The following is a 57,671-nucleotide window of genomic DNA, read 5'->3' on the forward strand; positions in this document are numbered from 1 at the left end:
CGCCACCGACAGCGTCGGCCAGACGGTGGCACTGGTGCGCATGCTGGACGAGTTGATCTCCGGCTACGCCATCCCCACCCAGTCGTGTGTTCTCGCCCACGTGACGGCGACGCTCAGGGCAATGGAAGCCGGGGCGCCGATCGATCTCGTCTTCCAGTCGATCGCCGGCTCGGAGGCGGCCAATCGCAGCTTCGGCGTTGACCTTGCCCTCTTGCGCGCGGCGCGGCAAGCCGCACTGGCGCTCGGCCGGGGGACGGTCGGCACCAACGTCATGTACTTCGAGACCGGCCAGGGCAGCGCGCTCTCCGCCGGCGCCCACCATGGCGTCGATCAGCAGACAATGGAGACGCGCGCCTATGCCGTCGCCCGCGCCTACGCGCCGCTGCTGGTCAACACCGTCGTCGGCTTCATTGGTCCCGAATACCTCTACGACGGCAAGCAGATCATCCGCGCCGGCCTCGAAGACCACTTCTGCGGCAAGCTGCTCGGCCTGCCGATGGGCTGCGACGTCTGCTACACCAACCACGCCGAAGCCGATCAGGACGACATGGACAACCTGCTGACGCTCCTCGGCGTCGCCGGATGTACGTACATCATGGGCGTGCCGGGGGCCGATGACATCATGCTGGGCTACCAGAGCACCTCCTTTCACGATGCGCTCTACCTCCGCTCCGTCCTCGGCCTGAAGCCGGCACCGGAGTTCGAGACGTGGCTGGCGGCGATGGCAATCGCAGATACGGCCGGGCGCATTCGGCCGCAGATCACTGGCGACAGCGGTGCCAGGCGCCTNTCTCGCCCACGTCCCGGCATGACCGACGAGCCGGCCGCCCGCGATCCCTGGCAAGGGATCAGCCGCCACACTGCGGCGCGGATCGCCCTCGGACGCAGCGGCGACGGACTGCCGACGGCGCGGCTGCTGGAGTTTCAGCTCGATCACGCCCGCGCCCGCGACGCGGTGCATCTGCCCTTCGATGCCGCGGCGGTGGCTGCAGCGATTACGGTTTTGCCAACGCGGATCGTCCGCTCGCAGGCCGCCGACCGCGCCAGCTACCTGCGCCGCCCTGATCTCGGCCGCCGGCTGGACGACGGCGATCGCGCCCAGCTCGCCACCGCGGCCGGTGCTTTCGACCTCGCGTTGGTGGTCTGCGACGGGCTGTCGGCGCTGGCGGTGCATACCTCGGCAGCGGCACTGATCGCGGCACTCGTCCCTCGCCTCGACGGCTGGCGGCTGGCGCCGGTCGTCCTCGCCCATCAGGGCCGGGTGGCGCTTGGCGACGACATCGCCCTCAGCCTCGGAGCGCGGATGGTGGTGGTGCTGATCGGCGAGCGGCCGGGCCTGTCAGCGGCCGACAGCCTCGGCGCCTATCTCACCTGGGCGCCCCGGGGCGACTCCTCCGATGCCGAGCGCAATTGTCTCTCCAACATCCGCCCGGGCGGAATGCCGATCGACGCCGCCGCCGCCCAACTCGCCTGGCTGCTGACCGAGTCCCGGCGGCTGAAGCTGAGCGGCGTTGGCCTGAAAGGGGACGTGCCCGTCGCCTTAGCCGACGGACCCGCCTCCCCCTTGCTGCCCGGCTGAACCGCCACGTATCAGCTCGCTTCGAATGCCATTCCCAACAAGATGTACGCTTTTGCCTGAACCCGGGGCCACGCCAGCCAGGAGGCAGAAAGTATCTTCCCCGGTTGTTGAGGATCAACCTCGCTCAGCAGGCGGCCGAGGTCGGACACAGCGTGAACGTCAGCGCGGTGTCGGGGATGTTGTCCGTTCCGTAATTGGTCAGCAGTAACGTGTTGCTGGTCTGTACGGCACCGACGATATCGCCGGCATGCCAGCCGGGGAGGAAGGATGTAGAGTATACATATCCTACGACTCCATACGCTTGTGTCGCCGAGGTGATGCCGGCCTTGATGAGCGCCGCCTGATAGGGGTGGCCGGCGATCGGCCCGGAAACCCAATTCGCACTGAACCCATAATAAGATGAGGTGCCGAGAATCGAACCGCTGACCCGGCCGCCGCCGGCGCTGCCCGGGCTGCCGACAACGTAATTCGAATCACTTATGCCGTTGTAGGTTCCCGGCTTGAAAGCGCTGGTGATCAGGGTCGGTGACGCGACGATGCTCAGTCCAACCTGGTCCAGCGTGACGTTGCCTTTGCCATCGACAATGAATGGCAGCGAGATGTCCTTGTAGATGATCGTGCCAGCCTGGGTCCGCACCGGCACCCGGTTGACACGGATCGTGGTTGCCGCGCCGCTGATCGCAGCCGATTCCAGGAACATTGTCGGCGTGGCAGCCCCCGCAGCCGCCGAGACACCCAGAGTCAGGGAGAGGGCGACGATTCCCAACCCGGCGAACGACCCATCGAACACACGCAAAGATTGCATTTTTAGCCCCCCCTTCGGTAATAATCAAATCAAACATGATCGTAACACGCGAATATGGTGGCGTCAATTTCATCATTACAGCAATTCAAGGCCCTACTTGCACAATAATTCTTATTATAACAACGATACACCCCAATTGTGGCCTTCACATCCTCTCGGCATGAACGGGATTTCATTGAAAATAGAAGACAGTAATACCGGATTGGATTGCGCACGATACTTCCAAGTAAGCTGCATTCCGGCCATTGGCACACGCGAGGGTGATTCGGACAGACGCTGCACTCGGGCAACGGCGAAATCGTCCTCGGCGACACGGCGGCACCGGGCCCCAGCGCCCAACACCACGCCGCTGCGCGCCATGTCCGGCCCCATGGACCGCCACCAATCTCGTTCACTTCGCAGTTACACGGCGCTCACACGCTGATGATATGAGCCGCCTAAACTTTCCTTCGTTTTTCAAGGCGCGATGCTGATGTATCCGCATACCGGGAGCGTTCAGGGCGCACTAAGCGCCTGCGCGAGGAGAGGAGAGGATAAAACGATGCATACCCGTTCATATTTTGTGTCCGTCGCCTCGGCGATGGCGTTTTTTGCCTCAGCGGGTTTCTGTCAGGCAGCCGATCCGGGCGCAGCCCCGGGCAGTAATTCGCCGAGTAATGCTGCGCAGGCGGCGGTGACGACGCCACGCGGCCAGGCGCTCGGCGCATCGACTGCCACCCAGCAGCTCAGCCTGAAGGCGATGCTCGACAGCTACAAGCCGTATCCGACGCCGCAACTCTCAGCGTTGCCGCAGGAGGCACACAGCCTGATCGATCCGCTGGCCGCCGACAACACAGCAGCGCCGAAGATCATCGCCGGCATGCCGGGCCCGAAAACAGTGGAGAGGGCCGCCGGTGTCGCCGAGCCCGCCATCGCCGCCAGCGATGTCGCCCAGAACAGCATCACGCCGTTCGATTATGGTCGCACCAGCCTCAGCACGGTCTACCACTACACCGATCGCCTCCTGGACAGTGAACTGGCGGACGACTTTCCCTATCGCACCGTGGGCTGGCTTGTGTTCGTTGCTTCCAATGGCGGCAGCTACCGCTGTACCGCGCAGTTGATCGGCCGTTCGATCGGGGTGACCGCCGGGCACTGCGTCCACGACGGCGGCAACAAGGCCGCGGGCTGGATCAGGAGCGCCACCTTCTATCCGGGCTATCCTTACCTTGGGATGTCGGCGCCGGTTTACTGGGTCAACACCACGAGCGGCTGGTACAATAACGGTAACCTTGACGCCGGCTACGATGTGGGCGTCTTCACGCTAAGAAAGCGCACCGGAACCTCAGTCGAGCTTGGCGCCTCTACCGGCTATGTCAGTTTCTGCACCAGCAACTGCCTGCAAAAGTACTGGTATCTGACCCAGCTTGGCTATCCGGGTAACTACTATAGCGGCACCTACATGACCCAGGGGGAACACCTGGAGGTGTCGGACACCCGGGATTACCTCTACGGCTCCGGCATGCAGGGCGGTTCCAGCGGTGGTGGGCATTTCGCCAACCTCGGTGATCTCACCAGCTATACCTCAGGGTCGCTGGGCAACTGGCCATATCGCAACGTCGTCTTTGCGACCACCTCGTGGGGCTACACCGACGCCAGCATCAAAATCCAGGGCGCGTCGTCGCTTTCCGGCCCCAATAATTCCAATAATTTCAAGGGATTGTACAACGGGGCGTGCACCCAGGCGCGAGCCCTGCACGGCGCGGCGTCCTGCTCGCCACTCCCTTGAGGCGTCATGCGTCCTTCCAACCCAGGTCCCTCCCGTGCCTCTGGCCCCTTCTTGGGGCCTTCTTTTTGTCCGTCGCCACGCTGCACAAAGAAGGCCGCCGGCCCGCCCGCGACCTGGGAGGCATCGCGAACGGGCACGGCGGCCGGACGGCTTCCGGTGCAACGACCGGAAGCCGTGGGCGATGGCGATCAACCTCAGTGGGCTGCCACCATCGGGATCATCCAGGGGAGGAAATAGGCCTGGATGTAGGTGATGATGCCGATGACCGTGGCGAAGAAGAGGCTGTGACGGACGGTGAAGCGGAACAGGTCCGATTCCTTGCCCACCAGCCCAACGGCGGCGCAGGCGACGGCAATCGACTGGGGTGAAATCATCTTGCCAGTCACCCCGCCGGTGGTGTTGGCGGCGATGGTCAGGATCGGATTAACCCCGATCTGCTGCGCCGTCACATTCTGCAGGTTGGCGAAGAGCGCGTTACTGGCGGTGTCGGAGCCGGTCAGGAAGACGCCGAGCCACCCGAGGAAGGGTGAGAAGAAGGGAAAGGCAGCCCCGGTGGCAGCAAATGCCAGGCCGAGAGTAGAGGACATGCCGGAGTAGTTAGCGATGAAGGCGAAACCGAGAACCAGACCAATGGTGAAGATTGGCTTCAGCAGTTCAACCATCGTCTCGCCGAACGTCTTGAAGAAGGTCGACGCGCTTACTTTGAGGATAAAGGCCGAGATGACGGCAGCGATAAAGATGGCAGTACCGGTGGCAGCGATGACGTCGAATTTGTAAACCGCCGCATAAGGGGACGCCTTCGCGACGATCGGCACGCCGCGGATCACCTGATTATCCAGGCCTGGGATATGCAGCGACAACATCGACCAGGCAAGCGGCCCATCACCGGTGAACAGCGCCTTGAAGTCGGGCAAGGTCCAGATGGTGACCATGATCGTCAGGACGATGAACGGTGACCATGCCTTGACGATCTGGCCCAGCGTATAGTCGCCGCGTGGCAGCGTCGGTGGCATCGCCTGCGCACCGACACCCTGGAACGAGAACAGGTTCGCCGGCTGCCAGACCTTGAGGAACAGTGACAGCGCCACCAGGCTGAACAGCGCCGAAGTGATGTCCGGCAGTTCGTAAGCCCAGAAGTTGGAGGTGAAGAACTGGCAGATGGCAAAGGCGGCACCGGCGACGAAAATCGCCGGCCAGGTCTCCTTGACGCCACGTATGCCGTCCATGATGAAAACGAGCCAGAACGGGACAAAGAAGGACAGCAGCGGCAGCTGCCGGCCTGCCATCTGGCCGATGAGGAACGGATCGGTTGCCGTCACCTTGCCGGCGACGGTGATCGGAATACCCAGCGCACCGAAGGCCACCGGCGCCGTGTTGGCGATCAGACAAAGACCGGCGGCATAGAGCGGGTTGAACCCGAGGCCGACAAGGAGGGCGGCGGTAATCGCTACCGGCGCCCCGAAGCCGGCCGCGCCCTCGAGGAAAGCGCCGAAGCAGAAGCCCACCAATACCATCTGTAGCCGCTGGTCGGCGGTAATGGACAACACCGAGGCGCGGATAATCTCGAACTGGCCGGTCTTGACCGTCAACTTGTAGAGGAACACCGCGGCGACAATGATCCAGGAGATCGGCCACAAACCATAGAGGAAGCCGTAGCCGGTGGCGGCAAGCGCCATCGAGACCGGCATGCCATAGGCGATCACGGCGATGAGCACGGCGAGCGCGACGGTGATTATCGCTGCCACGTGGCCTTTCAACCGTAGAACCGCCAGCGCGACAAAGAAGAAAACGATCGGGATGACCGCCACCGCAGAGGACAACCAGAGGCTGCCTCCGACAGGAGTATAAATCTGTGTCCAGGTATTCACGTTAAATTGCCTCCCAAAGCGTGTTATGGATATTTTAATCGCACGCAGGCTCAGAAAGTTTTTCTTTCTGTTTACCCACCTGTTGAGCAGGCGTCGACAAGATAGACAATGGAGCGGTAGGGCAGATCTGCGTGTTTCGACAGGCCGATCTCGCAGGTTCGGCTACTGGAATAGCCGGCGGAGCAATCCACCGGCAGCGAGTCCTTGAGCGAGCGCAGCGCGTGCGCGTTCAACTCGGGTGTGGTGAAGCCTTTGTCACCCGCCCAGCCGCAACAGCCGACACCATCGGGAACAACGACGGTGTCGCTGCAGGCGGCGGCAATCGCCTTCATTTTGCCTTCGAGCCCCATCTTGCGGCCGCTGCAAGTCACGTGCAGTGCCACCGCGTCGGGCCGCTTGTGCAGCGTCAGCCGCGCCAGCAGGCGGTCATGGATAAACTCGACAATGTCGATGGGGCGCAGACGCTGCGGCAGCGCCTGCAGCCGATAGGAACAGGGGCTGGTGTCAGACACGATGGGCAACTCGCCGTCCCGACTGGCGGCGGCGAGTGCGGCGCGAACCTCCTCGGTCTTGCGGTCGGCGACGTCTTTCAGCCCTTTGCTATCGAAGGGCTGGCCGCAGCACAGACTGTCCAGACCCTGCGGATAAATCACCCGATAGCCTGCCTTTTCCAGCAGCGACGCCGTCTTTGCCGGCAAGGTGTCGGTTTCCGGATCGCCGGCGGCAGGCCCCATGGTGCGCGAGGCGCAACTAGGGAAATAGACCACCGCCGGCCGAGCATCGCCGTTTGCTGCCGCGACAGGCTTGAAGGCAGCCGCGGTCGGCATGCTGTCGATCCACTGCGGCGTGCGATCGCCGCTCAGCCGCCGCAACGTCTTCGACCACTTAGCCAGGATTGCATCACCCGCCAGTCGCCGTGCGACTTGCGCTCCACCGAGACCGGCGCGGGTGGCGCGGGTGGCGAGGCCGAAATGATCGGCGACCCAGTTGCCGATGCGCCGATCCGTGTCGCTACGATCTTCGGCGCGAACCACCCGCGTCAGGATGCCGGTGTCGATGCCAACCGGGCAGGCCATCGCGCATAAACCGCAGGCGGCGCAGGTATCAAGCCCCTGGTAGGCGTAGAGCGACCGCAGTTCACCCTGGTTGGTGGTCTCGCCGATGGCCGCAAGCCGCGAGATCTCCCGCCAGCCAACGATGCGCTGACGCGGCGTCAGCGTCAGTCCCTGTGACGGGCACATCCGCTCACAGAAGCCGCACTCCATACACTTGTCCACCGACGGATCGGCAGGCGGCAGCGGTTTCAGGTTCTTCAGATGCACCTGCTTGTCGTCGTTTAGAATTACTCCAGGATTGAGCAGGTTTTCCGGATCGAACAGCGCCTTGATCTCGCGCATCAGCCGGTAGGNCCTGCTCCCCCACTCACGCTCGACGAAAGGTGCAATGTTGCGCCCGGTTCCGTGCTCCGCCTTGAGCGCGCCGTCGAAGCGGCCGACCACCAGATCGCACAGCGCGTCCATGAAGCAGGCGTAGCGATCCACCTCCTGCGACTGGCCCAGGTCCGGGGTGATGACGAAATGCAGATTGCCTTCAAGGGCATGACCGAAGATGATCGAGTCGCCGTAGCCGTATTCAACGAACAGTTGTTGCAATGCTCCGGTCGCCGCGGCGAGGTTTTCGATCGGAAAGGCGATGTCCTCGATGATCACCGTGGTGCCCACGTCGCGCATCGCCCCCACCGACGGGAACAGTCCCTTGCGGATGTTCCACAGCCGCTCGAATTCGGCCGGCTTGTCGGTGAACTCCACCGGAAACAGCGTCGGCAGGCCGGCGAGAGCTGCGGTGATCTGCTGGATGTGCGCCGCCAGATGCTCGTGATCCTCCGCCCGGGTTTCGACGAGCAGGGCGGTTGCGTCGGCGGCAAGGCCGCGGATGAAATCGGGCATCCCCGGCTTGTCTTCCACCGAGCGCAGGCTGGCCCGGTCCATCAGTTCGACGGCGGCAACCTGCGTCCGCTTCAGCCGGATTACCCCCTCGCAGGCCTCGACCACACTGGGGAACAGGATCAAAGCACTCGCCTTGTCGGCGTATTCAGGCACGGTCCGGTAGGTGATCTCGGAGATGAAGCCGAGCGTACCTTCCGAGCCGATGATCAGATGCTGCAGGATGTCGAAGGGATCCTCGAAATCCACCAATGCATTCAGGCTGTAGCCGCAGGTGTTCTTGATGGAGAATTTGCGGCGGATACGCTCGGCTAGTGGCGTATCCGCTCGGGTCGCCTCGCCCATTTCGCTCAGCTTGCGCAGAAAATGGCGATGTGAGGCGGCAAAATCAGCGCGGCTTTGCGCATCGCCGGTATCGAGCAGCGTCCCGTCGGCGAAGATGATCCGCATCGACGCCAACGTCCGATAGCTGTTCTGCGATGTCCCGCAACACATGCCGCTGGCGTTGTTCGCCGCAATGCCACCGACCTTGCAGGCGTTGATCGATGCCGGATCGGGACCGATCTTGCGACCGAAGGGTGCCAGGCGGCGGTTAGCCTCGGCACCGATCACTCCCGGCTTAAGCCGGATGCTCGATGCGTCGTCGCTGATGGCGACGCCGTTCCAGCCCTCACCCAGGACCGCGAGGACGGAGTCGGTGACCGCCTGGCCGGAGAGGCTGGTGCCGGCAGCACGGAAGGTCACCGGTGTACCGTACATGCGCGCGAGGCGGAGCAACTCCTGCAGCTCGGCTTCGCTGTCGACAATAGCGACCACCTGCGGGATCAGCCGGTAAAAGCTGGCGTCGGTGCCATAGGCAAGGGTGCGCAAGGGATCGCGAATCAACCGTTGCGACGGCAGAATGCTGGCGAGTGCGGTAGCAAGAGATTCGTGGTATGATTGAGACGCAACAGCAGCATTCGTCTGTGGACGAGCCATGGACGAGGTCCTCCCATATTAGCCTCTTTGGGGCTGTTAGCCCCCTTGCCTTACGCCTGGACGACCGCGGCAAGCCTTTTTTACGCATCGAGGGAAGTGGTCTGCGGTCATCGCGACCCGACACATTCCACCGTATGAAAATTGAGCGTACCAGCTATGCACCTAATTGGTCAAGTGGTAAAGTGTTTTGACCATTGGCGGCGATCCGCCATAACCGCTTGTTCTTTCATGGTAAGATAGCCGCTGGTTTGCCTCAGCTGCGCGTCAAGCCCCCAGCCGTTGATTTTGCGCAAGACGCAAGGCGCCGCGTCCGGTAAAGTGATCTAGTGGTCAGCAAAGGAATAGCGGCCAAGGAACAGCACCCCTGGTTCAGCCACGATCCCTTTGCCACTGGAGCGCCCAAGGAGATGCAGTATCCGAAGATCAAGCAGGAACGGCTCGCTGTCGTCATCGCGCGGCAACTGGAACGCATGATCCTCGAGGGAGTGTTGGCGCCCGGTGACCGTCTGCCACCGGAACGTGAACTGGCGGAAGAACTCGAAGTCTCCCGGCCCTCATTGCGCGAGGCGCTGCAAAAGCTGGAGGCATCCGGGTTGCTGGAAACCCGGCATGGCGGTGGCACCTACATCCGCAACGCCATCGTCTCGGCGATTACCGAACCACTGGCGGAGATTTTTCAGCGCCATCCGGAAGCCGCGCTCGATTTTCTCGAACTGCGCGGCACCCTTGATGGCATGAGCGCCTACTATGCGGCGCTGCGCGGCACCGAGGCGGATCGGGCGATGATTACCCAGCGCTACCAGGCGATGGAGGCGGCGCACGACATCGACGACCCCTCCGAAGAAGCCGAACGCGATGCGGATTTTCACATGGCTCTGGCCGAAGCGTCGCACAACATCATGCTGTTGCACGTGATGCGCGGGCTACTCAGCATGTTGCGCAAGGACGTGGTGTTCAATCGGATGCAGCTCTACACCTGCCCTGGCGCACGCGACATGCTGCTNCGATCGCCTAAGCACCGGGCCATCTACGAAGCGGTGGTCGCCGGCGATCCGGACACGGCGCGGGACGCAGCGCAGCACCACATGACGCATGTGCATCAGTTCCTGCGCGACCGCCAGCTATCCGAATGGCGGGTCGACATGTCGCGGCGGCGGCTGGAACGCGATCGCGATGCATCCAAGGCAGAAGCAACCACCAAGCCCGGTCACTGAATCGTCGCTGCAGCCGCAGCCGAACTCAATTCAGCAATCCAGGGAGCGACCGCAGCAGCCGGCTCAGTTCGGCCTCGCCCACCCGCTCCGCCGCTTCCGCCGGCGACAGCCAGCACCGCTCGCGGTGGTCCTGCTCCGGCCACCGGTCCAGTTCCTCCTTCACGTCGAGCAGAAAGACCCGAACCTTGCAGGAGACGACGCTTTCGCGGGGCAGGCGCTTTTCGTAACGGAAGGTGCCCACCGAGCGCTTGCGGACTTTGCCCACCAGCCCTGCTTCTTCGTAGGCTTCACGCGCGGCGACTGCCGACGGCGTCAGGCTCTTTGCCGGCCACCCTTTGGGAATGATCCAGCGGCCCGTCTCTCGCGAGGTAATGAGCAGCACTTCAGGCTGCCCCTCCCGCATCCGAAACGGCAGCGCGGCAAACTGAATCCAAGACTTGGTCTTCATCTTCATTAGCCGCGCCCCGCCGTTCGAACTTCACTCCCACGCGCTCTTGTGTCAGCGCGTTCAAGGCTGGTGTGCACGAACACAACGATGCCCGTGCTGCACCCCATACCTACAGAGCATTCGCCATCGCTTCCACCCTGCCGATTGCGCCGCCGGACTATTCCAGAGACAATTGCCTGATGGCGATGTACCCGCCACGTCGACGCCCCTACCGCATTGACAGGGTAGAGGCTCCAGCGGGTTCGGCCTCACCCACCGCAGCCCTGCCAGAGCGCGCGCTGCAAATGGATTGTTGCAGAAAGGTGCACCGCGATGGGCTCGTCCGCCAAAGCTGCCACCACTCCCACGCCGCGCCTGCGCGCCTTCAACGGTCCGGCGGTGCTCAGCTATGGCTTCCGCCCATTCTTTCTCCTTGCCGCCCTGTGGGCGGCAATCGGCATCGCCATCTGGCTGCTGGCCTTTGCCGGCATCATCGTGCTTCCCACCAGCTTCAATCCGCCCGACTGGCATGCACATGAGATGCTGTTTGGCTTTGCCGCCGCCGCCGTCGCCGGTTTCGTGCTGACCGCGGTGCCGAACTGGACCGGACGGCTGCCGCTGCAGGGGCCAGCGTTGCTCCTGCTGACGCTGTTGTGGCTTGCCGGGCGACTGGCAGTCGCCAGTTCGGCGCTGATCGGCGGCCTGACCGCCGCCACCATCGACGTCACCTTCCTCGCGGCGCTGTTTCTTGCCGTCGCCCGTGAAATCACCGCCGGACGCAACTGGCGGAATCTGCCGGTTGCTACTGCACTATTTGCCCTCCTGGCCGCCAATGCCATTTTCCACACCGAGGCGCTGGTCACCGGCAGCACGCCCGCACTCGCCTCGCGGCTGGGGATCGCTACTCTTGTGGCGCTGGTGGCGTTGATCGGCGGCCGCATCATCCCAAGCTTTACTCGCAACTGGCTGAGCAAGCAGGGTGAGGGTCGCCTGCCGGCGCCCTTCGGTCGCTTCGATCAGGCAACTTTGGTCGCCACCGTCATCGCCCTGACCGCCTGGGTGGTGGCAGACGATGCCATCCTCACCGCACTGCTCCTGGCCGTCGCCGCGGCCGCCAACCTCCTCCGCCTCTGCCGCTGGGCCGCCGATCGCACCCTGCGCGAACCGCTGTTGTGGATGCTGCACGTCGCCTATCTGTGGATTCCCATCGGCCTCGCGCTGCTCGCCCTGCATCCTTTCGTCGCCGCGGTGCCGTCGACCGCCGGCGTCCACGCATTGACCGCCGGCGCTATCGGCTCGATGGTGCTGGCGGTCATGACCCGGGCTAGCCTCGGCCACACCGGGCGGCCGTTGCATGCCGGCGCCGGCACCACCTTGATCTACGCCGCCGTTCTCCTCGCCGGTGGCGCCCGCATCGGTGCCGCCTTGTTTCCACAACACTATGCGCCGCTGCTGATCGGTGCCGGTGTCGCCTGGGTGCTGGCCTTCGGCCTGTTCATCGCTCTTTACGCCAAAGCGCTGACCACGCCGCGACCGCGCTAAGTGCGTTCGCCTCAGCGGCGGAAGACGGCCACCAGTTCCAGGTGCGCCGACCACAGAAACTGATCCACCGGAGTGACGCTATCGAGGCGATAGCCGCCGTCAACGAGAATGCGCGCATCGCGGGCAAAGGTCTGGGGATTACAGGAGACCGCCACCACCACCGTCACCTTCGAGCCGGCCAGTTGCTCCGCCTGGGCACGGGCGCCGGCGCGTGGCGGATCGAAAATAACCATCTCGAAGCAGTTGAGTTCGTCGGCACGCAACGGCCGGGCGAACAGGTCGCGCACCTCGGCGTTGACCTGCGGCAGTCCGCCGGCGGCGGCGGTGAGCGCCGCGATCGCCGCACGATCGGCATCGACCGCGTGCACCCGGATGCCGGCCTCGGCGAGGGGAAAGGTGAAGGCACCCGCGCCGGCAAACAGATCGGCGGCGCTTCGCCGGCCTTCGGCGGCAGCGCGGATCGCCGCAACCAGCGCCGCCTCGCCCTCCCGGCTCGCCTGCAGAAAACCGCCTGCGGGAAGGGATACGACCGTCCGCCCGAAGCGAACGCCGACACCGCGGCGCCCGACGATTGGCTCGACCGGGCCGTCGCCTACCAGGACCGACAACCGCGCCAGATCGGCATTCTCAGCAAAACTCGCCAATGTTTCGCGCAAGGCAAGGTCCGGCGAGGCCGGCCAGCCGACAACAACGTCGAGCCCGGTGTCGGCGGCGGTGACCGCCACGTCGATGCGCTGGCGAGGCAGCAGAATGCCGGCGAACAGCGACCGCAGCGCGGGCAGCAGCGGCATCATCGCCGGCACCAGCACGTGACAGTCGCTGAGATCGACGATGGCGTGGCCGCGGCTCACCTGGAAGCCGACGATAGCGCCAGCGGCTGCACCCGGACGCAATGCACTAAACGTCGCCCGCCGCCGGCTGCGAGGCTGCGTCTGCAGCAGCGGAGCGATCGCAGCGTCAGCAAGACCAACGCGGGCAAGCGGTTCGGTCAGTCGGTCCAGCAGCCAGCGACGATACGCTTCCGCCGTGAGGTGCTGCAGGCTGCAGCCGCCACAATGGCCAAAGTGCGGGCATGGCGGTGCGGATCGGCCCGGGCCTGGATCGAGGACCTGGATCAGTTCGGCGGCGAAACCGTCACCGTGCCGGGAAAGTGCTCGCACCCGCAGCCGATCGCCCGGGACTGTGAGCGGGATATAGAGGCGACCGCGGTCGCCATCGGCGATGCCGTCGCCCTGGGCGCCGATGCGCGTCACCGTCACCTCCATCACCTCGGAGCTGACCGCCAACTGTCGACGCTGCGGTCGTCTGTGGCCGCTAGCCGCACCCCGCTTGCCGGCACTCACCCGCATCGCCTCCGCCATCACTGTATCGACGTGAGATAGCGCGTCAGCGGCTCGGCGTTAAGGCCGCGATGGCAGGGATGACCGCAATGGCAAGATAATCAGGCGGCGAAGAAGAACTTGAGGACGCGCGGACTGTGCCGCTCCCAGGTGATCTCGTTGTGCTCACCCTCAGGGTCTTCGATCGTCACCAGATCGCGATCGAGGCGATAGCCGAACTCGTCGACCAGCAGCGCCTCCATTTCCCGACCGCGCACCGTCGCCCGAGCCTCGATTTCGCTGTTGTGCGGACCACCCGTGCGCACCAGCCCCCATTCCAGCAACAGCCGTGGTCGCCGCGCCCGATCGGCCAATGTAGGCCGCGCCATCGCCAGAAGCGCGCTCGCCGCCAGCGTCTTTTCGGGCGACGGCACTGCCAGACTGGTGGTGGTCCGCAGGTCGAGACCGACCCAGAAAGAAGAGGACAGGGCGGCAACGACACCGAAGCGGTCGGGCCGCCGGCTGCCGACATAGAAGGCGCAGAGTCCGCCATGCGAGGAGCCCAACATCAGCGTCGACTGCGGCTCTGGCTTGGTTGCGTAGTTGGCGTCAATGAACGGCTTGATCTGGTCGGCAAGGATGCGGGTATAGGCTTCCACGCCGCAGCACTCGGGGCCGCCCCAAGCAACGTGGGTGTAGTCGCGATTGCGGGCGATCGGAAAGATGGCGACGACGATCACCGGCTCGATCGCCGCCTGATCGTAGAGACCGGCCAGCGTCGTCGCCATGTTCCAGGTCAGATTCGCCGGCCCGCCAGGAAAGAATGCGGTATTGCCGTCGTTCATGTAGACGACGCGGTAGTTGCGTGACGCGGGTGTGTAATCGCGCGGCACCAGCACGTGCACGATATGCGACTGCTCGCCATCGCCGGCCACCGCCAACGGCTCGAAGATGTGCAACACCCCGGCACGAAAACCGTGGTCCTGGATCACGACGCGCGCCGCCGATCGTTGTCTCTCTGGAGGTGGGCATAGGCGGCTCGTTGTCAGGTGCGGGCAGTGGCGTAATGCGACGCCTCGCCCATCAGGTCCAACACCTCGTGCGCTCGTTCCGAGCCGATCAGCAAGTCTGCCAGATCGGGATGGCTGCGAACGACGCGCCGTTGATGCTCGCGCAGGTGCTCGGTGAGTGCGCCGTCGCGGGCCAGGATCGCATCGGCGAGCGTCAGCATCAGCGCGTTCGGCCAACTGCGCGGGCGGATGCGCGACAGTTCGGCGAACGCCTCCGCCTCGCGCCCGGGATTGTCCTGCACCATCAGAATGATCGCTGCCGCGGTGGAGCGGGAAACGCCGGCGTGACAGTGGATCAGCACGTGCTCCACCGGCTCGCTTGCCATCTCCCGTCCGAGATCGAGGATGGCGTGGACGTTGGCGACCGCCGGCGCAACGACCCCGGCACGATCACGGACAACGTCGTCGAAGCGGTAGAGAATCCGCCGATGCGGCGGGTAGCGGTGGAACGCCACCGGGTCTGGGAAGTCCGGATCGAGGATGGAGACGACGCAGCCGACGTCAGCCGCGGCGTGCAAGTCGAGTTCATAAAGCCCGCATATGGTCAGGCGATAGGGCAACAGCGGCGAGTGCGTCATCGTTACCTCCTGCGATCGACAGGCAGACGTCGGCAAGGACGTCTGAGGCTCTGCCCGCTTAACCTAAGTGCGAACGATTGTCATATGACAAGGTGAAGTCGAGCGATCATTTGCCGCAGAGAACAAGTCTCGTCTGTGGAAAGAAGGAGTCCGTCCATGCCCGCTTCGCGAAGCGAAAAGGTTACATTCACCGGCGCCGACGGCGAAAGCCAACTCGCCGCCCGCCTCGACCGTCCGGAGAGCAAACCGCATGCCTACGCCCTGTTTGCCCACTGCTTTACCTGCAGTCAGAACGTCTTTGCCGCCTCGCGTATCGCCGCCGAACTCACGGCGCACGGCTTCGGCGTCCTACGCTTCGACNNTTTTACCGGCCTCGGCGCCAGTGAAGGCGAATTCGCCAACACCAACTTCTCCTCCAACATCGGTGACCTGCTCGCCGCCGTCGCCTGGCTGCGGCAAACGCACGAAGCACCGAAGCTGCTGATCGGCCACAGCCTCGGCGGCACCGCCGTCCTTGCCGCGGCCACCAAGGTGCCGGAAACGGCTGCCATCGCCACCATCGCCGCACCGGCAGACCCGGCGCACATCACCCGACTGTTGCAGCCGGCGATCGCCGAGATCGAACAGCGCGGCGAGGCCGAGGTGCTGCTGGCGGGACGGCCGTTCCGGATCAAGCGGCAGTTTCTCGACGACATCGAAGGTCATCGCCTGGGCGAGACGATCGCCCATTTGTCGCGGGCTCTGCTGATCCTGCACGCTCCGGGTGACGAGACCGTGGGCATCGACAATGCCACGCGCATCTTCACCGCCGCCAGGCACTCGAAGAGCTTCGTCTCCCTTGATGGCGCCGACCACCTGCTGAGCCGGCGCGAGGACGCCGTCTACGCTGCCGACGTCATCGCCGCATGGGCCAGCCGTTACCTGCCGCAACAGGGAGCAACGCCGGGTGCGCATCCGGCGGTGGTTGCACCCGAGGGGGCGGTGACCGTCGCCGAGGCAGGAACGGGCGGCTTCGCCCAAGTGGTCTCCGTCGGCGGACGCCATCTCCTCACCGCCGACGAACCGCTAAGCTCCGGCGGCACCGACACCGGCCCCAGCCCCTATGACTACCTCCTGGTAGCGCTCGGCGCCTGCACGGCAATGACGGTGCGCATGTATGCCCAGCACAAACAGTTGCCGCTGCAACGGGTCGCGGTAACGCTGCGTCACGCCAAGATTCACGCTGCAGATTGTGCGGACTGCGAGACGAAGGACGGCAGAATCGACCGCATCGAGCGGGAAATCGAATTGGTCGGCCCGCTCGATGCGCCGACGCGGGCCAGGCTGCTCGAGATCGCCGACAAGTGCCCGGTGCATCGGACCCTGCACTCGGAAGTCTCGATCGTCACCCGGGCAAAGTCGTAACTGCCCGGGTCACGATGGCGGAACAGCGGTGGGTCAGCGGCGACGGCTGCGTTCCTTTTCGCTGCCATTGCCGTCGGCTGCGCCACTGCCGCCGAGGCCGGCACGGCGCAGGGCTTCTGCCATCGCGCCGTCGCCGAAATCCGCGGCCGCCTGGCGCTGCTTCGGACGGGAGTCCGACGAACGCTTACCGGCTGATCGTTGATCCGGCGGTTGTTGGCCTGATGCACGTTGATCCGGTGATCGTTGCTCTGACGGACGTTGCTCGTGGAACGCTGCGCTGCTGGACGTAGAGACGACGGCCGCGCTTGGCGTTCATCGCCCCTGCCATTTCCCCTGCCCTCTCCCTTGGCCGCGCCGCTCCGCGTTTCCCGCGCCACTTGGCGCGTGCCGCCGGCATCATCAAGCCGCATACTCAGCGCGATGCGTTTGCGCGCCGCATCCCACCNCAAAACCTTGACACGAACGATGTCGCCCGGTTTGGCCACCGCGCGCGGATCCTTGACGAAGCTGTTCGACATGGCGGAGATGTGGACCAGCCCGTCCTGATGCACGCCGATGTCAACGAAGGCGCCAAAGGCGGCAACGTTGGTGACCACGCCTTCGAGCACCATTCCCGGCTGCAGATCGCTGATCTTCTCGATGCCCTCGCGGAAGCTTGCGGTCTTGAAGCTCGGGCGCGGGTCACGCCCGGGTTTCTCCAGTTCGCGCAGAATGTCGGTCACCGTCGGCACGCCGAAGTTGTCGTCGACGAACTCCTGCGGGATCAGGCTGCGCAGCATCGGCCCGTTGCCGATCAGCGATTGCAACTCCGTGCCGGTGGCGGCAAGGATACGCCGCACCACCGGGTAGGCCTCCGGGTGGACGCCGGACGCGTCGAGCGGATCATCACCACCGGGAATGCGCAGAAAACCCGCACACAGCTCGAACGCCTTGGGACCGAGGCGCGACACCTGCTTCAANNAGGCGGCACGGGTGGCAAAGCGGCCGTTGCTCTCCCGATGCTGGACGATGTTGCTGGCGAGACCGTCGCCGATCCCCGAGACCCGCGCCAGCAGTGGCGCTGACGCGGTGTTGACGTCGACACCGACGGCGTTAACGCAGTCTTCCACCACCGCGTCGAGCGAGCGGGACAGCTTCCCCTCGCTGAGGTCGTGCTGGTACTGGCCGACGCCGATGGACTTGGGATCGATCTTCACCAACTCGGCGGGNNGATCCTGCAGCCGCCTTGCAATGGACACGGCGCCACGCAGCGAGACGTCGAGACCCGGCAGTTCCTGCGATGCGTAGGCAGAGGCGGAATAGACCGATGCCCCTGCTTCCGAAACCATCACCTTGGTGAGCTTGAGCGCCGGATGGCGAAGCATCAGTTCGCCGGCAAGCCGATCCGTTTCGCGCGAGGCGGTGCCGTTGCCGATGGCGATCAGGTCCACCTTGCACTCGGTCGCCAGCCGTGCCAGCTCGGCGATCGCCTCGTCCCAGCGGCGTTGCGGTTCGTGCGGGTAGATGGTCGAGGTCGCGGCAACCTTGCCGGTGGCATCGACAACCGCAACCTTGACCCCGGTGCGAAAACCAGGATCAAGCCCCATGGTCGCGCGGGTACCGGCGGGGGCAGCCAGCAACAGATCACGCAGGTTGCCGGCAAACACCTTGACCGCCTCGGCTTCGGCGATTTCCCACAGCCGGGCGCGCAGGTCGATCTGCAGGTGCACCAGGATCTTCGTTCGCCAGGCCCAGCGGACGGTCTCGGCGAGCCAGCGATCCCCGAGGCGGCCGCAATTGACGATGGCGAAGCGCGCGGCGATCCGCTGTTCGAACCGGCTCGGCACCGTCTTGTCGGCCTCCGGATCGAGCGGCTCCGGCTGCAGGTCGAGGTCGAGCACGCCTTCTTTCTCGCCGCGAAACAGCGCCAGGATGCGGTGGGATGGAAGCTTCACCAGCGCTTCGCTGAAGTCAAAATNAGAGTCGGCGAACTTGGCACCGGCGTCGGCTTGGCCTTCCTTTACCTTGGCGACGAAACGGCCCAGCGCCCATACCTCTTCCCGCAGCTGGCCGATCAGTTCGCCGTCTTCGGCGAAGTGCTCGACCAGGATCGCCCGCGCGCCCTCGAGCGCGGCGTCCACGTCGGCGATGCCCTGCTCCGGATTGAGGTAATCGGCAGCGACAAGGCGCGGCTCACTCTCCGGATTTGCCAGGAGAGTTTCGGCCAGGGGCGCCAGCCCCGCCTCGCGGGCAATCTGCGCTTTCGTCCGCCGTTTCGGCTTGTACGGCAGGTAGAGGTCTTCGAGCCGCGCCTTACTGTCGGCTTCCATGATCGCTTTTCGGAGCGCATCGTCGAGCTTGCCTTGCGCCTCAACGCTCTCGATGATCGCCGCCCGACGATCCTCCAGCTCGCGCAGGTAACCCAGTCGCTCTTCCAGCGTGCGCAATTGCGCATCGTCGAGCGTTCCGGTCATCTCCTTGCGGTAGCGAGCGACGAACGGAACCGTGGCGCCCTCGTCGAGAAGGGCCACCGCCGCCGTCACCTGCCAATCCTTCACCCCCAGCTCGCCGGCAATCCGTTCGCTGATGGACGTCATTGCACCTGCACCCCAGTGTTGCGGCACCCAAGTGTTGCGGCACCCCATTGTTTCGGGTCCCCGCCGTGGCGGGCGCGGGACGGCTCTTGTAGTCCCCTCCGCCGCGACGGTCAAAGCCATCACGCACGGTCGGATGCCGCAAGGAAGTTGCATTGGCGGTTGAACTGGTCTCCGCTGTATCCAGGCATGGAACCACCGCATCGACCCGACAGATGCTGCCGCAAGGAGTTTGCCAGATGGACGCCACCTCGTTTTCGCCTATCTCACCCCTCGGCCGGTGGATTACCGCTGGCGTCGCCGGCGCCGTACTGATGGCGCTGCTATCGGTGCAGCCGGCGCCGGCCGCCACCACGGAGTTACCGAAGGCATCGGCCTGGAACGGCAAATACCCCTTCGATCAAAAGCCCGGCTTTTATGCCAACGCGGCGCTGAAGCAGGCGACGACGGCGCTGATCGGCGCCACCCGCTACAAGGAGGTCATGCTCGGCTGGAGTGTCGCCGCTCCCATCGTCACCGACGGCGATGCCCTCCTCGCCTGGGGCTGCAAACCGCACGATTGCGGCGACAATCACCAATCCACCCTGATCGATGCCGGCAAGGTGGCAATCTGCATCCTGCAGGGTGGGACGGCCACCTGGTATGCCGAAGGTCTGGCCAAACCGGTATCGAGCCGCATCACCGGCGATGGGAGCACCGCCTGCCAGTTCGAGACGGTAAGCCAAGCGCGCCAAAGCCTTGCCGCAGCTCGACGTTAGCCCAGCTGCCGGGACGCTATCTCAGGGGTGGACGCGTTCTTGCGGCCACCTCTCGCTTTCAGTCATTCATCGATGGTTCGTGGCCATCGGACAGCTTCTCTGCAATGACCGCCGCCGCACCAATGCCGCCTGCAGCCTGCATCGGCGTCAGGTGCGCGGCGATGAAATCGGCACGTGCCGCGGCGTCGATCTCGCCCTGCGCCCATGCTGCCCGAATCACTTTGCCGTGCCAGCGCATGCGAATCGCTGGCATCTGCATCTCGAGTTGGACCTCGATGCCCGTCATCACGGTGATGCCACCCTCATCTGCCGCCACGAAGGCGAAATCACACCATGGGTCAGCGCCCAATGGCTGAAAATGGCCAACGATCCATGCGGGAAAATCAGCTGTTGTCCGATGATCGGCGTCAAGCACGTCGCGGCTATCGATGTGTTCGTCCATAGTTCCTCCGCACGATCGCTGGAATCAACCATCCAGCCACGTTGCGAGCAACGGCCGTAGCTCCGCCAAGGGTTGATAGCCGGCGGTCAGGCAGGCAAAGCCGCCTGCATCACGCAGGATGACGGTGGGAAAGCCGCCGATGCCCATTGTTTGCGCCAGTTGAAAGCCGGCATGGGTGGTCTTGATCGCGCCGTAGGACGCGAAGTCGGTGGCAAAGGTCGGCGCATCGACGGCAAAGGGTTCGGCAAGCGACGCGAGAATCGTCGCATCGGTGACGTCACGATTCTCCGCGTAGAAGGCATGCTGGATCGCCTGTAGATACGCGAGTGCACGGGCACGAACGCGGTTTTGCACGACGACGACGGCACGGCTGGCCGGCTCCGTGTCATAGACGAAGCCTTCACGGGCGAAGAAATCGAAGGCGAAAGGCTGGCCGGTCAGCGCTTGCACCTCCTCCCAGTGATGACGCACGTCCGTCTTCGCCCGCGCACTCATCGGCCGGGTCGTTCCGGGTCGAAGGCCGCCCATGACAACCCGCAGCGTAGCACGGTCCGCCGCTGCGGCCGCGAGCGCGTCGATCACCGGCGCGAACCCCCAGCACCACGAGCACATGGGATCGGCAAAGTAGAGAATGTGCTTCTCCGTCGCCGTCGCTTCGTCAGCCATTGCCCTCTCCGCATCCGCGCCTGTTACAGCTAAGCGGCAAAGAGCAGGCCAAGGTCCGCTTCGGCCGGAATAACCAGCGGCTCCGCGTAGGCCTCGATGCCCGCATCCATCCTGCGTCGTGACAGACGATACAAGGTGGCAAAGTGGCAGGCGGGCGCTGCCGTCCCGTACCCCTTGACCAGTTCGGTACCACGACGGACAGCCTCGATCATTCCGGCCGGCAAGGCCAAGTGGTAGGCATTGCGTGCCACTTCGCCGCGATGACACGCCAGCGCCGCCACCAGATCGGCAACATCGTCGACGCTGGAACCCACCATAAGGTTTGGCGTCACCAAAGGCGCCCAATATTCGGTCTCAACGATCCAGGCGGGAGCGACTCCCGCCAGTTGTGCCAATGCATCGAAGACAAGGTGATGGGTACCCACGTGCGTCGGATGCCGGTCATCGCGATGCGGGACGAAGAGAATGGTCGGCTGCTGTTCGGCAAGGATCGCGGCAATGGTCGCGACGGCAGTCTGCCAGTAGCCGGGCTCGTTCTCTCGTGTCGCCGGGTTAATGCGCTCGAGACCGTCGGTTGCCGCCGCCAGCATCCCGAAGCCAAGCCAGGCGCAGGCGTCGGACACTTCCCGCCAACGGGCAGCACGGCGCGCAGGGTTGCTGCCGAGCGTCACCGCCACATTGATCACGTTCATCCCCCGCTCCCGCCGCAAACGGAGGGGGAGTGCGCCAGTCAGGCATTCATCGTCGGGATGCGGTGAAAAGAGGAGCACCCTCGGCGCGCCGGCATGGACCAGTGGCGGCCTCGGCGGCTCGGCTGTGGGGACAAGCTCGGCGCCCGCCGCGAGCAAACGGCTGAAACCGGCAACGAACTCGCCATAGGGATTACGCAGGACCATCGGGCGCTCGCTCTTGCCGCGGCAATGCCGCGGCCACCAGGGGCGTCGATGCAATGTAGGCAGTTTTCCGGAGCGTTGCGACCCGGCGATGGCGGCGCAATGGCCACCGATATCCTATAACGATCGATTATCCTTGCCCGTTGCCGGCCTTCATCCGGGCGAGGACGGTCCGGGGTTCGGGCTCGGGCGGCCATACCAACCGAAGCCCAACCCCGGGTCAGCGGGAAAGATGCCGTCAACTGTCGCGATCGCTAAGGCGCCAGTTGTCTTCGTTGATCTCGAGGCGAACGGGCGTGACACCCGACTTCTTCATATCGATCTGCTCGGCTGCGGCACGTGAGAGATCAAGAATCCGACCCCGCACATACGGCCCACGGTCGTTGATTTCCACCTCGACCGATTTGCCGTTGCGCAGATTGGTGACGACCACACGGGTACCCAGCGGCAATTTCTTGTGCGCCGCCGTCAAGTCGTGCTGGTTGAAGCGTTCACCGCTCGCCGTCCGTCGTCCGTGGAAGCCTGGACCGTACCAGGATGCGACACCCTGCTGAACGTAGACCGGCGCTTGCGCGCGCTGCGCCTCGGCTGTCCCGTCCATTGCCAGAACCGGCAGTATCGCGCAGGCTCCGGCGATCATCGCCCCCTTCATCCATCGCAGCATCCGTTCGACCTCTTGGTGGTTGATCCCGCATCGTCCATAGATATTGCGACTACCTATCGCAGCTTCAGCATATAGGGACGAACATAATGATCGCAAGAGGTGACCATCGACCGAGTGATTCGGCCTGTGACCTTATGAACACACATGCATGTTCTGAGGTACAGATCGGTTGAATTTATGGACAATTACGTCACTCAACGTATTACTTATAAATACTTGACGACCGCAGTATCCTGCCGGAGGTCGATGGTGCTCCGCAAACAACGCCGTCGCCGGTCAACTTCCGTTTAATTTCCCAGCACGGCTGCCGCGCTCCGTCGATGACGCCGGTTGCGCCGCACCGCCGCGGCGCCCGGTACGCATAAAAAAAGCCAGTGCGATGCTCAGCGCCGTGGCGAAATCGGACGGCTTGCCGCCGGTCAGCTGCGGCAATGCGACGTTCGCCTGTCGCCATGCCCACGCGAGATGTCACACGAGGTGTCACAATGGCGACGACTTTTGTACTCTGCCGGTGAAGCGTGCCAAGCTAACCACAGACGGGAGCGAGTTCGAGCATGGACACCGGCCAGGCAGTTGTTCAACCCGGGCGTGCCCGGAGGATTTTCCTCGCCATCGGCGCCGAAACCTCCCTGATCGCCGGCATGGGAACTGCGCTGCTCCTGTTCACCTTCGGCTCGCAGTGGCTGGCCGATCTGTCCAATCCGGCAAAGGCGGGCGGGTTGTTCTGGTGGATCTTCGGCGTCATGCTGTGGTGTTCGTTCAACGTGGTTCGCCACGCCGATCACCTGGCGGAAGAACTGGGCGAACCCTACGGCACGCTGATCCTGACCTTTGCCGTCATCAGTATCGAAGTGTCGCTGATCGCTTCGATCATGGTCTTCGGCGCGGATTCGCCCAACTTGGCGCGCGACACGATGATGGCGGTGCTGATGATCGTCCTCAACGGCATGGTCGGCACGGCACTGCTGATCGGCGGTATCCGTCACCGCGAGCAGCATTTCAACCTGCAGGGTGCTCAGGCATTTCTCACCGTCATCGTCCCGCTGGCGACGATGGCGCTTATTCTGCCGCGGTTCACCACCTCCACGCCGGATGCGACGCTGAACCCGCTGCAGGAGACAGGGTTTGCCGCCTTGACGGTCGCGCTGTACGCTACCTTTCTCGCCATCCAGACCAGCCGCCATCGCAACTTCTTTCAGGAGCCGCGCTCGGGCGGACACGCGACGCCGACATCNGAGAGTGAGACCCCCAACCCTCACCTCGGCGCCACTTCGGTCCGTTCGGTGGCCTACCATGGCATCCTCCTCCTGCTGACCATGCTGCCGGTGGTGCTGTTGTCGAAAAAGCTGGCGACAGTGGTCGATTACGGCATTGATGCGCTGCGCGCGCCGCCTGCCCTTGGTGGCATCCTCATCGCCACCCTGGTGCTGACGCCTGAGGGCATCAGTGCGCTGAAGGCGGCGCTCGAAAACCCGCTACANCAGCGAGCGGTCAACATCTGTCTTGGCTCGGCGCTGTCGACCATTGGCCTGACCGTGCCGGCGGTGTTGATGATCAGCCTCACCACCGATAAGGGTGTCGCCCTCGGTGTCGACAACACCTCGATCGTCCTCCTGGTGCTGACGCTCATCGTTTCGGCGATGACCTTCGGCGGCATCCGCACCAGCATGCTGCAGGGCGCGGTACACTTGGTAATCTTCGCTGCCTATCTCATGCTAATCTTCAGCCCATGAGCCGAGGCCGACGGCCAGCGACTTGCATGGCGCTGCCGTGGCTGCCAGGGGTGGCGGTGACCCGGAACGGCCAGGACGAATTGATGCCCTACACAGTCAAGGAGATGTTCTACAGCCTACAGGGCGAGGGGGCGAACGCCGGGCGTCCGACCGTCTTCGTCCGCTTTGCCGGCTGCAATCTGTGGAGCGGACGGGAGCAAGATCGCAGCAAGGCCATATGCCGCTTCTGCGATACCGACTTCGTCGGCACCGGCGGGCTTGGCGGCGGCCGGTTTGCGAGCAGCGAAGCGGTAGCAATTGCCGCGATGGCGCACTGGCGCCGCGGCGCCGGCGACGCGTCCGCCTCGCCTTTTGTCGTCCTGACAGGCGGCGAGCCGGCGCTGCAGATCGACGCTGCCCTCATCGATGCCTTCCACCGCCACAACGCCCGCGTTGCCGTCGAGACTAACGGAACCATGTCGCTACCACCCGGCCTCGACTGGATTTGCGTCAGTCCGAAAGCGGGAGCGCCGCTCAGCGTTACCCGTGGTGACGAATTGAAGCTGGTCTATCCACAGCCTGACGCCATACCGGAGCGCTTCATCAACCTGCCCTTCGCGCATCATTTCCTGCAGCCGATGGACGGGCCGGAAATTGCTCGACACACGCGGCTGGCTGTCGCCTATTGTCTCGCCAACCCGCGCTGGCGACTCAGCCTACAACTGCACAAGCTCCTCAACATTCCATGATCATCACCCAAGCCTTTCACTTCGAGGCAGCGCACCGCTTGCCGGCAGTGCCCGTCGGTCATCGCTGCTACGCCCTGCACGGACATTCCTATCGGGTGGAACTGCGGCTCGAGGGACCGGTCGACCCGCAAAGCGGCTGGGTCGTCGATTTCTTCGCGATCGAAAACGCCTTCGCGCCGCTGCTCGCCATCCTCGACCACCACTATCTCAATGAGATCGACGGCCTGGAGAATCCCACCGCCGAGAACATCGCCCTGTGGATCTGGCAGCGGATGCGAGCGCAGCTGCCGCTGCTCGCCGCCGTCCTCGTCTTTGAGACGCCGCACTGCTGGGCGGAGTACCGCGGCGACTGACCTCGTCGCATCGCCCGCAGCGGGCTTGGCTGTACGGCGACGCACATAACTGCAAATTAACGCGCTGACCCTATGCTTTTTCCGGTCAGCCCAGCAAAAGCTGCCGCTTGGTGATTGCTTTCGCTTGCCGCGAGTTTCACCAAAGCTTAACCCCGCTTATGCCGGCAAATGGCTACAGTTCGCATATTCGCTAATGATAGAGGCAAATATTAGCGTCATAGGTGCATACTTGCGCCACAGCAGAGGAATAAAGCATTGGCACATCGGCTGGTAAAATTGCGGCTGTTGCGTCCGGGTCGCCGGCTGGCGGTTATTCGCGCTGCCCGTTAATATCAGCGGAGTCCCCGCCGACGGTTTGCCGGCTCTCCTCGCCGGCTGTCCGCGGTGGGGTGGTTACACCTTAAAAGCAGAACAGCCGCTGCGGGCCCACCATCGGCTGCCCGCCTTAACAAAGGGGATGCGTTACCTCGGCTAACCAGACGGCGGTTGCGTCGTCCACCCGCGGTGTCAGCGTGTCGCGCACGCGCTGATGATAAGCATCAACCCAGGCGCGCTCTTGTTCGCTCAATGCGGTAACGTCGATCAGGGTGCGATCGATCGGCGCCAGGGTAAGCGTCTCGAATTCGCGCAAATCCTGCTCCGCCCCCTCGGGTGCGCCGGCGGCGACAACCGCAACCAGATTTTCGATCCGGATGCCGAACTGCCCGACCTTGTAATAGCCGGGCTCGTTGGAGAGGATCATGCCGCTCTCCAGCGCCACCGCATTCGGCACTTTCGAAATGCGTTGCGGGCCCTCATGCACACATAAGAAAGCACCGACTCCGTGACCGGTGCCGTGATCGTAATCAACCCCGTCTCGCCACAAAGGCATCCGTGCCAGCACGTCGAGCTGGCCGCCGGTGGTCCCATGGGGAAACACCGCGGTCGCCAGCGCGATATGGCCCTGCAGGACGCCGGTAAACCGGCGGCGCATCTCCTCGCTGGGTGAGCCGACCGCAACCGTTCGCGTCACGTCGGTGGTCGCGGAAGGATACTGGCCACCGGAATCCACCAGATAGAGCGAGCCCGGCTCGAGCAGTCGGTTGGTCGCCTCGGTCACCCGATAATGGACGATGGCACCATTACCGGCCGCAGCCGAGATGGTGGGAAAACTGCCGCCACGGTAGCTGGGATGTTCGGCGCGGAAGCGCTCCAGTTGCTCGGCGGCGGCCATTTCGCTGACCTGTCCCGACGGCGCCGATTTCGCCAGCCAGCAGAGGAAGCGGCTCAGAGCGGCGCCATCGATGCGGTGCGCCTCGCGAATGGCGGCGAGTTCGGCCTCGTGTTTGATCGCTTTCGGCAACAGGCAGGGATCGTCGGCGAACTCGAGCCGGGCCCCCGCCTTCTGCAGCTGCTGCACCGCCCAGACCGGACACCGTTCCGCATCCACCCGCACCCGTGCCCTGCGGTCACCGAGCTTCGCCAACGCTGCGGCAAACGCATCCATGCTGGCAACGGCGACGCCATTGCCCAGATGCGTCCGCACCCGGGGCGTCAGCTTGCGCGGATCGCAGAACAGCTCAACCGACGCATCATTGTGCAGGATGGCGAACGCCAGCAGCAGCGGTGCATAGGCCACGTCGCCACCACGAATGTTGAGCAGCCAGGCGATGGCGTCCGGCTGGGCCAATACCGCGGCATCGCTCCCCTCGCTAGCCAGCGTCGCCGCCACGCATTGACGCTTCTCCGCTGCCCAGAGGCCGGGAGCCACGACCGCGTCGTGAACGATCACCGGGGCGATTGGCTCGGGCGGACGGTTGGTCCAGATCCGGTCGATCAGATTGGCCTCCAGCGGCACGGCGCGGCCGCCGGCACGGCTGCACGCCCGCTCAAGCGCCAGCACCTGTTTGCGCGTATGCAGCCAGGGATCGTAACCGAGGCGGCCGCGCGCCGGCAGATGCGTGGCAATCCAGTCGTTCAGCGGCTCATGGGTCACGTGGCGCAGTTCAAACGCGGCGCCATCAACCTCGTCGCGGGCCTGCTGGGTGTAGCGCCCATCAATGAACAACGCCGCCGCGTCAAGAAGGACGACGGCAGTCCCCGCCGAGCCGGTGAACGACGTCAACCACCGCAACCGCTCGCTGGCTTCGGCAACGTATTCGCCCTGATGCTGATCGGCGCGCGGCACGACGAACCCCGCCAGCCGCCGGCGCTTCAGCTCCTTACGCAAGGCAGCCAGGCGATCACCGCTATCATCCGCACGCTGCTGCAACGTGGCGCGGGCGGTGCCGAGTTTGTGGCGCAGCAGCGCTCGCAGCTGCAGTGGGGCGTCAGGATGGATCAGATCCATCCAGGCGTCGGCATCGTATCCCGGCGGCGCCGCCGCGACCCCGGCGATCAGCGCCTCGACCTCGGCCTTGCTGCTGCCGACGCCGGCATCGCGCAAAGCTGCATCCAGGCTGCCCGGCGCATCGTCGCCTCTGTACTCCATGATCACCACTTTCCTTCGGGCCCACCCCCCCCACCCACCGGCGAAATCTCTGCCGGTGTAGCGGGATACTCCATCGCTACCTAGTGGGTCGTGGACTCGTCGGCAAGAGAGACACGGTGGCAAACCCTGGGCAAACCGCGCGAAACAAACCCTTCGCGCGGCGCTTCGGTTAGAACAGCGACTTCGATGCGGCGCCGTTGATCTGGCTTACCCCCTTGCCGGTAAAGTCGAACAGGAGGGTGCTGGCACCGGTCACCTGGTTAAGACGGTAGGCCTTGGTGCCGGCAAACCCGACCAGCGCTCCCTTTTGCGGCACGACCAGGCCGAACAGGTTGACCAAGGTGACCGGATGGCTGAGGTACTTATTGGTGGAGAAATTGAAGTCGACCAGCTTCTTGCCGGTTGCCGCGAGGTAAAGGTGAACGCCGTCATAGGCGAAGTCACCCGCCGATTTGAAGCCGCCATCGGCGCCGGCGTATTGCGCTCTGCCGGTCGTTGTATTGATGACGAAGAAACCGGTGATGGTGTTCGATGCTGCCACCGCCTGCCCGCTTTTATTGAACGTCAGGGCATTCATGCCGCCAACGGTGAGACCGGTGCCGACCTTCGTTACTTTCGCCGTGAGCGGATTGACCCGGTAAAGCTGACTGAAACTGATGCCGTAAAGGACGCCTGACGGCGAGAAGCCATATCGGTGAGCACGATGCCCAACTTGCCGATGACCTTCACCACCTTGGTGTTCAGGTTAATCGTCGCCAGACGGCCGGTGCTGTCGCAGACGTAGACCAGCGGCGCCGCAAAGGTTGGCGCGGCAACGGCTTGCGCCGCGACGTCTTCCGATTCCAATGACGGCTTCGGCACAACAAGCCCTTTGGGCATGATCACGCCTTCAGGATCAGGCTCGGCGCTGGACACTGCTGCCGCCGTCTGACCCACGTCTGCCGCTGTCGGACCCGTTTGCGCCGAGGCCGCCACCGAACCCAAGGCTAACCATAGCGCGACCAGTAGCCCGAGATGCATTTTCGCCATCAACCTCGCCTTCCCTTTATGATCACGGCTCAATTTTATGATAGCCGATAAGTGTACCTGCAAGTGCGAACCACTACAATCTGCACTCGCAGAGGACTGCCTCGTTTGGGGATCGTCTTGCGTCGCGCCTGATCAGTCAGGCGAAGAGGCCTCCGGATAGCCGCATCGCCTGTAGTGTGACCTTGACTTCGATCCCCGCTCGCCGTCATTTCGCCGCATGAGCGAGTCCTGTGAATGCGTGGTGATTGGCGCGGGTGCCGTCGGGCTGGCGATTGCCCGCGCCCTGGCGCAGGCCGGCAGGGAGGTTGTCGTCCTCGAAGCCGAAGACGGTATCGGCCGGGTGACCAGTTCGCGCAATTCCGAAGTCATCCACGCTGCCCTTTATTATCCGACGGGGAGTTTGAAGGCGCGGCTGTGCCGCGCNCGCGGCCGCGACCTCCTCTACGCCTACCTGCAGGAACGCGGCGTCGACCACCTGCGGTGTGAGAAGCTGGTGGTGGCGACGAGCGAGGAGGAGATCGCCGTCCTGCACGCCATTGATGCCCGCGCCCGCGCCAACGACGTAACCGACCTGCGTTTCCTCACTGCCGCCGCAACGATGCGGCTGGAACCCGAAGTGCAATGCGTCGGCGCATTGCTCTCGCCCTCCACAGGGATCTTTGATCCCCATACCTACATGCTGCATTTGCAGGGCGACGCCGAAGCGGCGGGCGCGATCTTCGCCTTCCACGCCCCGGTCACCGGCGGCCGGATCACCGATCGTGGCTTCGAATTAGAGGTGGGCGGTGCCGAGCCGATGACACTCGCCTGCCGAATGCTCGTCAATGCCGCCGGTCTCGGCGCGCAGCAGGTGGCAGGGGCACTGGCCGGGATGCCGCCGCCGCTGATCCCGCCGCTCTATTTCTCCAAGGGCTGCTATTTCTCCTATTTCGGCCGCCCGCCGTTCCAGCGCCTGGTCTATCCGGTGCCCGACGAGGCCAGCGTCGGCCTGCACTACACCCGCGATCTCGCCGGCCAGGGCCGCTTCGGTCCCGATGCCGAATGGGTGGCAGCGATCGATTACGACGTGGATGGCAGCCGTGCCAGCCGCTTCTACGCCGCCATCCGCAAATTCTGGCCGGCCTTGCCGGACGGCTCACTGCTGCCGGGCTACGCCGGCGTACGCCCGAAACTGCAGGCACCCGGCGAACAACCGAAGGACTTCCTCATCCAGGGAGCGGACACGCACGGCATCCCCGGGCTCGTCAACCTGTTCGGTATCGAGTCTCCGGGCCTGACCTCGTCACTCGCCATCGGCGAGGTGGTGGCTGCGATGCTGGCGCGTTGAGCGTCGGCCCGATCGGCGTTGGCGCCTCAGAGAGGTGCAGAATGCGCCGTAGGCGGACGGCCGTGCCAAGGACGGCCGGCTCGGCAGGCTAGCGGCAGCTCGGCAAAGCCGCCAAGGTGGCACTCAGCAGATGCGCGCTCGCGGGGGAGAAGTGCCCCCACGGACGTCGCTGATAATACCGTGCTACTCGGCCGCCATCCGCATCGCGGCGTCGTGCTCGCGGTGGTAGTCTTCCAGTCGCCGAACCTCGTTGGCGGAGCCCAACATCACACTGCAGCGCTGATGCAGTTCCTTCGGCTGCAGCTCCATCACCCGGCCACGGCCGGTGCTGGNCGCACGTCCACCCGCCTGCTCGACGAGGAACGACATGGGGTTCGCCTCGTACATCAGACGGAGCTTGCCGCCCTTCTTGATGTTCTCGGCGTCCACGGGATAGAGAAACACGCCGCCACGGCACAGCATCCGATGCACGTCAGCAACCATCGAGCCGACCCAGCGCATGTTGAAATTCTTGCCGCGCGGACCGTCCTTACCCGCCAGGCACTCCTCGTAATAGCGCCGCACCGGCGGTTCCCAATGCGCTGCACGCGAAGCGTTGACCGCGAACTCCGAGGTTTCCTCCGGAATGCGCATGTTCGGGTGGGTCAGGATGAATTCGCCCACGTCGCGGTCGAGGGTGAAGCCGTTGACGCCGCGCCCGGTCGTCATCACCAGCATGGTTGACGCACCGTAGATCGCGTAGCCAGCGGCGACCTGGCGGATGCCCGGCTGCATGAAGTCGGCCTCGGTGGGGTTGTCGACGCCCCCGGGGCAGCGCAGCACCGCGAAGATGGTGCCGACGGCGATGTTGACGTCGATATTCGACGAACCGTCCAGCGGATCGAACAGCAACAGATAGTCGTTGTTTGCCCCTTCGGAGATCACGTGCACGTCGTCGACCTCTTCCGAAGCCATGCCGACGTAGTTGCCACCGAAGGTATTCATGTGCATGAACAAATCGTTGGCGATGACGTCCAGCTTCTTCTGGTCTTCGCCCTGAATGTTCTCGCTACCGGCAAGGCCGTAATTACCGGCAAGCGCACCGCGGTTGACCTCGTGCGAGATCATCTTGCAGGCGGTGACGATGTCACTGACCAGCGCGGTGAAATGCCCGGTCTTGCCAAGCTGTCGCTGTTCAGAAACCAGGAACCGCGTGATTGTCATTGTTTGGTGCGGCATGAAAACTCCCCTTAATCCAAATCTGGCCGACCGACCCGGCACCCATCTGCGCCTACGTCCCGCCTATATAATGCATATTGAATAAGGTGGCGGCGTACACGTGCTCGTCTTGCATGGAGCCATGCGCATTTTCCGTGACAGCATCGGCGGCGGTGCGCGACGCCCTCCCCGGGGACGGCGGCGCGTGTATCCCGAATTTCATTCCGACTACGCTTGCCGATCTGCTCAGCGAGCCGGTGCGCCCGCGCATCAGGAGATCGATAGCCCGAGGAGCCGCCCGGTGCCGTAGGTGATCGCTGCAGCGAAGCAGCCGAAGACCACCTGCCGCGCCGCCGAAAATGCCGGGTTGCGGCCGTTGAACAGCGACGTCAACAGACCGATGATGGCCAATGCCAGCGCGCTCAGGCCGATACTGCTGACGACGGCGGCCTGAGCGGTGAGCCAGAGGAAGGGGGCGACCGGAAAGATCGCCCCCAGCGAAAACAGCGCGAACGACGTGGCGGCGGCAGTCCAGGCATTGCCGCCCAGGTCGTCGGGGTCGATCCCCAGTTCCTCCCGCGACAGGGTGTCGAGCGCGCTCTGCTTGTCCTGCATCAGCTCACCGGCGACGCGTTGCGCCTCCTCTTTCGGCAAACCCTTCGCCTGGTAGATCAGCGCCAGTTCGCGCTGCTCCGCTTTCGGCGTCTGTTCCAGCTCTTCCGCTTCCTTGCCGATCTGGGTCCGGGCAAGCTCGCGCGCGTTGGTGACCGACAGCCATTCGCCGAGCGCCATGGAGCAGGCGCCGGCCAACAGCCCGGCGAGGCCGGTCAGGAGGATGGTGTTGCCGGGGGTGCCGGCGCCGGCAATGCCCATGATCAGACAGAAGTTGGAGACCAGCCCGTCGTTGGCGCCAAGCACCGCCGCGCGCAGGGTGTTGCCGGAGCCGCCGCGGTGCCAGGGTTCGGCGCGGGCGATGTCACGGCCGCTGAAGCCGACCTTGCCGCCCGGCTGCGCCGCCACGGCGCGGACGATCGCCGCATGGCCACGCTCCTCGGCCGAGAGTTCGTGGGCGTCGGCCTGTCCTGCGTACTTGTCGCGGTCGGCATACTCCGCCGCGGCGATGGTCGGCAGGACGAAGGGCACGCCGAACCAGCGCGCCAGCCTGCCAAGCAGCCGGGTGCGCAGATCAGGCGCGAAGGCGCGCGGCGTCGCGACGCCCGCCGCCGCCAGCTTGGCGCGCCAGAACTGCGCGTGCTCGCTCTCCGCCTGCGCCAGTTGCTGGAACAGATCCCTGCGCCGGGCATCCGGCTCGGCATCGGCCAGCGCCCGATACAGCGCCGCGCCGTTCAACTCGTCGCGCAGATTGTCGCGATAGCGTTTGTGCTCAGCCGTCATCACCGCACCGCAAGGCATGAGCCAACATCTTGCACGCCGGGCGAGCGGAAATGCGAGCCCCTTTCACGGCGAACAAACCCGGATTCCTCTACGCTCCATCCCGGCGACGGCGTGATATTCCGACCGGCGCCGGTTGCGCGGCACTACTGATTAATCCACCCGTAAACCGAGTTGCCGCATCGCCGAACGCTGCGCCCCGTCGACCGTACGGTGACATCCACGAAGCCAGTCGCCACCCAGCAGCAGGTTGAAGTTGGTTCGTGGACAGCGATGATGCACGTAGTGGTGTCGAGCCATCACCCGAAAGTACCAGCGTCGAAGCAACCAGCCGGTCAGCTTCGGTGCCTGCTGCAGCGCTTGCGCATGCGGCATGTGCAGATACGGGTGGATGAAGTGACTGAAGATCGGCGGCAGTGCCAGCGCTATGCCGGCTCCCAGTATCGCCGAAGCCCCCGTCTGCGACGTGATCCATGGCAGAGCCGGCAGCAGCGGGACGACGAAAGCCAATCCGCCCAGACCGTCCAAACGCAACCCATAACCGGAGCGAACAATCTGTTCGCCCTCCGCTCCAAGCATCGCCAGCTCGCTACTAACCTGTTCGCGCTCCTGGATGCTGCGGAACTGAGTAACATGATCCTGCCTGAACGTGCGCAGGTGGTGTACGACATGGTGCGAGTAGTGAATCCGAGCCAAATACCGCAAAGGAAGCGAACCTTGCTTCCAGCGCTCGACAGTTTGTCTTGGCGCATGGCCAATTCGCTGGTGCAAGACAGATTCGGTCAGACTGGCAATCACGTATCCAACTGCCAGCCCGGCCAGGAACGAACAGGCAGTTTCGAGCACATGCATCGCTGGTCCGTTCAACTCGTCCTGATGCGTCGTATGACGACCTCCCGCAGTCCGGCGTCGATCTTCTCGATCACCGCCTCGCGGCAGAAGCGCTTGATCGCCGCCATTTCCAATCCGACCCGCTGCCACGACACAGCAGGGCGGCACGCCCGTGATGAAGGTGCTGTTTGCCGTCAATCATAGGCCGAGTTCGCTGTGCGATCCCAGGCGAGCAAGCCAAAATGTGTTCGCATCAAGAGCGGTGTCCCGGATGCAATCCGGGACACCGGCCGCCCCGCACATCTGCCTGCGGCTAACGGATGCTTCGATCGGGGCGGCACGGGCGCCCTGGATTTCATCCGTTGGGGTGGACGGCCCCGCGGCATCTGGTGCCAAGGTTCGCTGTCGAAGTGAACAGGAGCCGTCCATGACCGAGCTTACCCGCATTGCGATCGACACGTCCAAGTCCGTCTTCACCCTACATGGCACGGATGCCGACGGGCGGGCGGTGCTGCGCCGCAATCTGCGCCGCCAGGACATGGTACCATTCTTCGCGCGCCGCCCGCCGATGGAGGTGGTGCTGGAGGCCTGCGGCGGCTCGCATCACTGGGGCCGTGTGCTGGCTGGGCTCGGCCACACGGTGCGGTTGATCCCGCCGCAATACGTCAAACCCTTCGTCAAGCGCGGCAAGAACGATCGCAACGATGCCGAGGCGATCAGCGAAGCCGCGGCCCGGCCGGAGATGCGCGAGGTCGCGGTCAAGTCGGCGGACCAGCAGGCCAACGCGATGCTGCTGTCGGTGCGCGAGTTGCTGGTGCGCCAACGCACGCAGCTGGTCAACGCGCTGCGCGGACACGCGGCCGAGTTCGGTCACGTCGGCCGCCTTGGCCGCCAAGGCGTGGCAAAGCTGCTGGCCGACGTCGCCGAGGACGCGGAGCTGCCGACGCCGGCGAGGGACGCATTGGCGTTGCTGGGCGCCGAGATCGGTCGGCTGGATGCGCGGCTGGCCGAAGTCGACGCCCGGCTGGTGGCGCAACACAAACAGACGCCAACCAGCAAGATGCTGGCGGAGGTGCCGGGGATCGGGCCGATCGGCGCGTTGAGCCTGGTGCTGCGGGTCGATTTCAGCCAGTTCAAGTCGGGGCGGCATTTCGCCTCCTGGCTGGGGCTGACTCCGCGCGAGCATTCCACCGGCGGCAAGACGCGGCTGGGCGGGATCAGCCGCGCCGGCGACGAGCGGCTGCGCCAGTTGCTGGTGCTGGGAGCAACCGCGGTGATCCGACAGGCCAAGCCGGGAAAGGCCTCGGCGTGGCTCATCGCTTTGCTGGCGAGGCGGCCGCGCAAGCTCGCGGCGGTCGCGCTGGCCAACAAGATGGCCCGCATCGTCTGGGCGATGATGACGAGTGGAGAGGCGTATCGCCAGCCGGCAACCGCTTGACCACTCGTTGATGCCGCAGGTGCAGGGCTGAGGACGGAGAGATGCTGATCGGTCGAGCCGACGATCCACAGAACCCGGGTAGCCCGGTGGCCATCAAGGCCGCTAATCCGTTTGGGCGTGGATCGCGGAACCCATCTGGGCCAGCGGACATCGTGCCGCGCAAAACAGGCCGGACACACGACTGCCATCGCACCAGATCAGATTTTCTCCCCCTCACCCCTTGCACCCAGGGGGCCGTCCACACACAGGCTACGCCTGCTGTTCGGTACCACGCCATAATCGCCAAGCCCCGCACGCCCATCGAACCCAACGAACCGTCAAACGCCAGCCAATCTCGCCCACTCAGAGCCCGACAGCGGCAATGTCCGCTCCAGCATCGTCCGCATGTGGGCAACGGATCAGACGGCAGGGCAGCAGCGCACGGCTGATAGCGGTTGCCTTGCCTCCCCTCGTTCTTGACCACGGGTTGTGTTGATGGTCCGCAACGAGTAATTTGACGAGGGCAAGCCATTTGCCGGCATAAAGGGGGAGACACAAGGAATGCGACTGCGACAACGGACAGTTCGCTGGTCCGCCGGTGTTCTTGCGGCGGCCGTCGCTATCGGCGCCGGACAGGACGCGTCCGCGTGCAACGGCACTTTGGAGTTGCGCAAAATCGCCACGTCCGGGCTGGTTCGATACAACTTTTCCCTGGCGCTGACGGACGCTGCGACCGCAACCGGGATCAGGTTAAGCGCGCCGAACAAGGTGACCGACAGCTCCAACTCGCTGCGGATGAACTATATCGAGCTGGTCTCGCCGCCTTTGACCCTGGCGCAGCTGGACGCGCAATTTCCCTCCGGGCTGTACCAGGTTTACTGCAGCCCCGGGACGACACCGGCCATCGCGGTCAACCTGACCCGCGCGTTTCCGAGCCTGCCGGCGATCACCGCTCCGGCCAATGGAGCGCTGATCGCCGACCGGACGCCAACGGTCACCTGGACTGTCGCCACGTCACCCAATGCGTTCGTCCTGCAGCTCGTCCGCAACAACGGGCGGATCACCGAACTCAATGTCGAACTGCCAGGGTCGGCGCGATCGTACACGATCCCCGAGGGCGTCCTCGCCGCGAACGCGCAATACGCGCTTCTGCTGAATGCAAGAAAGGCGATCGGCGCGGCCGGCAGTGGCAATGCCCTGGTCAGCGGCCGGCAGATCACTTTCTCGACCACCCCCTGATGCGCCTCGGCGACGGATCCAGGGAGGCCTCTAAACGCCATCCGTCGAGACGGAAGCCCGCATAAGGCGGCTTAGTACTACAGTTGCGTTTCTAGTCGTTTCTTGCGGTGACTGCTGGCGGCTGTCGTTTGGTGGCTGCGGCGCCATCGTGAGCAGGCCCAGACGAAGGCGGGATGGGTTTTCGCCCGGAACAGGATCCTTTCGAGCATGTGGCGGATTTCCGGCGTGGCGAGCGGGACGGTCATGCGGCCGCGGCGGCCGGACTCGTTTTGTCCCGTTTATCGAAGGCGATCCGGCGCTGGTCGGCCGACAATTTGGCGAGGAAGGCGGCGGCAGCGAGGACCAGGCTCATGTGGCGATGCCATCCGTGCCAGGAGCGCGCCTCGCAGTGATCGAGGCCGAGGTCGTCCTTCGCCCGCAGGAAGCACTCCTCGATCGTCCAGCGGAGGCCTGCGGCAGCGGCAAGCTCGGGCAGGGACGTGCCTTGCCGGGCATAGGCAAGGTAATAGGCGAGTGCTTGCGCATCACGCCGGCTGCGGCGGATGAGCAGCCAGCGCTCGAAACCGTCATCCGTCGACCATCCGAGCGGCAGCCTTGCCCAGTCGTAGAGCCTTGGACCCTTCGCCCCCTCGCCGGCGGTCAGCGACGACCACGCATCGTCCGCCAGCGTGTCCAGCATGGTGGCAGGGTCGGTCTGGACGAGGGTCCCGTCCTCGAGGAAGCGAAGGGTGTGGTTGGAGCGTACGGCAAGGACATAAGGCTGGGCGGCGGCCCTCGAGCAGGTNNGCCGGAGTTGACTGTCCGAGCCGTAGAGCGCATCGGCGAGAACCCAGGCGCAAGGCGGGCCGGCGTCGAGCGTCCGCTCGATCATCTCCCGCGCCATCGCCGGCTTGGTCTTGAATTCGACGTCGTCCGGCACGGCGGCCGTCCGGCGGCGCGTCGCATCGTCCGCCCAGTCTTTCGGCAGGTACAGCTGCCGGTCGATGAGCGCGTGGCCCCAGCGGCTGGCGTAGGCGACGAAAACGCCGACCTGGCAGTTCTCGATCCGGCCGGCGGTGCCCGAGTACTGACGGCCGACACCCACCGAGTGCCGGCCCTTCTTCAGGAAACCGGTCTCATCGACAACGAGCACGCCGCCCGGATCACCCAGCGCGTTCGTCACGTACCCGCGCACCAGATCGCGAAGCTGGTCTGCCGACCATGAACTGCGTCCGAGCAGTGACTGGAGGCGATAGGGTGCCTCGAGGCCCGCCTGTTCGGCCAGCATCCAGCCGGTCTTGCGCGATGCCGCCGAGAACAGCCCGTCGATGAACATCCCGGCCGAACGGCGCGTCTCCGCCCGCCCCAGCGCCGGCGCGATCACCCGCCTCAACCCCTCGAGCTCCGCCTTCCAATCAACAAGCGTGCCCGCCCATTCCGCCACACCCATCCGTCGCCCTCCCACAGCCGCAGGCAACGGAACCATATTAGAGGATAAAATGCAACTGTAGTAGTAGGTTGCGTAATCCGCCGAATGGATCAAGGCTCAATGCCCGTTGACTTAGTCCCCGCGCCAGCATGCGACGGAATACGCCAGGGGCTATTTCGCCCTACACGGGCTTAAACTGCGTGGTGCGTTCAATCTCCCGCATTCAGGTCCTTGAGCAGCGCGTCCACATCCTTGAAGCGCGGCAAACCGCCGCTGCGCGCTTCCCGCATCGCCGCGATCGTCTCGGCGTTCGGCGCCTGCAGGTCGAAAGGCAAAGCCTTCTCCCGGGCGATCCGCGTCAGCATCAGCCGAAACGCATCGGAGACGGTAAGACCCATTGCCTTGAGGACGGCGGCAGCTTCTTCCTTGATCTGCGCGTCGATGCGAGCGCGCACGACAGCATTTTCACTCATGGTGCCGATCTCCTTTGAGCTACGATGTAGCCCACCTTGGGGCACCATTCCAGCGTGTAGGGCCGAAAAGCCTTTGCGTATTCCGCCGCATGGCGGAGTTTGCCGCGTTACCGAGGCCGCCGATTGGAGACAGGCCTCTGAAACGTTGGGCGGCTGACACATGGGGTGGAATACGCAAAGAGGCTATTGCGCTCTCCGCGAGCGGCCGTGAACCCAGTGCTGGGCGGCTCGGCCACAGTGAGATGCGGTGCCGGCGCAGGTGTCGATCGGGGCAGGCGCGGGCACCCTGGATTTCATCCGTTGGGGTGGACGGCCCCGCGGCATCTGGTGCCAAGGTTCGCTGTCAAAGTGAACAGGAGCCGTCCATGACCGAGATTACCCGCATTGCGATCGACACGTCCAAGTCCGTCTTCACCCTGCATGGCACGGATGCCGACGGGCGGGCGGTGCTGCGACGAAATCTGCGCCGCCAGGACATGGTGCCATTCTTCGCGCGCCGACCGCCGATGGAGGTGGTGCTGGAGGCCTGCGGCGGCTCGCATCACTGGGGCCGTGTGCTGGCTGGGCTCGGCCACACGGTGCGGTTGATCCCGCCGCAATACGTCAAACCCTTCGTCAAGCGCGGCAAGAACGATCGCAACGATGCCGAGGCGATCAGCGAAGCCGCGGCCCGGCCGGAGATGTGCGAGGTCGCGGTCAAGTCGGCGAGGCAGCAGGCCAACGCGATGCTGCTGTCGGTGCGCGAGCTCCTGGTGCGCCAACGCACGCAGCTGGTCAACGCGCTGCGCGGACACGCGGCCGAGTTCGGTCATGTCGGCCGCCTTGGCCGCCAAGGCGTGGCAAAGCTGCTGGCCGACGTCGCCGAGGACGCGGATCTGCCGACGCCGGCGAAGGACGCATTGGCGTTGCTGGGCGCCGAGATCGGTCGGCTGGATGCGCGGCTGGCCGAGGTCGACGCCCGGCTGGTGGCGCAACACAAACAGACGCCAACCAGCCAGATGCTGGCGGAGGTGCCGGGGATCGGGCCGATCGGCGCGCTGAGCCTGGTGCTGCGGGTCGACTTCAGCCAGTTCAAGTCGGGGCGGCATTTCGCCTCCTGGCTGGGGCTGACTCCGCGCGAGCATTCCACCGGCGGCAAGACGCGGCTGGGCGGGATCAGCCGCGCCGGCGATGAGCGGTTGCGCCAGCTGCTGGTGCTGGGAGCAACCGCGGTGATCAGGCAGGCCAAGCCGGGAAGAGCCTCGGCTTGGCTCATCGCTTTGCTGGCAAGGCGGCCGCGCAAGCTCGCGGCGGTCGCGCTGGCCAACAAGATGGCGCGCATCGTCTGGGCGATGATGACGCGCGGCGAGGCGTATCGCCAGCCGGCCACCGCCTGACCACTCTTTGATGCCAAGGGTGCAGGGCTGAGGACGGAGAGATGCTGATCGGTCGAGCCGACGATCCACAGAACCCGGGTAGCCCGGTGGCCATCAAGGCCGCTAATCCGTTTGGGCGTGGATCGCGGAACCCATCTGGGCCAGCGGACATCGTGCCGCGCAAAACAGGCCGGACACACGACTGCCATCGCACCAGATCAGATTTTCTCCCCCTCACCCCTTGCACCCAGGGGGCCGTCCACACACAGGCTACGGCTTGCTGAAGGCTAACTGCCGGGCGACCTGGCAGATGTCGAGGCATTCTTCGCCGACCCGCCACCGGACGGCGTGCATCGCTGCGAGACCACCGACGCCGACCACGGCCGGATCGAGGCTCGCCGGCATGCGGTGAGCCATGACGTCGCCTGGCTCGCGTCGGACCGCCGATATCCCGATGAAACGGCGATGCCGGGGCTCGCCGCCGTCGCCATGGTCGAGGCGACGTTGCGGATGGTCCGACGCCTTCGCACGCTCCATCCCCTGCCAAATGCGATAGCCGTGCGCCCTACGCTAGCTTCACTTGTGCTCCGGCGCCACTTAAAATATTCCTGAGCGCTCAGACGTGTGGGGACAAAGGCTGCTCCTGTGCCCTATCAGGGCCTAACGGACCCAGCTTCGAGAATGCGGGCTTCCTTATTAGCAAACAGTAGTTGAGGGGGGCTATGTCAATTAACGGAACTGTTTTCATCTCTTACGTCAAAGAAGATGCAAAGATTGCAATGCGCATCTATCGCGATTTACGGGGAAATAAAATCGATGCGTGGATAGATAGCGAATGCCTTAAGCCTGGTAGTGACTGGAGCGCAGAAATTCAGCGCGTTATAGACGATAGCCGTTATTTCATACTTGTCGTGTCCCGCACATCAGTCTACAAGATTGGTCATTATCAAGCAGAAACCAAAGCTGCCTTAAAGAAACTTGAGCGTTTTCCGTTTGGTAACGTATTTATTATCCCGGTGCGCGTCGAAGAAGTTGAAATAAGCCATCCTGATATAAGAAAGTTACATATCATTGACTTATTTCCCTACAAGCAGGGAATGAGAAAAATTCTGCAACATATATCCATAAATGACGACAAATTGGCAAAGCAAGGAGAAGCGCTTATCAGAAAACTCACTACCAATGGTATTTCTCCTGAGCAGGCTACGAGAGAAATTTGTTCGTTGTTAGTTTCAAACCCGAAGCTTACGCAGAGGGAAAAAGATATATGCCAGCAGCTTATGCATTGTCTAGATAAGGGGTACGCTAGAAATCAAAAGGAGATATACATACGTATCGGACTGCTTTATGCCTTGCTTGAGGGGATTAATAAAGTAATTGACTCGGCGATAGAAGGAAGTAATGGATCATCGCGGACGCAGGCCCCTGCGGGTAATACGGTCGAGCCCCACCCTTCTGTACGTGGAGAACCACAAAGTTCTCCATCAACGGATCAAGCTTCTCCCTCACCTCTCTCTGATGTTACCCCCGAGCCGCCTAGAACTACTTCTGCTGAGGGCGAAATATTTTTGCGGAAGCCATCTCCGTCTTTTCGGCCCGCGCCTAGCTCACAGGCTCCTCGGGTTGGACACGCGCCGCGAGTTCCGCATTCAGCAGGGCCAATGCACGTTACCCCGCCTTCCTCACCGTTTGTCAACCAACTAAGCGGAGATAGCTTACAATACTCTGATTTATCGGGTTTTGGACTATCTGGGCACATTGCGGACCAAGCGGTGCGGTCGGCGGGGAGGCCACCCGCAGCCTAGCTGAGCACGGCGCATCCAACGTCGTTGAGCATGCTATTGATAAGGGCGGACGAGCGATTGCGAGCGAAGTTGCGAACCAATCGATCCAGGCCTTGACCGAAAACGCAGCGCAGGTTGGCAATACTGTAGTCGAAGGCGTCGCACATGAAACGATTACAAAGGTTGTCGGCGAAATTGCAGATAGTGCCGCCGTTACAGCTGTTGAGAAAGCGCTACATTGGTTGATTGAAAAGGTGATTTACGGATTCATCTCTCTAATAATTTTCGTCGCGTTATACGTAGTACATCATGTTTGGGACTACATAATGTCACTCTTCGGATGACGAAAAGATAATCGAAATGGTAATCGCATTGACCTACCCCTTCCCTCCCTCATCAATCCCCTCATTTAAGCTATGTTCGTCAGTTGGGCGGTGATTGGTTTGTTTTTTAGCATTTCGAGGAACCTTTCGATCAACGGCCGGAGGCGGGGTTCGGGCATGGCCGGGATGAGGTCGTAGAGCATGCAGCCCTGGCGGAACAGGGAATGGGTTCGGCGTTTGGCGGTGTTGACCTTGAGGTGGCGGTCCATGCCGAGCGCTTCGCCGGCCTCGCCGAGCAGGGTGAGGAACAGCACGGCGAAGGCGTTGAGCAGGAGCAGGCGGTCGCGGCGCTGCGGATCGCCGATGCGCACGGCGCCGAGCCCCATGCCGAAGCGCAGATCCTTGGTGTCGCGGAAGCTGGGCTCGATGGTCCAGCGTCTGGCGTAGAGGTTGACGATTTCGCGGGCCGATGCGTCTGCCTTGCTCGTCGCCAAACACCAGGGCTCCTTCATCGCCTTGGCGTGGACACAGACGACGGCGCCGACCGGTTGCGCGGCGGCAGTGACCGAGGCGCCGCGCAGATGGCGCGCCCGGCCGCCCTTGCCGACCCACTCGGCCGCCGCCCGGCTTTCTCCGTCGGCGGCGTCGACGCGGATGTCGCCGCGGAACCGGATGACATAGGCGAAGCCCAATTTCGTCAGATAATCGAACAGTTTGCGGTCGCCGAAGCCGCGGTCGGCGAGGATCGTCGCCGTCGTCCCCGCCGGCAACACCCCGGCAAGGCGGCCGAGACACGCATCCTCGATGGCGTTGCGCTGGCCCGCCAGTTCCGCCTTCAGCATCGTCAGCCACAACAGCGGCGTCGCCCGGCCGTGCCCGGTCACCAGATTGAGCGCCAGCGTCGCCTGCCCGTCGGCGTCGAAATCGGTCCAGTCCATGGCGACGACGATTTCCTTGCGGCCGCCAACCGCCTCCGGAACCCATTGCCCGAACATCTCCCAGACGGAGACGCCGGCGTTGCTCAGCAGCCTGTCGACCTGTTTGACCGCATGCTTGGTCAGCAATCCCCGCGCCTGCGCCAACGCATGGCCGATCATCGAAACCGCCAGCGACGCACCGGTCATCACCCCCAGCGTGCCGTTGGCCAGCGACGCGATCCGTTTGGCGTGAACATGCCCCGCGAAAACCCCATCAAGAAACCGACGAACGTCGGTCAAACGAAACTCAGGACGCGCTACCCCGTTCACTTCCCCACCCCAACCCTCGAAACCTTCCTCTCACCCTGCATAACCGACCGCCGCCGCAAAGCTCATCCGTAGCAACCCATTGATCCGTATCAAAACTCAAAATGAGGGGATTCCTGAACTTCCCTCCCCCTACCCCTTCACCGCCCCCTTCCCCTTCGCGATCTTTGCCAGTTCGCCGACCAGGGCGCGGACGCCGACCAGCCGGTCCTTCGACGTCTCCCAGTCGCGGCGGAAGACCAGTTTCTGGTCGGGGCGAAGTTTGCAGGTGTTGGCTTGGCGGCTGATGAACCGGACCAGTCCCGCAGGATCGGCGAACAGGTTGTTGCGGAAGGCGATCACCGCCCCCTTCGGTCCGGCGTCGATCTTCTCGATCCCTGCCTCGCGGCAGTAGCGCTTGATCGCCACCACCTGCAGCAGGTTGTTCACCTCGTCCGGCAGCGGGCCGAAGCGGTCGATCAGCTCCGCGGCAAAGCCCTCAAGCTCCGCGCGGCTGCCCACGTCGGCTAGTCGGCGGTAGAGGCCGAGCCTGAGCCCCAGGTCGGGGACGTATGGTTCGGGGATCAGCACGCTTAGCCCGAGCGCGATCTGCGGACTCCACTCCTCGCTCCCCGCCTCGGTATCGCCGCGCGCCGTCGCCACCGCCTCCTCCAGCATCTGCTGGTAGAGCTCGATGCCCACCTCGCGGATGTGCCCCGACTGCTCGTCGCCCAACAGGTTGCCGGCGCCGCGGATGTCGAGGTCATGGCTGGCGAGGGTGAAACCGGCGCCCAGCGCATCCAGCGCCTGCATCACCGACAGCCGCTTCTCCGCCGCCGGCGTCAGCTTCTTGCGCGGCGGCAGCGTCAGGTAGGCGTAGGCACGCAGCTTGCCCCGCCCCACCCGGCCGCGCAGCTGATAGAGCTGCGCCAAGCCGAACATGTCGGCACGATGGATGACGATGGTGTTGACCGTCGGCAGGTCGAGGCCGGACTCGATGATGTTGGTGGACAACAGCACGTTGTAGCCGCCCTCGTAGAAGGCGCCGACGGCGGCCTCCAGGTCCTTCACCGACATCCGGCCGTGGGCGCGCACCACCGTCACCTCCGGGACCAGCGCCGTCAGCATCGTCGTCAACTCGTCCAGGTCCTCGATCCGTGGGCAGACGTAAAAGGTCTGACCGCCGCGCAGCAGGTGCTCGCGCAGGATCGCTTCGCGGATCACCACCGGATCGAACTCGCTGACGAAGGTGCGCACGGCGAGACGGTCCACCGGCGGCGTGGTGATCAGGCTGAGCTCGCGCACCCCGGACAGCGCCATCTGCAAGGTGCGCGGGATCGGCGTCGCGGTGAGGGTGAGGACGTGGACGTCGGCCTTGAGCTTTTTGAGCTGCTCCTTGTGGGCGACGCCGAAGTGTTGCTCCTCGTCGATGATCAGCAGGCCCAGATCGCGAAAGCGCACATCCTTGGCCAGCAGCGCGTGCGTGCCGACGACGATATCCACCGTCCCCTCCGCCAGCTCCTTTTTCACCGCCTTGGCGGCGGCGGTGGAAACAAACCGCGACAGCTCAGCGATGCGCACCGGAAAGCCACGGAAGCGCTCGCTGAAGGTGCGGTGATGCTGGCGACAAAGCAGCGTCGTCGGGACGACCACCGCCACCTGGCGGCCTTCCAGGGCCACCACGAAGGCCGCCCGCAATGCCACCTCGGTCTTGCCAAAGCCCACGTCGCCGCACACGAGGCGGTCGGTCGGCCGGCCGCTGCCGAGATCGGCGACCACGTCTTCGATCGTCTTCAACTGGTCGTCGGTCTCGGTGAAGGGAAAGCGGGCGCAGAACTCGTCGAAGGGTCCCGACAGCGGTGCCGCCGCGGGCGCCTCCTTCAGTGCCCGGGCAGCGGCAACGCGGATCAGTTCATCGGCGATCAGGCGGATGCGCTGCTTCATCCGCGCCTTGCGCGCCTGCCAGGCGCCGCCACCCAGCTTGTCGAGGGCGACACCGTCGCCGTCGGAGCCGTAGCGGCTGATCATCTCGATGTTCTCCACCGGCAGGTAGAGCTTGTCGTTGCCGGCGTAGATGAGCCTGAGGCAGTCGTGCGGTGCACCGCCCACCGCCAGCGTCTCCAGACCTTCGTAGCGACCGATGCCGTGGTCCACGTGCACCACCAGATCACCCTGAGAGAGTGAGGTCGCCTCGGTGAGGAAATGCTCCGGTTTCGCCCGCCGGGCGCCACGCCGCACCAGCCGGTCGCCGAGAATATCCTCCTCGGTAATCACCGTCAGATCGGTGGCGACGAAGCCGCGCTCCAGCGGCAGCATGGCGAAGGCCACCTGCTTCACCGCCAGCTTTTCCGCCTCAGCCCAACCGGCAACGCTGCAGGTGCCGCGCAGACCGTGTTCGGTCAGCAGCGCGAGCAGGCGTTCACGCGAGCCGCGGCTGACGGCGGCGACCAGGACCCGCCGGCCAGCCTGCTGATGCTCGCGGATACGCTGGATGACCGCTTCGAAGACATTGCTGTCCGGGCGCTTGCGAGCTTCAGCGAAATCGAGGCCGGAGCGGCCGCCGGCGTCCCACACCCGCCGCTCGGCCTCCGGCATGGCGAAGGGCGACAGCACGGTGACCATCCGTTGCGCCAGCGCCGCATCAAGGCCGTCGCGATCGAGAAACAGGCTTTCGGGCGACACCGGGTAGTAGGGTGCGGCGCCGGCAGCGAACCGGCCGGCATCGATCGTCCGTCGTGCCTGATAATAGTCGGCAACCGCTTCCAGCCGGGTAGCGACTGCGTCCTCCACTTGATGATCGACCACCACCGACGCTGCCGGCAGATAATCGAACACCGTCTCCAGCCGTTCATGAAACAGCGGCAGCCAATGCTCCATGCCGCTGTGGCGATGCCCGGCGGAAACGGCAGTATACAGCGGATCGTCGGCGACGGCGGTGCCCGCCAGCAGCCGATAGCCGGCGCGGAAGCGACGAATGCTGGCCGGATCGAGCCGCACCTCGCTCACCGGCCGCAGGTCCACTGCCTCCACCTTCCCCGTCGTCCGCTGGCTGGTCAGATCGAAGGTGCGCAGGCTCTCCACCTCATCGCCGAATAGGTCGATCCGCACCGGCTCGGTCCGGCCGCTGGGGAAGACATCGACGATGCCGCCGCGGACGGCGCACTCTCCCGCCTCGCTCACCGTCTCCACCCGCACGTAGCCGTTCGCCTGCAGGAAGGTGATGAGGTCTTCGAGGTTGATCGGATCCCCGCGGCTGACGACGAAGCTGGACAAGGCCCAGATGTCGCGCGGTGGCACCCGCTGAAGCACGGCGGCGACCGTCGTCAGGACGATCCGCGGCCGGTCGGGCTTCGCCTTCGCCGCCAAGCTCGCCAGCGCATCCACCCGGCGGCTGACGATCTCCGGATGCGGAGAGGCCCGATCGTAGGGCAGGCAGTCCCAGGCGGGCAGTTCGATCCGCTCCACGTCCGGCGCGAAGAAATCGAGACCTTCGGCCAGGCGCACCAGGCGCACGTCGTCGCGGGCGATCAGCAGGGCGCCGGCAGGCGACAGCCGGGCGAGCTGGCCGATGATCCGTGCATCATGCCCCGCAGGCGCACCGGCGATGAGCGCGCGGCCGCCCTGGGCAACAAGGTCAGCGAGGGTCGTCAATGACTTACGGGATATACTGGAAGTTGAGCAGCCGCTGCATGACCGGATGTTCGAGCTCGGGCGGGTAGGGTGTCTTGCCGGTCATCCAGGCGTTGAGGTCGATGTCGTTGTGGTCCATCAACAGCCGCTCCAACCACTCCACCTCTGCGTCGGACAAGGACGGCAGATGCCGGTCGACAAACGCCCCGAACAGGATATCGTTTTCCTTCATCCCCGTATGGTGGCTGCGAAACACCACGCGCTTGCGGCGTGTTTCGGCGGTATCAACCATTCTCTCTCTCCTCAAGGCCGGCCGTAGGATATAGAGGCGCCTTACCCCTCTTGTCAGCCGTTTCGACCACGGATGCGCCCGGAAGTTCTCTACCCCCTTTTTGCCCCTGTGCGCAGCCTGCCAGGGGTCGGAGCTCAACTGGAGACGACGCTGACCCGTCTCGCCGGATCGCGCGTGCTCGATCTCCTGTGGCATCTGCCGGTGACCATCGTCGAACGACGACGCCTGGCTAGCCTGGCCGACGCCGGCGCCGGCCCCGTCATTCTCTCCCTTCGCATCGACGAGCACGAAGCACCGCGATCGCCACGGCATCCCTATCGCGTCTGGTGCTCGGACGACAGCGGCAACACCACAGCCCTCGTCTTCTTCCACGCCCGGCCGGACTACCTGCAGCGGGTGCTGCCTCCGGGCGAGGTTCGCCTCGTCAGCGGCGTTCTCGATCGTTACGGCGAAACGGCGCAGATCACCCACCCCGACTACATCGTCGGCGCGGACGAGGCGGACTCGATCCCGCAGATCGAGACGATCTATCCGCTTGCCACCGGCCTCAGCGGCAAGGTGCTGCGTCGCCTCGTCGGCGCGGCGCTGCAGCGTGCCCCCGCGCTCGACGAATGGCTTGATCCGGCGCTCGTCCGCCAGCGCGGCTGGCCCCACTGGCGAGACGCGCTGGCACTGCTGCATGCCCCGGCCGACGCGACGGTGCTCGAACCCACCTCGCTGCCGCGCTGCCGCCTCGCCTACGATGAACTGCTGGCCAACCAGCTGGCGCTGGCGGTGATGCGCGGTCATCTGAAGCGGCAGCCGGGGCGGGCGCTGCGCGGCGACGGCCGGCTGCGCCGCCGCCTGCTTGCCTCCCTGCCCTTCCCGCTCACCGCCGCCCAGACCGCCGCGGCGGCGGAGATCGACACCGACATGCAGGCGCCAACGCGGATGCTGCGGCTGCTGCAGGGTGACGTGGGCAGTGGCAAGACAGTGGTGGCACTGCTGGCGATGCTGGCGGCGGTGGAGACCGGTGCCCAGGCAGTCCTGATGGCACCGACGGAACTCCTCGCCCGCCAGCACGGTGAAACCCTTGGCCGCTTTGCCAAGAGCCTCGGCCTCACCGCCGCGGTGCTCACCGGCCGGGAGAAGGGTGCACCACGCGAGCGGCTGCTGACCGCTCTGGCCGAGGGGACGATCAACATCGTCGTCGGCACCCACGCGCTGTTCCAGGAAAGCGTTGCCTTTGCCGATCTGGCGCTGGTGGTGATCGACGAGCAGCACCGCTTCGGTGTCCACCAGCGGCTGAGCCTGGCGGGCAAGGGTGCCGCCGCCGACGTCCTGGTGATGACCGCCACGCCGATCCCGCGCACCCTGATGCTGGCGGCCTACGGCGATCTCGATGTCTCCCGGCTGGAAGAAAAGCCGCCCGGCCGCACCCCAATCGTCACCCGCGCTATTCCCCTTGACCGACTAGAGGAGGTGGTCGCCGCTGTCGGCCGTTCGTTGGCCAGGGGTGACCGCGTCTACTGGGTCTGCCCTCTGGTCAGTGTGTCCGAGACCCTCGACGTGGCGGCAGCAGAGGAACGTTTTGCCACCCTGCACGAGAGCTTCGGCGATCGTGTCGGTCTGCTGCATGGTCGGATGAGTGCGGCTGAGAAGGACAAGACGATGGCCGCCTTCGTCGCCGGCCGGATTGCGGTGCTGGTCGCCACCACGGTCATCGAGGTGGGCGTCGATGTGCCGGAAGCGACGGTGATGGTCATTGAGCACGCCGAGCGGTTCGGACTTGCCCAACTGCACCAGCTGCGTGGCCGCGTCGGCCGCGGTGAAGGCCAATCGTCGTGCCTGCTGCTTTACGCGCCGCCGCTCACCGCCACCGCCCACGCCCGCCTCGCCATCCTGCGCGAGACCGACGACGGCTTTCGCATCGCCGAGGAAGACCTGCGTCTGCGCGGTGCCGGCGAGCTGCTCGGCGTCCGCCAGAGTGGCCTGCCCACCTTCCGCGTCGCCGATCTGGCAGCGCACGCCGACCTGCTACCGATTGCCCGCGACGATGTGCAGCTGATCCTCGGCCGCGACCCGGACCTGGAGAGCCCGCGCGGGCGGGCGCTACGTACCCTGCTCTACCTGTTCGAACGCGATGCTGCCGTCGGCTATCTGCGCTCTGGCTGACCCGGACCTGGATTTCCCTGTCGAGAGCAGGTAGACCGCGCGCGTGGTTTCCTGTGAGGCAGCACAAGGGACAGAGCAGCAGCGATGGGCGTCGAACTGAACGACAATCGCGGGCTGATTTGCGGGTTCGCGCTGCAGCCCGATGCGAGTGCCACGCCCCTGGACGCCGCGGCGATCGATCGCTTGGCGCCTTCGCCCGCCAACCCGGTCTGGTTGCACTTCAATTACAATGACGGGCGTGCCCGCGACTGGATCGCCAACTGTCCCTGGATCGCCGAAGAAGGGCGCGAGGCGCTGCTCGTTGCCGACCACAGCATCCGCTTCGAGACCGCCGGCAGCGGAATCTTCATCGTCCTTGGCGAAGCGTACGCCGATGATCGCGAAAGCTTCGGCGTCTTCAATGTCTATCTGGACCGCCACTGCATGGTGACCACGCGGCGTCACCAGTTGACCGCCATCGGCAAGCTGCGCAACGATCTGGCGCAGGGGTTGGCCCTCAGTAACACCACCGCCCTCTTCCTGCGCCTTCTCGAGCACAAGGCAGCCACCTTCGCGAAGTCAACGCAGGACTGCATCGAGGCTCTCGACGATTTCGAAGAACTGGTGTTTTCCGGCCACTTCCGCCGGGCCAGCAATCTAGGACGGGAGCGCCAGCTGATGGCGCGCGTGCGTCGCCAGCGGGCTGGCAACCGTCAGGCGATGGGCGAGATGCTGGAGCACCCGCCCACCTGGTGGGACGAGGAGGCAACGATGGATCTGCGTCGCGCCATTGCCCGCCTGACCTCCACCGCCCAGGATCTCGACCTCGCCGCCGACCGCGCCCGGCTGCTCAGCGAGGAAATCGACAGCCGGATGAACGAGGCGACCAACCGTAACCTTTATTTCGTCTCCGTGCTTGCCGCCGTATTCCTGCCGATCACGCTGATCTCAGGCGTCTTCGGCATGAACGTCGGCGGCCTGCCCTGGGTCGAGGATCCGTACGGCTTCTTCTGGACCATGCTGCTGATGGCGGGCGCGATCCTGACGGTGCTATGGTTCCTGCGCCGGCGCGGCATTTTCTGACCCACGGCCCGGAAGGCATCCAGGCACCCTGGGCAGACGGCCAATGTTACATGAAGACGACTTTACCGGTGTGAACGTCATACATCGCTCCGGCGATGGCGATCTTTCCCTGCTCGGCCATCTCGCGCAGAATGGCGCTGCGCTGGCGGATGCGCTCCATCGTCAAGACCACGTTCTTGTCGGCGACCGCCTGGACAAACGCATGATTGCTGGACGTCCGGTCGGCATCGAAGCCGGAGACCGCCGCCACCGCAGGTTTGATGTTGGCGAGCGTTTGCGTGAGGTTGCCGAGAACGACATCGTCGCAAGCGCCCATGATCGCGCCGCACTCGGTATGGCCAATGACGAGGACCAGCTTGGCGCCTGCGGCGGCGCATGCAAACTCAATGCTGCCGAGGATATCGTCGTTGACAAAGTTGCCAGCGATCCGGGCGCTGAAAATATCGCCGATGCCCTGGTCGAAGATCAGTTCATTGGAGGCGCGGGAGTCGATGCAGCCGACGATCGCCGCAAACGGAAACTGACCGCCGCCCGTGGCCTTGACCTGCTGCATCAGGTCGCGGCGCAGCATTTTGCCGGCGACGAAGCGCTCGTTGCCATCCTTCAACATTTGCAGCGCTTGCTGCGGCGTGATCGCCGCCTGGGTTTGCTGGGTCTGGGTCACCGCTTCCGGTTCGGCAGCGCCTGCCGGCACCGCCACCGTCGCCAGGCTTGAGGCTGCGCCGGCGGCAAACAGCGTGCTTCCCGCCATCTTCAAGAAGCCGCGACGGTCATGTGCGAGGTTGTTCATTCCGACCCTCCGTTCGAATTGCCCCGCGATTAACCGCAGGAAAAGGCGACATCAATCATCGCGATGACGCCATTTCTTGATAAATCTGTCGTGTTCGCGGGAGTAATCAGCAAACAGGCGCGCCTGTTGGGCACTTATGAAAGGATATTACCGTTGGAGTTTGAACTCTAGCCTCGCCTCGCCGTGCTGCCAACCCCTATCGTGCGAGCGTCTCAGCTTGCGGAAGGGCCGTGTTTCGCCATAAGGAGACTCGTGGGCGCGCCGATTGCGAACTCGGGTGGTGTGCGTTGTCGGAGGTTAAGCGGACGCTGCACGGTGGATTGAAGCGAAGCTTGATCAGCATAGTCTTTTCGGGCGACAACGTTCGGGTAGATCGGGCCTTTGACCATTCCGACCGACGCGCGCTGTCCGGCCGGCGCGATCGCATCGCCGGACAGAATCCAGATCATCGGCCATTTCTCTCGGGACGGGGGTCGTCGAACAATGCCTATCACTCGAAAGCTCTGGCTCAGTCTCCTAGCGCTCGGTGCCGCCATCATGGCCCCAACGCCTCCGGCGTCTGCGCAGTCGATGCTCCAAGGGCAGGTCCTCGGCGCGGGCGCGCCGATCGCCGAGTCCACCGTGACCTTATGGGCGGCGAGTCCGGGCGCGCCGAAACAGTTGGCACAGGCGCGCACCGGCACTGACGGCCGGTTCACGCTCACCGAAGACGGGGCGCCCACCCAGGATTCGATCCTTTATGTCATCGCCAAGGGTGGTATTCCATCGGCCAATAAGGCCGGCGGCAACAATCCGGCGATCGCGCTGATGACCGTGCTGGGGACGACGGCGCCAAAGACCGTAACCATCAACGAACTCACCACCGTGGCCTCGGCGTTTACCGCCGCGCGCTTCATCACCGGGGAATTGATCTCCGGGAACGGGCTCGGACTGCGGATTGCCGCCGGGAACGTGCCCAACCTGGTGGACCCGGCGACCGGCGGGTGGGGCAAAGTGCTCCTGGATCCGCTCAACAGCACCCAAACCACGACGCTCGCGAACCTGGACACACTCGGCTCGCTGATCTCCGCTTTCTTCACCGTGGCGAACGACGATTGGCGCGCGCGCTTCCTCAAGTCCGCAACCCCAACCGGCGGCGCGACCCCCAAGACCACCCTCGAGGCGATGGCGGGCATTGCCCGCGAGCCGTGGGCCCACCCTCAGGATCTCTTCGCGCTGTTCGAAGAAGCCTACCCGCAGCCGAAGGATGGCGCCCGGCGAGAGGCGCCGTTCGTGCCATACCTTGCCTGGACCCCGCCCGACTTCGCCCTCAGCCTCTGTTTCGCGGGCGGCGGGGTGTACGCCAATGGCCGGTTCATGTTCGATGCGGACGGCAACCTGTGGAGCGGCCAGAACTGGATGCCCGGCTCCCAATCCGGCGTTCGCAAGAGCATCGGTGGCGGCGTGGTCAAGTTCACCCCCAACGGGATTCCGCTCTCCCCGCCGATCACCGGCTTCACCGGCATGGGCATAGACGGAGTCGGCTGGGGTACCGCGGTTACGCTCGACAAGGTCTGGATCACCAGCTTCAACGGCAAAATCCTGGTGATGGACCTCAACGGCAAACCGATCGGCTCGGAGAGCGACTTCCCCTTCAAAGAGAAGTTCCTCGGCCTGATGGGCGTCGGTGTCGCGGCGAACGGCGACGTCTGGATTGCCGATGGCTCGGACAACCAGTTGCTGCACTTCCCCGGCGGCCGAGTGAAGGACGGACGGATCGTCAAGGTCGCGGGGCTGAAGTCTCCCTTCGACATCGTCATCGACGCGCAAAATCGAGTCTGGGTCGCCAACTCCCAGTCGGACACGGTCGTGCGGTTCCCGGCCGACGATCCCACGAAGGTGGAATCCTTCCGGGCCGGAATCAGTGTCCGCGGCCTTGCACTCGACTCGAAGAGTAACGTCTGGGTGGCGAGCCTTCTCTCGCTGGACTTCCCGGTACCGCACATTCCCGACGGCGCATCCATCATGGAGCAGTTCGGGCTCCTGGCTGGAGCCGCTCTGCATTATCCCCACCCAACCGGATTGGTCAGCATGATCCGCCCCGACGGCACGCAACCCGTGCCGACGGGCTTCACTGGCGGCGGCGCCGTCGATATCCCGTGGGGCCTGAACATCGACGGCAATGACGACGTCTGGGTCGCCAATCTATCGCCTCGTACAAGGGCCGTGGTGCTGATGGCCGGCGCCGACCCGAAGGGTCACCCCGCAGGCACGAAAACCGGCGACGTCATCCATATGTTCGAGGGCGGCAGTATCCAGATGCTCACCGACGTGGCGATCGATCCGGCCGGCAATGTCTGGGCGGCAAACAACTGGAATGTCCCCGAAGCGGCGGTCGGCGACCCTCCGGTCTACCGCACGTCGACCTGGGGCGGTGGGTCGGGCTTCACGATCATCTATGGCGTGGCGGCCCCGGTGAAGCCGCCACGGATCGGCGAAGTGCGCAAACCGTAGGTGATGGGAGACACGGGCATGACACGCCTAGGTTCACTGGGCGCGGTTTTGCTTGCTCTGTCGTTCCTCTCGACCGGCGCCGCCGCGCAGACGCCGGCGCCGAACCCGGTGCCGGCGCCGATGAGGGGAAGGCGGATGCCCCAAGAGCCGACGACACCGAGGCGCTGGCGAAGCAGGCGCAGAACCCGATCGCCAACCTGATCAGCGTGCCGTTCCAGAACAACACGACCTTCGATTACGGGCCGCGGCACCGCACGCAGAACATCTTCAACATCCAGCCGGTTCTGCCGTTCACGCTGAACGAGGACTGGAACCTGATCACGCGTTGGATTCTGCCGATCGTCCACCAGCCGTCGCTCGCCAGAGGCGATAGTTCCGACACCGGGACGGGGAACCTCAACCCGACACTGTTCCTCTCGACCTCGGTGGCGAAGGATGTTCTCGTCGGATTCGGTCCGACGTTTCTGTTGCCGACCGCGTCGAGCAACGAACTCGGCACCAAGAAGTGGGGCGCCGGTCCCTCGGCCGTGGCCGTGTGGACGCCGGGCCACTGGCTCGTCGGCACGCTCGTCAACAACATCTGGTCGTTTGCCGGCCCGGACAGAAACCAGTCGACGGTCAACCAGTTTCTGGCCCAGCCGTTCATCAACTACAACCTGTCCGATGGCTGGTACCTCACGAGCGCGCCGATCATCACCGCCAACTGGGAAGCCGACAGATCGGCCGACACATGGACCGTGCCGGTCGGCGGCGGCTTTGGCAAGCTGTCCCGCATCGACCCGTTACCGCCGATCAACGCCGAGTTGCAGGTGTTCCGCCTCGCCGAAGCGCCGCGCCACGGCGGCACCTGGGCGCTGCGCACGCAAGTGCAGTTCCTGTTTCCGAAGTAAGTGCGGGCGAGGGATGATCACGCGGTTGCTGAGCGCGTCATAGCAGAAGCCAGCGCAACCGAGGCTGAAATCGACGCACCTGATGCTGTGGACGGCTCTCCACCCGGCATCGGAGTGCCATAGAGTGGTTATTGCTGAGGTAACCACGCTGAAAAGGAGAGCCGCCCGTGGGAGAGGTTACGACGATTGGTCTCGACATTGCCAAGTCCGTATTTCAGGTCCATGGCGTCGACGCCGATGGACAGGTCGTCCTCCGCCAGCGCCTGACCCGCGCCCGCGTCTTGCCATTTTTCCGCAAACAGCCGGCATGCCGCGTCGGCATTGAGGCGTGCGCCACGGCACACCACTGGGCACGTGAACTCCTCACCCTTGGCCACGACGTCCGGCTGATGCCGCCGGCCTACGTCAAACCCTACGTCAAGCGGCAGAAGAACGACGCCGCCGACGCCGAAGCGATCTGCGAGGCGGTCGGGCGGCCAACCATGCGCTTCGTTCCGGTGAAGACGGTCGAGCAGCAGAGCGTGATGATGCTGCATCGCGTCCGGCTGATGCTGACCCGCCAGCGCACCCAGGTCGGCAACGCCATCCGCGCGCACCTCGCCGAGCTGGGCATCGTCGCACCGGTCGGCCGCAAGGGGCTGGCGAGCCTGCTCGCGATCATCGCCGACGAGACCGACGCACGGCTGCCGGCGGCCATGCGCTGTTGCCTCGCAATGCTAGCCGAACAGCTGCAGCTTCTGAGTGTGCAGATCCAAGAGAACGACCGTGCCATCCGTGAAACGATCCGCACCAGCGAGGTCGCCCGCCGGCTGATGGCAATCCCCGGCGTCGGTCCGCTGCTCGCCAGTGCCCTGGTCGCCAGCATTGCCGATCCGGCCACGTTCAAGTCCGGCCGCAACCTCGCCGCCTGGATCGGCCTCGTTCCGAAGCAGAACTCGAGCGGCGGCAAGGAGCGACTGGGGAGCATCAGCAAGCAGGGCAACCGCTATCTGCGGCAGTTGCTGGTTGTCGGCGCGCTGGCCGTCATCCGCCAAGCCCAGCGATACGGCAGCAAGCGGGCCTGGCTGATCGGGCTGATGGGCCGGCGGGCCACCCGGGTCGCGGCGGTGGCGCTCGCCAACAAAACGGCGCGGATGGCCTGGGCGATCATGACCTCNGGTGAATCCTACCGCGAGCCGAAGGCGGCCACGGCCTGATCTTGGAAGTAAAGACGCGATCCACCGAGCAGGACAAGGAGATTGGCAAGGGCAATCAGGCAGGTGATGCGGACAACGGTCGACACCGTCGGGGCGGGAAAACCCATTTATCCCAGCGCACGTCTTTCGAGTGCGGGCTCTTGGTTGGGACTCGTCCCCGCGAAGAAGGCATCAGGGCCTGCGGCCATGTACGCGCCGCATCACAAGGCCGAACACATGGTCGCACCGACCAACGCCGCAGATCTCGCACGAAAATCCTTGCCAACGGAGAGCCGTCCACACATGGGATATCGCGGTTCCAGCCAATAACTGCCCGGGCTCAAGCTGAGACACTGCCCCTATCGTGCCGGCCTTGTGCAGGTGCCTGTTTTTGCCCGTCACGCCATCGGCGCAGCCCCGGTCTCAACCGAGAAATGCCTGCAGTGCTGCCAGCGTCGCATCCGGGCATTCCTCGGCGAGGTAGTGGCCACACGGCAGGCTCCGCCCGTGCACGTCCAGCGCCCGTTCCCGCCACACCGCCAGGACGTCATAGTTTCGACCCACCAGCCCCACCTCACCCCAGAGCACGAGGAGCGGGCATTCGATCCTGTGGCCGAGGTCGGCTTCGTCGTGAACGAGATCGATGCTGGCGGCGGCGCGGTAATCCTCGCACGACGCATGGATCGCCGCCGGGTCGTTGAAGCAGCGCAGGTACTCGGCAAAAGCGGCATCGGTGATCGCTCCCTCGCCGGCACCGCACCACCGCGTCAGCTTTTCCCTGAGGTAATGCGCGGGATCGTGGCCGATCATCGCCTCCGGCAGCCCGTTCGGCTGGATCAGAAAGAACCAGTGGTAATAGCCGGTGGCAACCGCCTGGTTGACGCTGGCGAAAACGGTACGGGTCGGCACGATATCGAGCAGCGCCAGTCGCGTCACCGCGTCCGGACGGTCGAGCGCCATCCGGTGGCCAACCCGGGCACCGCGATCGTGACCGATGACCGCGAAGCGACGATGGCCCAGCAACGCCATCGCCTCCACCTGGTCCGCCGCCATCGCCCGCTTGCTGTAGGCGGCATGGTCGGGCCCCGAAGGTGGCTTGCCACTGTCGCCATAGCCGCGCAGGTCGGTGGCGACGACGGTGAACCGCTCCGTCAGCCGCGGCGCGATCTTGTGCCAGATCACGTGCGTCTGCGGATAGCCATGCAACAGCAGCAGCGGTGGGCCGGAGCCGCCGACGCGGGCATGGATTGTGGTTGCCGAAGTAGCAAGGTCGAGGGTTTCGAAGCTCTCAAACATCCGCCGTTCTCCGCACACGCCAGCGTCGACGCCAACACCAGACTTGCCCGCCGCGCTGCTCCCCACTCCGAGAACGGCGCCGCTTTCACGTTAGTGTCACCCGTGGCCGTTATGGTAGGACGAGGTGCTGTGGCAGAAGTGACAGGAGCAGCGAGCATGGACCCGATCATCACCCTGACGATGAACTCGAGCGTCGATCTGCACTACGACGTGGCAAAGATGGAGTCGGTGAAGAAGCTGCGCGCGTCCGAGCCGCTGATCTTTCCCGGCGGCGGCGGCATCAATGTCTCACGGGTGATCAAGGAACTGGGCTCGCACAGCATCGCCGTGTTCACTGCCGGCGGTCCCACTGGGCAATTTCTGCGCGAGATGCTGGATAAGTGCGGTCTGCTCACCCGGATCGTCATCATCAACGAAAACACCCGCATCAGCGCCACCATCTTCGAAACCGACACCGGCGAGGAATACCGGCCGACGCCGGTTGGTCCATCGCTCAGCGACGGCGAATGGCAGGCCTGCTTCGATGCCCTGTTCGAATTCGAAGCCAGCTACATCGTCGCCACCGGCAGCCTGCCGGTGGGTGTGCCCATCGATTTCTACGCCCGGGTCGCCGAGAAGGCGAAAAGTCGCGGCACCCGCGTCATTCTCGATACCTCCGGCGACGCCCTGGCGGCGGCGCTCGAAGTGGGGGTCTTCCTCTTCAAGCCGAACCTGCTGGAATTGGAAACCTTCTCCGGGCGCGCCGCGGAGACGCCGGAGGAACAGGACGCTCTCGCCCGCCAGTTCGTGCTCGATCGCAAGGCCGAGGCGGTGGCGGTGAGCCTCGGCGCCGACGGCGCACTGTTGGCCACCCGCGACGGCTGCCTACGCCTGTCGGCGCCGCAGGTCGAGGTCAAGAGCGCCGTCGGTGCGGGCGACAGCTTCGTCGCCGGCATGACTTTCGGCCTCTCCCAGGGCCGGCCGATCGCCGATGCCTTCAGTCTCGGGCTCGCCACCGGGACGGCGACGGTGCTGACCGCCGGCAGCGAACTCGCCCACCGGGCGGACGTCGAGCGCCTCTACCAGGAGATCGTCGGCCGGCCGCTGCAGCTCTCTACCGCCGCCGCCGCGTGACCA

The 57,671-nt window shown here is 64.6% G+C and carries 49 protein-coding genes and 2 pseudogenes (2 of these 51 running past the window's edge); 23 read left to right on the plus strand and 28 right to left on the minus strand.

What is annotated here, in order from left to right:
* A pseudogene (locus tag HQ394_RS19500) lies at nucleotides 1–775 on the plus strand (ethanolamine ammonia-lyase subunit EutB); its annotated part reaches 581 nt to the left of the window's first position; the annotation flags it as partial.
* A gap of 33 nt (nucleotides 776–808) precedes the next feature.
* Nucleotides 809–1,579: an ethanolamine ammonia-lyase subunit EutC gene (gene eutC / locus HQ394_RS19505; RefSeq protein WP_223292027.1), complete on the plus strand. Its 771-nt coding sequence runs from the start codon at nucleotides 809–811 to the stop codon at nucleotides 1,577–1,579.
* 124 nt (nucleotides 1,580–1,703) lie between these two features.
* Here eutC and HQ394_RS04055 read toward each other — a convergent pair whose 3' ends face one another.
* Nucleotides 1,704–2,369, minus strand: coding sequence for a hypothetical protein (locus HQ394_RS04055; RefSeq protein WP_190262133.1), 666 nt, complete (start codon nucleotides 2,367–2,369; stop codon nucleotides 1,704–1,706).
* 556 nt (nucleotides 2,370–2,925) lie between these two features.
* Between HQ394_RS04055 and HQ394_RS04060 the strand changes: the two genes are divergently transcribed.
* A complete protein-coding gene (locus HQ394_RS04060; RefSeq protein WP_190262134.1) occupies nucleotides 2,926–4,152 on the plus strand; it encodes a trypsin-like serine peptidase in 1,227 nt (408 codons plus the stop codon).
* Nucleotides 4,153–4,346: 194 nt separating this feature from the next.
* Here the strand turns inward: HQ394_RS04060 and HQ394_RS04065 are convergent, their stop codons facing one another.
* Nucleotides 4,347–6,020: a lactate permease LctP family transporter gene (locus tag HQ394_RS04065; protein WP_190262135.1), complete on the minus strand. Its 1,674-nt coding sequence runs from the start codon at nucleotides 6,018–6,020 to the stop codon at nucleotides 4,347–4,349.
* Nucleotides 6,021–6,091: 71 nt separating this feature from the next.
* Complete coding sequence (locus HQ394_RS04070) at nucleotides 6,092–8,941, minus strand: FAD-binding and (Fe-S)-binding domain-containing protein (protein ID WP_190262136.1); 2,850 nt, start codon at nucleotides 8,939–8,941, stop codon at nucleotides 6,092–6,094.
* A gap of 407 nt (nucleotides 8,942–9,348) precedes the next feature.
* On the opposite strand from HQ394_RS04070, the gene HQ394_RS04075 reads away from it, so the two are divergent.
* Entirely contained in the window at nucleotides 9,349–10,155 is an 807-nt protein-coding gene (locus HQ394_RS04075; RefSeq protein ID WP_190262137.1) for an FCD domain-containing protein, read from the plus strand.
* Between the two features lie 25 nt (nucleotides 10,156–10,180).
* Here the strand turns inward: HQ394_RS04075 and HQ394_RS04080 are convergent, their stop codons facing one another.
* On the minus strand, nucleotides 10,181–10,603 hold the full coding sequence (locus tag HQ394_RS04080) for an NUDIX hydrolase (protein WP_223291832.1): 423 nt from the start codon (nucleotides 10,601–10,603) through the stop codon (nucleotides 10,181–10,183).
* 312 nt (nucleotides 10,604–10,915) lie between these two features.
* Between HQ394_RS04080 and HQ394_RS04085 the strand changes: the two genes are divergently transcribed.
* Nucleotides 10,916–12,124, plus strand: coding sequence for an NnrS family protein (locus HQ394_RS04085; RefSeq protein WP_190262139.1), 1,209 nt, complete (start codon nucleotides 10,916–10,918; stop codon nucleotides 12,122–12,124).
* Nucleotides 12,125–12,135: 11 nt separating this feature from the next.
* Here the strand turns inward: HQ394_RS04085 and HQ394_RS04090 are convergent, their stop codons facing one another.
* The 3 genes from HQ394_RS04090 to HQ394_RS04100 form a co-directional block, all read right to left on the minus strand.
* A complete protein-coding gene (locus tag HQ394_RS04090; RefSeq protein ID WP_223291833.1) occupies nucleotides 12,136–13,485 on the minus strand; it encodes a class I SAM-dependent RNA methyltransferase in 1,350 nt (449 codons plus the stop codon).
* A gap of 80 nt (nucleotides 13,486–13,565) precedes the next feature.
* Nucleotides 13,566–14,435 carry an alpha/beta hydrolase gene (locus HQ394_RS04095; protein ID WP_190262140.1) on the minus strand — a complete coding sequence of 290 codons (870 nt, stop codon included), beginning with the start codon at nucleotides 14,433–14,435 and terminating at the stop codon, nucleotides 13,566–13,568.
* Nucleotides 14,436–14,488: 53 nt separating this feature from the next.
* Nucleotides 14,489–15,091 carry a tyrosine phosphatase family protein gene (locus HQ394_RS04100; RefSeq protein ID WP_190262141.1) on the minus strand — a complete coding sequence of 201 codons (603 nt, stop codon included), beginning with the start codon at nucleotides 15,089–15,091 and terminating at the stop codon, nucleotides 14,489–14,491.
* A gap of 156 nt (nucleotides 15,092–15,247) precedes the next feature.
* On the opposite strand from HQ394_RS04100, the gene HQ394_RS04105 reads away from it, so the two are divergent.
* A complete protein-coding gene (locus HQ394_RS04105) occupies nucleotides 15,248–16,495 on the plus strand; it encodes a bifunctional alpha/beta hydrolase/OsmC family protein (protein ID WP_190262142.1) in 1,248 nt (415 codons plus the stop codon).
* 464 nt (nucleotides 16,496–16,959) lie between these two features.
* Here HQ394_RS04105 and HQ394_RS04110 read toward each other — a convergent pair.
* Nucleotides 16,960–19,272: pseudogene (locus HQ394_RS04110) on the minus strand (Tex family protein); the annotation flags it as partial.
* 35 nt (nucleotides 19,273–19,307) lie between these two features.
* Between HQ394_RS04110 and HQ394_RS04115 the strand changes: the two are divergent.
* On the plus strand, nucleotides 19,308–19,826 hold the full coding sequence (locus HQ394_RS04115; protein ID WP_223291835.1) for a hypothetical protein: 519 nt from the start codon (nucleotides 19,308–19,310) through the stop codon (nucleotides 19,824–19,826).
* A gap of 58 nt (nucleotides 19,827–19,884) precedes the next feature.
* Here the strand turns inward: HQ394_RS04115 and HQ394_RS04120 are convergent, their stop codons facing one another.
* The 5 genes from HQ394_RS04120 to HQ394_RS04140 form a co-directional block, all read right to left on the minus strand.
* Complete coding sequence (locus HQ394_RS04120; RefSeq protein WP_190262144.1) at nucleotides 19,885–20,112, minus strand: hypothetical protein; 228 nt, start codon at nucleotides 20,110–20,112, stop codon at nucleotides 19,885–19,887.
* A gap of 180 nt (nucleotides 20,113–20,292) precedes the next feature.
* Complete coding sequence (locus HQ394_RS04125; protein ID WP_190262145.1) at nucleotides 20,293–20,934, minus strand: DsbA family protein; 642 nt, start codon at nucleotides 20,932–20,934, stop codon at nucleotides 20,293–20,295.
* A gap of 29 nt (nucleotides 20,935–20,963) precedes the next feature.
* Nucleotides 20,964–21,830, minus strand: coding sequence for a PIG-L deacetylase family protein (locus HQ394_RS04130; RefSeq protein WP_190262146.1), 867 nt, complete (start codon nucleotides 21,828–21,830; stop codon nucleotides 20,964–20,966).
* Between the two features lie 235 nt (nucleotides 21,831–22,065).
* Nucleotides 22,066–22,467, minus strand: coding sequence for a septal ring lytic transglycosylase RlpA family protein (locus tag HQ394_RS04135; protein WP_223291836.1), 402 nt, complete (start codon nucleotides 22,465–22,467; stop codon nucleotides 22,066–22,068).
* Nucleotides 22,468–22,767: 300 nt separating this feature from the next.
* Nucleotides 22,768–22,923, minus strand: coding sequence for a hypothetical protein (locus HQ394_RS04140; RefSeq protein ID WP_190262147.1), 156 nt, complete (start codon nucleotides 22,921–22,923; stop codon nucleotides 22,768–22,770).
* A 209-nt stretch (nucleotides 22,924–23,132) separates the two neighbouring features.
* Here HQ394_RS04140 and HQ394_RS04145 point away from each other — a divergent pair, with 209 nt between their 5' ends.
* The 3 genes from HQ394_RS04145 to queD are packed head-to-tail and all read left to right on the plus strand — an operon-like array spanning nucleotide 23,133 to nucleotide 25,305.
* Nucleotides 23,133–24,224, plus strand: coding sequence for a calcium:proton antiporter (locus HQ394_RS04145; RefSeq protein WP_190263116.1), 1,092 nt, complete (start codon nucleotides 23,133–23,135; stop codon nucleotides 24,222–24,224).
* 26 nt (nucleotides 24,225–24,250) lie between these two features.
* Nucleotides 24,251–24,952, plus strand: coding sequence for a 7-carboxy-7-deazaguanine synthase (gene queE / locus HQ394_RS04150; RefSeq protein ID WP_456151484.1), 702 nt, complete (start codon nucleotides 24,251–24,253; stop codon nucleotides 24,950–24,952).
* Nucleotides 24,949–25,305, plus strand: a complete 357-nt coding sequence (gene queD, locus HQ394_RS04155) for a 6-carboxytetrahydropterin synthase QueD (RefSeq protein WP_190262148.1) — start codon at nucleotides 24,949–24,951, stop codon at nucleotides 25,303–25,305. The genes queE and queD overlap by 4 nt, the downstream gene beginning before the upstream one ends.
* Nucleotides 25,306–25,750: 445 nt before the next feature.
* Here the strand turns inward: queD and HQ394_RS04160 are convergent, their stop codons facing one another.
* From HQ394_RS04160 to HQ394_RS04170, 3 genes are all read right to left on the minus strand, one after another.
* Nucleotides 25,751–27,775 carry an aminopeptidase P family protein gene (locus HQ394_RS04160; RefSeq protein ID WP_190262149.1) on the minus strand — a complete coding sequence of 675 codons (2,025 nt, stop codon included), beginning with the start codon at nucleotides 27,773–27,775 and terminating at the stop codon, nucleotides 25,751–25,753.
* 169 nt (nucleotides 27,776–27,944) lie between these two features.
* Entirely contained in the window at nucleotides 27,945–28,352 is a 408-nt protein-coding gene (locus HQ394_RS04165; protein WP_190262150.1) for a hypothetical protein, read from the minus strand.
* A 32-nt stretch (nucleotides 28,353–28,384) separates the two neighbouring features.
* Nucleotides 28,385–28,807, minus strand: coding sequence for a hypothetical protein (locus HQ394_RS04170; protein WP_223291838.1), 423 nt, complete (start codon nucleotides 28,805–28,807; stop codon nucleotides 28,385–28,387).
* Nucleotides 28,808–29,021: 214 nt separating this feature from the next.
* Between HQ394_RS04170 and HQ394_RS04175 the strand changes: the two genes are divergently transcribed.
* Nucleotides 29,022–30,131, plus strand: a complete 1,110-nt coding sequence (locus HQ394_RS04175) for an NAD(P)/FAD-dependent oxidoreductase (protein ID WP_190262152.1) — start codon at nucleotides 29,022–29,024, stop codon at nucleotides 30,129–30,131.
* Between the two features lie 183 nt (nucleotides 30,132–30,314).
* Here the strand turns inward: HQ394_RS04175 and HQ394_RS04180 are convergent, their stop codons facing one another.
* The 3 genes from HQ394_RS04180 to HQ394_RS04190 all read right to left on the minus strand — a co-directional run bounded on the left by HQ394_RS04180 (nucleotide 30,315) and on the right by HQ394_RS04190 (nucleotide 33,572).
* A complete protein-coding gene (locus HQ394_RS04180) occupies nucleotides 30,315–31,349 on the minus strand; it encodes a class 1 fructose-bisphosphatase (protein ID WP_190262153.1) in 1,035 nt (344 codons plus the stop codon).
* A gap of 249 nt (nucleotides 31,350–31,598) precedes the next feature.
* The gene (locus tag HQ394_RS04185; protein WP_223291839.1) at nucleotides 31,599–32,678 is read right to left on the minus strand and encodes a VIT1/CCC1 transporter family protein; all 1,080 of its coding nucleotides are present in this window, start codon (nucleotides 32,676–32,678) and stop codon (nucleotides 31,599–31,601) included.
* Nucleotides 32,679–32,873: 195 nt separating this feature from the next.
* On the minus strand, nucleotides 32,874–33,572 hold the full coding sequence (locus HQ394_RS04190; protein WP_190262155.1) for a hypothetical protein: 699 nt from the start codon (nucleotides 33,570–33,572) through the stop codon (nucleotides 32,874–32,876).
* Between the two features lie 406 nt (nucleotides 33,573–33,978).
* On the opposite strand from HQ394_RS04190, the gene HQ394_RS04195 reads away from it, so the two are divergent.
* On the plus strand, nucleotides 33,979–34,989 hold the full coding sequence (locus HQ394_RS04195; RefSeq protein ID WP_190262156.1) for an IS110 family RNA-guided transposase: 1,011 nt from the start codon (nucleotides 33,979–33,981) through the stop codon (nucleotides 34,987–34,989).
* A 540-nt stretch (nucleotides 34,990–35,529) separates the two neighbouring features.
* Complete coding sequence (locus HQ394_RS04200; RefSeq protein WP_190262157.1) at nucleotides 35,530–36,207, plus strand: hypothetical protein; 678 nt, start codon at nucleotides 35,530–35,532, stop codon at nucleotides 36,205–36,207.
* A 77-nt stretch (nucleotides 36,208–36,284) separates the two neighbouring features.
* On the opposite strand, the gene HQ394_RS04205 is transcribed toward HQ394_RS04200, so the two are convergent.
* From HQ394_RS04205 to HQ394_RS04215, 3 genes are all read right to left on the minus strand, one after another.
* On the minus strand, nucleotides 36,285–36,452 hold the full coding sequence (locus tag HQ394_RS04205) for a hypothetical protein (RefSeq protein ID WP_190260090.1): 168 nt from the start codon (nucleotides 36,450–36,452) through the stop codon (nucleotides 36,285–36,287).
* Nucleotides 36,449–37,636, minus strand: coding sequence for an IS701 family transposase (locus HQ394_RS04210; protein WP_190262158.1), 1,188 nt, complete (start codon nucleotides 37,634–37,636; stop codon nucleotides 36,449–36,451). Before HQ394_RS04210 ends, HQ394_RS04205 begins: the two co-directional genes overlap by 4 nt.
* Nucleotides 37,637–37,824: 188 nt before the next feature.
* Nucleotides 37,825–38,088, minus strand: a complete 264-nt coding sequence (locus HQ394_RS04215) for a type II toxin-antitoxin system RelB/DinJ family antitoxin (RefSeq protein ID WP_190262159.1) — start codon at nucleotides 38,086–38,088, stop codon at nucleotides 37,825–37,827.
* 365 nt (nucleotides 38,089–38,453) lie between these two features.
* Here HQ394_RS04215 and HQ394_RS04220 point away from each other — a divergent pair, with 365 nt between their 5' ends.
* The gene (locus tag HQ394_RS04220) at nucleotides 38,454–39,464 is read left to right on the plus strand and encodes an IS110 family RNA-guided transposase (RefSeq protein ID WP_190262160.1); all 1,011 of its coding nucleotides are present in this window, start codon (nucleotides 38,454–38,456) and stop codon (nucleotides 39,462–39,464) included.
* Nucleotides 39,465–39,713: 249 nt separating this feature from the next.
* On the opposite strand, the gene HQ394_RS04225 is transcribed toward HQ394_RS04220, so the two are convergent.
* Nucleotides 39,714–39,980 carry a hypothetical protein gene (locus HQ394_RS04225; RefSeq protein WP_190262161.1) on the minus strand — a complete coding sequence of 89 codons (267 nt, stop codon included), beginning with the start codon at nucleotides 39,978–39,980 and terminating at the stop codon, nucleotides 39,714–39,716.
* A gap of 185 nt (nucleotides 39,981–40,165) precedes the next feature.
* Here HQ394_RS04225 and HQ394_RS04230 point away from each other — a divergent pair, with 185 nt between their 5' ends.
* Together HQ394_RS04230 and HQ394_RS04235 are read left to right on the plus strand one after the other, a co-directional pair.
* Entirely contained in the window at nucleotides 40,166–41,248 is a 1,083-nt protein-coding gene (locus tag HQ394_RS04230) for a toll/interleukin-1 receptor domain-containing protein (RefSeq protein ID WP_190262162.1), read from the plus strand.
* Between the two features lie 92 nt (nucleotides 41,249–41,340).
* Entirely contained in the window at nucleotides 41,341–41,571 is a 231-nt protein-coding gene (locus HQ394_RS04235; RefSeq protein WP_190262163.1) for a hypothetical protein, read from the plus strand.
* A gap of 65 nt (nucleotides 41,572–41,636) precedes the next feature.
* Here HQ394_RS04235 and HQ394_RS04240 read toward each other — a convergent pair whose 3' ends face one another.
* The 3 genes from HQ394_RS04240 to HQ394_RS04250 form a co-directional block, all read right to left on the minus strand.
* Nucleotides 41,637–42,767 carry an IS4 family transposase gene (locus HQ394_RS04240; RefSeq protein WP_190260604.1) on the minus strand — a complete coding sequence of 377 codons (1,131 nt, stop codon included), beginning with the start codon at nucleotides 42,765–42,767 and terminating at the stop codon, nucleotides 41,637–41,639.
* A 159-nt stretch (nucleotides 42,768–42,926) separates the two neighbouring features.
* A complete protein-coding gene (gene mfd / locus HQ394_RS04245) occupies nucleotides 42,927–46,424 on the minus strand; it encodes a transcription-repair coupling factor (RefSeq protein ID WP_190262164.1) in 3,498 nt (1,165 codons plus the stop codon).
* Between the two features lie 4 nt (nucleotides 46,425–46,428).
* Entirely contained in the window at nucleotides 46,429–46,695 is a 267-nt protein-coding gene (locus tag HQ394_RS04250; protein WP_190262165.1) for an FAD assembly factor SdhE, read from the minus strand.
* A gap of 72 nt (nucleotides 46,696–46,767) precedes the next feature.
* On the opposite strand from HQ394_RS04250, the gene recG reads away from it, so the two are divergent.
* On the plus strand, nucleotides 46,768–48,849 hold the full coding sequence (gene recG / locus HQ394_RS04255) for an ATP-dependent DNA helicase RecG (RefSeq protein ID WP_190262166.1): 2,082 nt from the start codon (nucleotides 46,768–46,770) through the stop codon (nucleotides 48,847–48,849).
* 84 nt (nucleotides 48,850–48,933) lie between these two features.
* The gene (locus tag HQ394_RS04260; RefSeq protein ID WP_190262167.1) at nucleotides 48,934–49,911 is read left to right on the plus strand and encodes a CorA family divalent cation transporter; all 978 of its coding nucleotides are present in this window, start codon (nucleotides 48,934–48,936) and stop codon (nucleotides 49,909–49,911) included.
* A 46-nt stretch (nucleotides 49,912–49,957) separates the two neighbouring features.
* Here HQ394_RS04260 and HQ394_RS04265 read toward each other — a convergent pair whose 3' ends face one another.
* Entirely contained in the window at nucleotides 49,958–50,701 is a 744-nt protein-coding gene (locus tag HQ394_RS04265) for a carbonic anhydrase family protein (protein ID WP_190262168.1), read from the minus strand.
* A gap of 570 nt (nucleotides 50,702–51,271) precedes the next feature.
* On the opposite strand from HQ394_RS04265, the gene HQ394_RS04270 reads away from it, so the two are divergent.
* The 3 genes from HQ394_RS04270 (at nucleotide 51,272) to HQ394_RS04280 (ending at nucleotide 55,280) form a co-directional block, all read left to right on the plus strand.
* Complete coding sequence (locus tag HQ394_RS04270) at nucleotides 51,272–53,194, plus strand: NHL repeat-containing protein (protein ID WP_190262169.1); 1,923 nt, start codon at nucleotides 51,272–51,274, stop codon at nucleotides 53,192–53,194.
* A gap of 206 nt (nucleotides 53,195–53,400) precedes the next feature.
* Nucleotides 53,401–54,084: a hypothetical protein gene (locus tag HQ394_RS04275; RefSeq protein WP_223291840.1), complete on the plus strand. Its 684-nt coding sequence runs from the start codon at nucleotides 53,401–53,403 to the stop codon at nucleotides 54,082–54,084.
* A 167-nt stretch (nucleotides 54,085–54,251) separates the two neighbouring features.
* Nucleotides 54,252–55,280, plus strand: coding sequence for an IS110 family RNA-guided transposase (locus tag HQ394_RS04280; RefSeq protein ID WP_190262170.1), 1,029 nt, complete (start codon nucleotides 54,252–54,254; stop codon nucleotides 55,278–55,280).
* Nucleotides 55,281–55,682: 402 nt separating this feature from the next.
* Here the strand turns inward: HQ394_RS04280 and HQ394_RS04285 are convergent, their stop codons facing one another.
* Nucleotides 55,683–56,555 (minus strand): alpha/beta fold hydrolase, encoded by an 873-nt coding sequence (locus tag HQ394_RS04285; RefSeq protein ID WP_190262171.1) that lies wholly within the window; start codon nucleotides 56,553–56,555, stop codon nucleotides 55,683–55,685.
* Between the two features lie 156 nt (nucleotides 56,556–56,711).
* Here HQ394_RS04285 and HQ394_RS04290 point away from each other — a divergent pair, with 156 nt between their 5' ends.
* Together HQ394_RS04290 and HQ394_RS04295 are read left to right on the plus strand one after the other, a co-directional pair.
* Nucleotides 56,712–57,668, plus strand: a complete 957-nt coding sequence (locus tag HQ394_RS04290) for a 1-phosphofructokinase family hexose kinase (RefSeq protein WP_190262172.1) — start codon at nucleotides 56,712–56,714, stop codon at nucleotides 57,666–57,668.
* Nucleotides 57,665–57,671, plus strand: partial view of a threonine/serine exporter family protein gene (locus HQ394_RS04295; protein WP_190262174.1) — the 5' portion only. The gene runs 731 nt beyond the window's last position; 7 of the gene's 738 nt are visible here — the first part of the coding sequence; the start codon lies at nucleotides 57,665–57,667; its stop codon lies off the right edge, out of view. Before HQ394_RS04290 ends, HQ394_RS04295 begins: the two co-directional genes overlap by 4 nt.

Source organism: Defluviicoccus vanus (assembly GCF_014672695.1).
GTDB classification, from domain to species: Bacteria; Pseudomonadota; Alphaproteobacteria; order Rhodospirillales; family Defluviicoccaceae; genus Defluviicoccus; species Defluviicoccus vanus.

Excerpts from the sequence above, each read along its gene's own strand:
- eutC (WP_223292027.1), top strand. The coding sequence starts at position 809 with ATGACCGACGAGCCGGCCGCCCGCGATCCCTGGCAAGGGATCAGCCGC.
- HQ394_RS04060 (WP_190262134.1), top strand. The coding sequence starts at position 2,926 with ATGCATACCCGTTCATATTTTGTGTCCGTCGCCTCGGCGATGGCGTTT.
- HQ394_RS04080 (WP_223291832.1), bottom strand. The coding sequence starts at position 10,603 with ATGAAGACCAAGTCTTGGATTCAGTTTGCCGCGCTGCCGTTTCGGATG.
- HQ394_RS04085 (WP_190262139.1), top strand. The coding sequence starts at position 10,916 with ATGGGCTCGTCCGCCAAAGCTGCCACCACTCCCACGCCGCGCCTGCGC.
- HQ394_RS04090 (WP_223291833.1), bottom strand. The coding sequence starts at position 13,485 with ATGGCGGAGGCGATGCGGGTGAGTGCCGGCAAGCGGGGTGCGGCTAGC.
- HQ394_RS04100 (WP_190262141.1), bottom strand. The coding sequence starts at position 15,091 with ATGACGCACTCGCCGCTGTTGCCCTATCGCCTGACCATATGCGGGCTT.
- HQ394_RS04115 (WP_223291835.1), top strand. The coding sequence starts at position 19,308 with ATGGACGCCACCTCGTTTTCGCCTATCTCACCCCTCGGCCGGTGGATT.
- HQ394_RS04120 (WP_190262144.1), bottom strand. The coding sequence starts at position 20,112 with ATGACGGGCATCGAGGTCCAACTCGAGATGCAGATGCCAGCGATTCGC.
- HQ394_RS04125 (WP_190262145.1), bottom strand. The coding sequence starts at position 20,934 with ATGGCTGACGAAGCGACGGCGACGGAGAAGCACATTCTCTACTTTGCC.
- HQ394_RS04130 (WP_190262146.1), bottom strand. The coding sequence starts at position 21,830 with ATGGTCCTGCGTAATCCCTATGGCGAGTTCGTTGCCGGTTTCAGCCGT.
- HQ394_RS04135 (WP_223291836.1), bottom strand. The coding sequence starts at position 22,467 with ATGATCGCCGGAGCCTGCGCGATACTGCCGGTTCTGGCAATGGACGGG.
- queE (WP_456151484.1), top strand. The coding sequence starts at position 24,251 with ATGGCGCTGCCGTGGCTGCCAGGGGTGGCGGTGACCCGGAACGGCCAG.
- queD (WP_190262148.1), top strand. The coding sequence starts at position 24,949 with ATGATCATCACCCAAGCCTTTCACTTCGAGGCAGCGCACCGCTTGCCG.
- HQ394_RS04160 (WP_190262149.1), bottom strand. The coding sequence starts at position 27,775 with ATGGAGTACAGAGGCGACGATGCGCCGGGCAGCCTGGATGCAGCTTTG.
- HQ394_RS04165 (WP_190262150.1), bottom strand. The coding sequence starts at position 28,352 with ATGAATGCCCTGACGTTCAATAAAAGCGGGCAGGCGGTGGCAGCATCG.
- HQ394_RS04190 (WP_190262155.1), bottom strand. The coding sequence starts at position 33,572 with ATGCATGTGCTCGAAACTGCCTGTTCGTTCCTGGCCGGGCTGGCAGTT.
- HQ394_RS04195 (WP_190262156.1), top strand. The coding sequence starts at position 33,979 with ATGACCGAGCTTACCCGCATTGCGATCGACACGTCCAAGTCCGTCTTC.
- HQ394_RS04200 (WP_190262157.1), top strand. The coding sequence starts at position 35,530 with ATGCGACTGCGACAACGGACAGTTCGCTGGTCCGCCGGTGTTCTTGCG.
- HQ394_RS04205 (WP_190260090.1), bottom strand. The coding sequence starts at position 36,452 with ATGACCGTCCCGCTCGCCACGCCGGAAATCCGCCACATGCTCGAAAGG.
- HQ394_RS04215 (WP_190262159.1), bottom strand. The coding sequence starts at position 38,088 with ATGAGTGAAAATGCTGTCGTGCGCGCTCGCATCGACGCGCAGATCAAG.
- HQ394_RS04220 (WP_190262160.1), top strand. The coding sequence starts at position 38,454 with ATGACCGAGATTACCCGCATTGCGATCGACACGTCCAAGTCCGTCTTC.
- HQ394_RS04225 (WP_190262161.1), bottom strand. The coding sequence starts at position 39,980 with ATGGAGCGTGCGAAGGCGTCGGACCATCCGCAACGTCGCCTCGACCAT.
- HQ394_RS04230 (WP_190262162.1), top strand. The coding sequence starts at position 40,166 with ATGTCAATTAACGGAACTGTTTTCATCTCTTACGTCAAAGAAGATGCA.
- HQ394_RS04250 (WP_190262165.1), bottom strand. The coding sequence starts at position 46,695 with ATGGTTGATACCGCCGAAACACGCCGCAAGCGCGTGGTGTTTCGCAGC.
- recG (WP_190262166.1), top strand. The coding sequence starts at position 46,768 with ATGCGCCCGGAAGTTCTCTACCCCCTTTTTGCCCCTGTGCGCAGCCTG.
- HQ394_RS04260 (WP_190262167.1), top strand. The coding sequence starts at position 48,934 with ATGGGCGTCGAACTGAACGACAATCGCGGGCTGATTTGCGGGTTCGCG.
- HQ394_RS04265 (WP_190262168.1), bottom strand. The coding sequence starts at position 50,701 with ATGAACAACCTCGCACATGACCGTCGCGGCTTCTTGAAGATGGCGGGA.
- HQ394_RS04270 (WP_190262169.1), top strand. The coding sequence starts at position 51,272 with ATGCTCCAAGGGCAGGTCCTCGGCGCGGGCGCGCCGATCGCCGAGTCC.
- HQ394_RS04285 (WP_190262171.1), bottom strand. The coding sequence starts at position 56,555 with ATGTTTGAGAGCTTCGAAACCCTCGACCTTGCTACTTCGGCAACCACA.
- HQ394_RS04290 (WP_190262172.1), top strand. The coding sequence starts at position 56,712 with ATGGACCCGATCATCACCCTGACGATGAACTCGAGCGTCGATCTGCAC.